Source organism: Pedobacter rhodius (genome assembly GCF_027213645.1).
GTDB lineage: Bacteria > Bacteroidota > Bacteroidia > Sphingobacteriales > Sphingobacteriaceae > Pedobacter > Pedobacter rhodius.
The window spans coordinates 749,730-807,400 of the sequence record NZ_JAPWGL010000003.1 but is presented as its reverse complement, the minus strand read 5'-3'; the positions used below and the strand labels follow the sequence as shown (position 1 = coordinate 807,400).

At 37.0% G+C, this 57,671-nt stretch carries 51 protein-coding genes (2 of these 51 cut by a window edge); 18 read left to right on the top strand and 33 right to left on the bottom strand.

Annotated features, from left to right (window positions below; genetic code table 11):
• The 10 genes from O0931_RS13595 to O0931_RS13550 form a co-directional block, all read right to left on the bottom strand.
• A protein-coding gene (locus tag O0931_RS13595; protein ID WP_269416119.1) for an SLBB domain-containing protein crosses the window boundary here: on the bottom strand, window positions 1-2,500 show its 5' portion. Its footprint begins 35 nt before the window's first position; 2,500 of the gene's 2,535 nt are visible here — the first part of the coding sequence; its start codon is at window positions 2,498-2,500; its stop codon lies beyond the left edge, outside the window.
• A 180-nt stretch (window positions 2,501-2,680) separates the two neighbouring features.
• Window positions 2,681-3,430: a tyrosine-protein phosphatase gene (locus O0931_RS13590; protein ID WP_269416118.1), complete on the bottom strand. Its 750-nt coding sequence runs from the start codon at window positions 3,428-3,430 to the stop codon at window positions 2,681-2,683.
• Window positions 3,431-3,718: 288 nt separating this feature from the next.
• Window positions 3,719-4,870 (bottom strand): GDP-mannose 4,6-dehydratase, encoded by a 1,152-nt coding sequence (gene gmd / locus O0931_RS13585; protein ID WP_269416117.1) that lies wholly within the window; start codon window positions 4,868-4,870, stop codon window positions 3,719-3,721.
• An 87-nt stretch (window positions 4,871-4,957) separates the two neighbouring features.
• Window positions 4,958-6,241: a nucleotide sugar dehydrogenase gene (locus O0931_RS13580; RefSeq protein ID WP_269416116.1), complete on the bottom strand. Its 1,284-nt coding sequence runs from the start codon at window positions 6,239-6,241 to the stop codon at window positions 4,958-4,960.
• A 66-nt stretch (window positions 6,242-6,307) separates the two neighbouring features.
• Window positions 6,308-6,943, bottom strand: coding sequence for a DUF6266 family protein (locus O0931_RS13575; RefSeq protein ID WP_269416115.1), 636 nt, complete (start codon window positions 6,941-6,943; stop codon window positions 6,308-6,310).
• Window positions 6,944-8,078: 1,135 nt separating this feature from the next.
• On the bottom strand, window positions 8,079-8,939 hold the full coding sequence (gene rfbA / locus O0931_RS13570; protein ID WP_269416114.1) for a glucose-1-phosphate thymidylyltransferase RfbA: 861 nt from the start codon (window positions 8,937-8,939) through the stop codon (window positions 8,079-8,081).
• Window positions 8,940-9,065: 126 nt separating this feature from the next.
• Window positions 9,066-9,923, bottom strand: coding sequence for a dTDP-4-dehydrorhamnose reductase (gene rfbD, locus O0931_RS13565; protein ID WP_269416113.1), 858 nt, complete (start codon window positions 9,921-9,923; stop codon window positions 9,066-9,068).
• Window position 9,924: 1 nt separating this feature from the next.
• Entirely contained in the window at window positions 9,925-10,467 is a 543-nt protein-coding gene (rfbC, locus tag O0931_RS13560; protein WP_269416112.1) for a dTDP-4-dehydrorhamnose 3,5-epimerase, read from the bottom strand.
• Window positions 10,467-11,519: a dTDP-glucose 4,6-dehydratase gene (gene rfbB, locus O0931_RS13555; protein ID WP_269416111.1), complete on the bottom strand. Its 1,053-nt coding sequence runs from the start codon at window positions 11,517-11,519 to the stop codon at window positions 10,467-10,469. The genes rfbC and rfbB overlap by 1 nt, the downstream gene beginning before the upstream one ends.
• 922 nt (window positions 11,520-12,441) lie before the next feature.
• On the bottom strand, window positions 12,442-13,602 hold the full coding sequence (locus tag O0931_RS13550; protein WP_269416110.1) for a hypothetical protein: 1,161 nt from the start codon (window positions 13,600-13,602) through the stop codon (window positions 12,442-12,444).
• Between the two features lie 109 nt (window positions 13,603-13,711).
• On the opposite strand from O0931_RS13550, the gene O0931_RS13545 reads away from it, so the two are divergent.
• A complete protein-coding gene (locus O0931_RS13545; RefSeq protein WP_269416109.1) occupies window positions 13,712-14,359 on the top strand; it encodes a LexA family transcriptional regulator in 648 nt (215 codons plus the stop codon).
• 181 nt (window positions 14,360-14,540) lie between these two features.
• Here O0931_RS13545 and O0931_RS13540 read toward each other — a convergent pair whose 3' ends face one another.
• The 6 genes from O0931_RS13540 to O0931_RS20155 form a co-directional block, all read right to left on the bottom strand.
• The gene (locus tag O0931_RS13540) at window positions 14,541-15,104 is read right to left on the bottom strand and encodes a DUF3109 family protein (RefSeq protein WP_269416272.1); all 564 of its coding nucleotides are present in this window, start codon (window positions 15,102-15,104) and stop codon (window positions 14,541-14,543) included.
• 2 nt (window positions 15,105-15,106) lie between these two features.
• Complete coding sequence (locus O0931_RS13535; RefSeq protein WP_269416108.1) at window positions 15,107-15,880, bottom strand: DUF3108 domain-containing protein; 774 nt, start codon at window positions 15,878-15,880, stop codon at window positions 15,107-15,109.
• A gap of 92 nt (window positions 15,881-15,972) precedes the next feature.
• Window positions 15,973-16,488 (bottom strand): DUF2480 family protein, encoded by a 516-nt coding sequence (locus O0931_RS13530; protein WP_269416107.1) that lies wholly within the window; start codon window positions 16,486-16,488, stop codon window positions 15,973-15,975.
• A gap of 66 nt (window positions 16,489-16,554) precedes the next feature.
• On the bottom strand, window positions 16,555-18,639 hold the full coding sequence (locus tag O0931_RS13525) for a peptidylprolyl isomerase (RefSeq protein WP_269416106.1): 2,085 nt from the start codon (window positions 18,637-18,639) through the stop codon (window positions 16,555-16,557).
• 153 nt (window positions 18,640-18,792) lie between these two features.
• Window positions 18,793-18,984: a hypothetical protein gene (locus tag O0931_RS13520; protein ID WP_269416105.1), complete on the bottom strand. Its 192-nt coding sequence runs from the start codon at window positions 18,982-18,984 to the stop codon at window positions 18,793-18,795.
• A complete protein-coding gene (locus tag O0931_RS20155; protein WP_428982694.1) occupies window positions 18,972-19,049 on the bottom strand; it encodes a helix-turn-helix domain-containing protein in 78 nt (25 codons plus the stop codon). Before O0931_RS20155 ends, O0931_RS13520 begins: the two co-directional genes overlap by 13 nt.
• 262 nt (window positions 19,050-19,311) lie before the next feature.
• Here O0931_RS20155 and O0931_RS13515 point away from each other — a divergent pair, with 262 nt between their 5' ends.
• Entirely contained in the window at window positions 19,312-19,632 is a 321-nt protein-coding gene (locus O0931_RS13515) for a hypothetical protein (RefSeq protein ID WP_269416104.1), read from the top strand.
• Window positions 19,633-19,664: 32 nt separating this feature from the next.
• Here O0931_RS13515 and O0931_RS13510 read toward each other — a convergent pair whose 3' ends face one another.
• The 7 genes from O0931_RS13510 to O0931_RS13480 form a co-directional block, all read right to left on the bottom strand.
• Window positions 19,665-20,243 (bottom strand): LPS export ABC transporter periplasmic protein LptC, encoded by a 579-nt coding sequence (locus tag O0931_RS13510; RefSeq protein ID WP_269416103.1) that lies wholly within the window; start codon window positions 20,241-20,243, stop codon window positions 19,665-19,667.
• Window positions 20,244-21,533 carry a BamG family beta-barrel-assembly machinery protein gene (gene bamG, locus O0931_RS13505; RefSeq protein WP_269416102.1) on the bottom strand — a complete coding sequence of 430 codons (1,290 nt, stop codon included), beginning with the start codon at window positions 21,531-21,533 and terminating at the stop codon, window positions 20,244-20,246.
• A 1-nt stretch (window position 21,534) separates the two neighbouring features.
• Complete coding sequence (locus O0931_RS13500; RefSeq protein ID WP_269416101.1) at window positions 21,535-22,269, bottom strand: type III pantothenate kinase; 735 nt, start codon at window positions 22,267-22,269, stop codon at window positions 21,535-21,537.
• 125 nt (window positions 22,270-22,394) lie between these two features.
• On the bottom strand, window positions 22,395-23,303 hold the full coding sequence (locus O0931_RS13495) for a DUF6427 family protein (RefSeq protein ID WP_269416100.1): 909 nt from the start codon (window positions 23,301-23,303) through the stop codon (window positions 22,395-22,397).
• Window positions 23,304-23,743: 440 nt separating this feature from the next.
• Window positions 23,744-24,733, bottom strand: coding sequence for a glycosyltransferase family protein (locus O0931_RS13490; protein WP_269416099.1), 990 nt, complete (start codon window positions 24,731-24,733; stop codon window positions 23,744-23,746).
• 24 nt (window positions 24,734-24,757) lie between these two features.
• Window positions 24,758-25,612 (bottom strand): UDP-2,3-diacylglucosamine diphosphatase, encoded by an 855-nt coding sequence (locus O0931_RS13485; RefSeq protein ID WP_269416098.1) that lies wholly within the window; start codon window positions 25,610-25,612, stop codon window positions 24,758-24,760.
• 337 nt (window positions 25,613-25,949) lie between these two features.
• A complete protein-coding gene (locus tag O0931_RS13480) occupies window positions 25,950-28,442 on the bottom strand; it encodes a YfhO family protein (RefSeq protein WP_269416097.1) in 2,493 nt (830 codons plus the stop codon).
• Between the two features lie 211 nt (window positions 28,443-28,653).
• Here O0931_RS13480 and O0931_RS13475 point away from each other — a divergent pair, with 211 nt between their 5' ends.
• From O0931_RS13475 to O0931_RS13465, 3 genes are all read left to right on the top strand, one after another.
• On the top strand, window positions 28,654-29,163 hold the full coding sequence (locus O0931_RS13475; RefSeq protein WP_269416096.1) for a GbsR/MarR family transcriptional regulator: 510 nt from the start codon (window positions 28,654-28,656) through the stop codon (window positions 29,161-29,163).
• Window positions 29,164-29,275: 112 nt separating this feature from the next.
• A complete protein-coding gene (locus O0931_RS13470; RefSeq protein ID WP_269416095.1) occupies window positions 29,276-30,091 on the top strand; it encodes a DCC1-like thiol-disulfide oxidoreductase family protein in 816 nt (271 codons plus the stop codon).
• Between the two features lie 2 nt (window positions 30,092-30,093).
• Window positions 30,094-31,020, top strand: coding sequence for a TIGR01777 family oxidoreductase (locus tag O0931_RS13465; protein ID WP_269416094.1), 927 nt, complete (start codon window positions 30,094-30,096; stop codon window positions 31,018-31,020).
• A gap of 275 nt (window positions 31,021-31,295) precedes the next feature.
• On the opposite strand, the gene O0931_RS13460 is transcribed toward O0931_RS13465, so the two are convergent.
• The 4 genes from O0931_RS13460 to uvrB form a co-directional block, all read right to left on the bottom strand.
• A complete protein-coding gene (locus O0931_RS13460; protein ID WP_269416093.1) occupies window positions 31,296-31,544 on the bottom strand; it encodes a DUF4834 family protein in 249 nt (82 codons plus the stop codon).
• Between the two features lie 86 nt (window positions 31,545-31,630).
• Window positions 31,631-31,828, bottom strand: a complete 198-nt coding sequence (locus tag O0931_RS13455; protein WP_269416092.1) for a YwbE family protein — start codon at window positions 31,826-31,828, stop codon at window positions 31,631-31,633.
• A 7-nt stretch (window positions 31,829-31,835) separates the two neighbouring features.
• A complete protein-coding gene (locus O0931_RS13450; RefSeq protein ID WP_269416091.1) occupies window positions 31,836-33,119 on the bottom strand; it encodes a DUF3472 domain-containing protein in 1,284 nt (427 codons plus the stop codon).
• Window positions 33,120-33,181: 62 nt separating this feature from the next.
• A complete protein-coding gene (uvrB, locus tag O0931_RS13445) occupies window positions 33,182-35,227 on the bottom strand; it encodes an excinuclease ABC subunit UvrB (RefSeq protein WP_269416090.1) in 2,046 nt (681 codons plus the stop codon).
• A 274-nt stretch (window positions 35,228-35,501) separates the two neighbouring features.
• Between uvrB and O0931_RS13440 the strand changes: the two genes are divergently transcribed.
• On the top strand, window positions 35,502-36,665 hold the full coding sequence (locus O0931_RS13440; protein ID WP_269416089.1) for an ATP-binding protein: 1,164 nt from the start codon (window positions 35,502-35,504) through the stop codon (window positions 36,663-36,665).
• Between the two features lie 61 nt (window positions 36,666-36,726).
• Here O0931_RS13440 and O0931_RS13435 read toward each other — a convergent pair whose 3' ends face one another.
• Together O0931_RS13435 and O0931_RS13430 are read right to left on the bottom strand one after the other, a co-directional pair.
• A complete protein-coding gene (locus O0931_RS13435; protein ID WP_269416088.1) occupies window positions 36,727-39,099 on the bottom strand; it encodes a M1 family metallopeptidase in 2,373 nt (790 codons plus the stop codon).
• Window positions 39,100-39,112: 13 nt separating this feature from the next.
• Entirely contained in the window at window positions 39,113-39,697 is a 585-nt protein-coding gene (locus O0931_RS13430) for a HupE/UreJ family protein (protein ID WP_269416087.1), read from the bottom strand.
• Window positions 39,698-39,786: 89 nt separating this feature from the next.
• Here O0931_RS13430 and O0931_RS13425 point away from each other — a divergent pair, with 89 nt between their 5' ends.
• The 5 genes from O0931_RS13425 (at window position 39,787) to O0931_RS13405 (ending at window position 43,734) form a co-directional block, all read left to right on the top strand.
• Entirely contained in the window at window positions 39,787-40,299 is a 513-nt protein-coding gene (locus O0931_RS13425; RefSeq protein ID WP_269416086.1) for a DUF6702 family protein, read from the top strand.
• Window positions 40,300-40,454: 155 nt separating this feature from the next.
• The gene (locus tag O0931_RS13420; protein ID WP_269416085.1) at window positions 40,455-41,714 is read left to right on the top strand and encodes a DUF7033 domain-containing protein; all 1,260 of its coding nucleotides are present in this window, start codon (window positions 40,455-40,457) and stop codon (window positions 41,712-41,714) included.
• A 9-nt stretch (window positions 41,715-41,723) separates the two neighbouring features.
• Window positions 41,724-42,368 (top strand): uracil phosphoribosyltransferase, encoded by a 645-nt coding sequence (gene upp / locus O0931_RS13415; protein WP_269416084.1) that lies wholly within the window; start codon window positions 41,724-41,726, stop codon window positions 42,366-42,368.
• A 130-nt stretch (window positions 42,369-42,498) separates the two neighbouring features.
• Window positions 42,499-43,194: a YjjG family noncanonical pyrimidine nucleotidase gene (locus tag O0931_RS13410; protein WP_269416083.1), complete on the top strand. Its 696-nt coding sequence runs from the start codon at window positions 42,499-42,501 to the stop codon at window positions 43,192-43,194.
• 21 nt (window positions 43,195-43,215) lie between these two features.
• Complete coding sequence (locus tag O0931_RS13405) at window positions 43,216-43,734, top strand: DinB family protein (protein ID WP_269416082.1); 519 nt, start codon at window positions 43,216-43,218, stop codon at window positions 43,732-43,734.
• A 17-nt stretch (window positions 43,735-43,751) separates the two neighbouring features.
• On the opposite strand, the gene O0931_RS13400 is transcribed toward O0931_RS13405, so the two are convergent.
• The gene (locus tag O0931_RS13400) at window positions 43,752-44,651 is read right to left on the bottom strand and encodes a hypothetical protein (RefSeq protein ID WP_269416081.1); all 900 of its coding nucleotides are present in this window, start codon (window positions 44,649-44,651) and stop codon (window positions 43,752-43,754) included.
• A 109-nt stretch (window positions 44,652-44,760) separates the two neighbouring features.
• Here O0931_RS13400 and O0931_RS13395 point away from each other — a divergent pair, with 109 nt between their 5' ends.
• From O0931_RS13395 to O0931_RS13375, 5 genes are all read left to right on the top strand, one after another.
• Window positions 44,761-46,089 carry a flippase gene (locus tag O0931_RS13395; RefSeq protein WP_269416080.1) on the top strand — a complete coding sequence of 443 codons (1,329 nt, stop codon included), beginning with the start codon at window positions 44,761-44,763 and terminating at the stop codon, window positions 46,087-46,089.
• Window positions 46,086-46,733: a class I SAM-dependent methyltransferase gene (locus tag O0931_RS13390; protein ID WP_269416079.1), complete on the top strand. Its 648-nt coding sequence runs from the start codon at window positions 46,086-46,088 to the stop codon at window positions 46,731-46,733. The genes O0931_RS13395 and O0931_RS13390 overlap by 4 nt, the downstream gene beginning before the upstream one ends.
• An 18-nt stretch (window positions 46,734-46,751) precedes the next feature.
• Complete coding sequence (locus tag O0931_RS13385; protein WP_269416078.1) at window positions 46,752-47,513, top strand: class I SAM-dependent methyltransferase; 762 nt, start codon at window positions 46,752-46,754, stop codon at window positions 47,511-47,513.
• A gap of 109 nt (window positions 47,514-47,622) precedes the next feature.
• A complete protein-coding gene (locus O0931_RS13380) occupies window positions 47,623-48,525 on the top strand; it encodes a glycosyltransferase family protein (RefSeq protein ID WP_269416271.1) in 903 nt (300 codons plus the stop codon).
• Window positions 48,526-48,568: 43 nt separating this feature from the next.
• Complete coding sequence (locus tag O0931_RS13375; RefSeq protein WP_269416077.1) at window positions 48,569-50,020, top strand: alpha-L-fucosidase; 1,452 nt, start codon at window positions 48,569-48,571, stop codon at window positions 50,018-50,020.
• 1 nt (window position 50,021) lies between these two features.
• Here the strand turns inward: O0931_RS13375 and O0931_RS13370 are convergent, their stop codons facing one another.
• The 3 genes from O0931_RS13370 to O0931_RS13360 form a co-directional block, all read right to left on the bottom strand.
• The gene (locus O0931_RS13370; protein WP_269416076.1) at window positions 50,022-51,572 is read right to left on the bottom strand and encodes a rhomboid family intramembrane serine protease; all 1,551 of its coding nucleotides are present in this window, start codon (window positions 51,570-51,572) and stop codon (window positions 50,022-50,024) included.
• Between the two features lie 6 nt (window positions 51,573-51,578).
• On the bottom strand, window positions 51,579-52,328 hold the full coding sequence (locus tag O0931_RS13365; protein WP_269416075.1) for a class I SAM-dependent methyltransferase: 750 nt from the start codon (window positions 52,326-52,328) through the stop codon (window positions 51,579-51,581).
• Between the two features lie 145 nt (window positions 52,329-52,473).
• A complete protein-coding gene (locus tag O0931_RS13360) occupies window positions 52,474-55,665 on the bottom strand; it encodes a S41 family peptidase (RefSeq protein WP_269416074.1) in 3,192 nt (1,063 codons plus the stop codon).
• 84 nt (window positions 55,666-55,749) lie between these two features.
• Here O0931_RS13360 and O0931_RS13355 point away from each other — a divergent pair, with 84 nt between their 5' ends.
• The gene (locus O0931_RS13355) at window positions 55,750-57,021 is read left to right on the top strand and encodes a glycosyltransferase (RefSeq protein WP_269416073.1); all 1,272 of its coding nucleotides are present in this window, start codon (window positions 55,750-55,752) and stop codon (window positions 57,019-57,021) included.
• 1 nt (window position 57,022) lies between these two features.
• Window positions 57,023-57,671, top strand: the 5' portion of a protein-coding gene (locus O0931_RS13350; RefSeq protein ID WP_269416072.1) for a PDDEXK nuclease domain-containing protein. 446 nt of this gene lie beyond the right edge of the window; 649 of the gene's 1,095 nt are visible here — the first part of the coding sequence; the start codon lies at window positions 57,023-57,025; the stop codon falls past the right edge of the window.

Genomic DNA, 57,671 nt, shown 5'->3' with positions numbered 1-57,671 from the left:
AAGCCACAGCTGTTGAAATACCAACCAAACCAGCAATCCCTATTTTCTCTCTTTCAGCTCGTTTAGGCACAAAAATCTCTGAGCCTGGCTTAACCTGCGGGAAATTATTGAAGAACAGAAACTTTCTGTTTGCCGCTACAGAACCGTTAGAATACACAATGAAAGCACCTTTTTTATAGGCATTATAACTAAAACCTCCTGAACCGCTAATGTAGCCGGTAAAGCTTTTTCCTTTTGTATAAACAATACTATTTGGTTTTAAAACTTCGCCTGTAACCCTAACCGTTTGCAGTTCCTTGGGTACTCTGATAACATCTCCATCTTCTACAATCAGATCATATCTGGATAAAGGTTTATCCATAATTTTCTTTAAATCGATGCCAACCAAATCACTCCTTAAAATTTGCAAATCTTTATCTAGGCTAGTGGTATCCCTGGCGCCTGATTGTTTTAATCTTTGCAGATTTAAGAGCTTTTCTCTTTCTTCTCGCTGAATTTCGGCCGCATCCATCGCTTTCGAATCAAAACCACCTTTTCTTCTTAATGATGCCCCTTCAACATAAGCGAGCGGACTCAGTCCACCGGCCCGTTCAATCAGATCAGACACCCTTTCATCCTTCTTGATGATGGTATAAACTCCCGGATAGAGTACTTCGCCTTCTAACTTTATCTGACGCTGAATGTGGTAGCTTTCCGAATTACGAATAGATACGATATCAAATGGTTTCAAAGTAAAACCCTGGTCTTGTATCTTTAAATCACGATCAACGTTAACTGTAAAAACTTCAGCCGTTTGCGCCGATGCAGATGTTGCATCACTGTTTTTTATTCTTCTTGAAATCTCAATTCGGTTAGGTGTCGCACCTTCTTTAAAACCTCCAGCCATTTGAATTAAAGACTCTAAATTCATGTTATCAGCATAAGCAAATGTTCCCGGATCTCTTACTTCACCTTGAATAGTTACCTTATATTCTTCGCGTAAGTCGAAAATAGAGTTAATGGTTATCTTATCTTCCCTTTGAAGTTTAATATCAGGAATTGAACCGTCTAAAAGTTTGGTTACATCAAATGAAAGTAAGTTCTGGCTGTTATCCGCATTTAATCTGGAGATATAAGCACGATTTAAAAATGCATCTTCTTTAACTCCATCCGCTTTTTTGATTAGCGATTTTAAAGTTAAACCGCTCTCAAGCTCGTACTGGCCTGGGCGAAAAACGGCTCCGTTAATTTCAACACGGTTTTCAAAGCGATCTAAAATAGCTTCCACTATATAGGTATCACCATTTTTTGGTTTATAGATTCCAAAATCAGATTCTGAAACGTCAATTATTTTTCTTTCCCTGTTTGTATTCTGAAGCACCTTAATTTGTGCCGAGTATGCCTTATTAGAGAATCCGCCGGCAAAACGTATTGCATCTGCAAGTGTTTCATTTGGCAGCATCTCGTATGACGCAGGTCTTTTAACCTCGCCAGACAATTCAACTCTTGTATCATAAACTGGTACATTAATTACATCCTGATCTTGAAGTCTGATATTTCCTTTTTGAATGCCGTTTATTAACAAATCATAAACATCAATTTTAGAAACAACTTTATTATTTCTGATAACCTCAATCTTACGGAACGACCCATTAATATTTGGCCCTCCTGATTGATAAAGTACATTAAATACCGGCGATAATGAAGAAACCGTATAGGTACCGGATTTAACAGCCTCACCGGTAACTGTTACCTGTATACTGCGAATATTTCCCAGGTTTACAGCTACGCTTGTTCTGCCACTTTTGATGCCTGGATAGGTAGATGAAAGTCTCGTACGAATTTTAGAAATAGCTTGTTCTATTGTTAACCCGCCAACGGCTACTAAACCGGCATATTGAATTCGAATGGTACCATCCGGGCTAACTTTTAACTTATAATTTGCTTCATTATCTCCCGTAATATCTATTAACAATTCATCGTCCGGACCAATTATATAGCTTTTTGGCGTAGCCATCCTTAAATTTGGTTCAAAAGTTTGATTTACATTAAAGAATAAGTCTGAACCAAAAATCTTTGTGCTACGTCCTCCAAAAGATTCCTTAAGCTTTTGTCTTTCCTGATTCAATAATGAATTACCATCCTGATTGGAAACCTTTTTCAAACTATCCATTAAAGTTTTTTGAGTTGAGGTGCGGCTTCTATTCATATCAGACGCAGTTTTTGCACTGGCATCTGTTCCATTTCCAGAACCATTTACACCGTCAGCTTTTCTTATTTTCTCTACCCTGGTTCTTAATTTCTCTATTTCAGTTGCAGGCATCCCTTGCGCGGCAGCAAGCTGTTCCAGCTGTGCATCTGTATAACCAATAGATTCAGCCCTTTGCATCAGCTCCCTTATTTTGGCATCAGACAGTTCATCAACTTTAATATCAGCATAATTAGTTTGAGAAAATGCTTGTTGAGAAATGATGATGGCACAAAAAAACAGCAGGGCTGCGACTAACTTTTTAAAATTCATGTTTAGATAGGTTATGAATATTTGATTTGGAATACAAAATTATCAAATCAGATATTTCATTATATGCGCTAAAATTATTGTTCGTAAAAGTACAAAATTATTTCATTTGATAGGAAAGGGCGTAGCTAGGCATTTAAGAAATTAAGCCTATTAATTATTTATATAAAAAACGACAGGATTCTATACGTCTATATTAAGATTTTGATTAAAAAGCTCTTTATTCTTAAATTCATAATTTCCTAAAACATCGTACAACCTTCCGGATTGAACGGCATCAGTTAGTGTGCTAAGATGTTTTTCATGGTGGAGGTCGGTCCCCGCTAAATCATACAACTTTTCTGAAAGCAGCATTTCAGCAAGATGTTTAACATCCTTACCATAATAACCTAGTACAGACAATAGATTTAACTGTAGTAAACATCCCTTTTCTTTAAATCTTTTTAACCTGCTTTTATCTTTAAAATAAAAAGTATATCGTTCGGGATGGGCTAATATGGGCTGAAAACCTTTAATTTCTAAATCGAATATAGTTTGACTGATATTCGGGCTTTCTGTTAAATAAGACATCTCGATTAATAAATGCTTATCGCTTAATGAGCAAAGTGGGGCAGAAATATCGAAATCCTGGTTAATCATGTACTCAGCGCCTGCATCTAATTTTAAAGAAACACTGTTTTTTTGCATCTCATCAAGCAGCAAGTCTTTTGCTGCCCCGATAGTTTCTTTATCATTTGGATAAAGCTCTTTGTAAATATGAGGTGTACAGATAATTCGGTCAAAGCCCAATTCTTCAAATGCTTTAACGAATCGTAAAGAAGTTTGAACATCAGGAGAACCATCGTCAATACCTGGTAAGATGTGTGAATGCATATCTATTCCCAACCAGGAGATATCAGTAACTTTCTTTTTCTTATTAAAAAAACTCAACATATGATTAAAGGATTTCGGGGCGAACGATAACTTAATAATAAACTATATATACATTGATTAAACAGCAAGAACAAATATCATCCAATTTGTTGTTTAAATCTATTTTTATAGGTTGAGATGTATACGTTATTTAAAAGAAATGAATTATATATTTAAAAATACTCCGATTTATTCATTTTTCAAAAAAAAACAAAAAATAGAATCATTAAAAATAAAGAAAGCTAATAAATTTTAAAAGTAAACCAATAAACCAAAAAAAATAAGCAATAAAACTGAATTTTTCGTTTTCTACTCAAAATAATTAAGGGTTTTAAAGCCACTTTTGCTCAAATATTCATCTTTTTTCATTAGCACCAAATCAGATTGTACCATATCTTTAACTAATGCTGGTAAATCATACTTTGGCACCCAGCCCAACTGAGTTTTCGATTTAGTTGGATCGCCCAAAAGCAAATCGACTTCAGTAGGTCTAAAATATTTCGGATCAACCCTTACAACCGTTAACCCTGGTTTAAGCGCATTAAGGTTCAGGCCAAAGCTTATTGCCCTTTCTTCATCAACATCGATAATAACGCCCTTTTCATTTTCGTCTTTACCCGAAAATTCAACCTCTATACCCAATTCTGCAAAACTCATTCTTACAAAATCCCGTACAGTTGTTGTTACTCCTGTTGCAATCACAAAATCCTCTGCCTTTTCTTGCTGAAGAATTAACCACATCGCCTCGATATAATCCTTGGCATGCCCCCAATCTCGTTGAGCAGATAAATTACCCAGATATAAACATCCCTGAAGTCCTAAAGCAATTTTAGCCGTAGCTCTGGTAATTTTTCTGGTTACAAAGGTTTCGCCTCTCAATGGACTCTCATGATTAAAAAGAATTCCATTACAAGCAAACATATTGTAGGCCTCACGGTAATTTTTGGTAATCCAGAAGCCATATATTTTAGCTACCCCATACGGTGAACGGGGGTAAAAAGGGGAGTTTTCATCATAAAAACCCTTTTCGTTTTTATTTTCAGGCATTCCGCCATATAACTCTGAAGTGGAAGCCTGATAAATTCTGGTCTTTTTCTCCAATCCTAAAATTCGCACAGCTTCTAAAATTCGTAAGGTTCCTATCCCGTCTACATTTGCTACATATTCGGGAGAATCAAAGGACACCATAACATGGCTCATTGCGCCCAAATTGTAAATCTCATCGGGCTGGGTTTCCTGAATAATTCTGATTAAGTTGGTTGAATCCGTTAAATCGCCATAATGTAATTTGAAATGAACATTACTTTCATGCTGGTCCTGGTATAAATGATCGATTCGGTCAGTATTGAACAACGAACTTCTTCTTTTAATGCCGTGAACGAAATAGCCTTTTTTTAGTAAGAATTCAGCTAAATAAGCCCCATCTTGTCCGGTGATACCAGTAATAAGTGCAACTTTCATAAATTATTCATAGATATTATGTTCGCAAACATACTGAATAATTTTTGCGTAATTAAATGATTCTATTTGCATGAATATGATTTCTTCTTACAATCTGGCATCAACTACATTACGATCAATAAAAGATTTTGTATCAAATATGATTGCGCCATTTAATTTAAAAGCAGCAAAATCTAAGTCCAGAAACTTCTGGTGTGCTACCGCTAAAATTACAGCGTCATAAGCAGTTGAAGGAACCTTATCTAATAGGGGGATATTGTATTCCGCTTTCACGATTGATGAATCTGCCCATGGATCGTAAATATCAACCGCTATAGAAAATGATTTGAGTTCTTTATAAATGTCGATTACCCGGGTATTCCTTACATCGGGGCAATTCTCTTTAAAAGCAAATCCCAATATCAATACTTTAGCATTTTTTATGGCTTTATCGTGCGCCACCATCATTTTCAGCACTTTATTGGCAACAAACATCCCCATGTTATCATTTACCCGGCGACCGGATAAAATAACCTCAGGTTTGTAACCCAAAGCTTCTGATTTATGTGCAAGGTAATAAGGATCTACCCCGATGCAATGCCCGCCAACTAAACCCGGTTTGTAATTTAAAAAATTCCATTTGGTAGCGGCAGCAGCAAGCACATCTGCTGTGTCTATCTGCATTTTATCAAAAATTAAAGCCAGTTCATTAACAAAAGAGATGTTCACATCACGCTGGGCATTTTCTATCGCTTTGGAAGCTTCGGCAACTTTTATGCTCGGTGCTAAATGCGTGCCTGCACTAATAATGCTGGCATACAATTCATTAATTTGAGCGGCTACAGCCGGCGTAGAGCCCGAAGTAACTTTTTTAATTTTTGTAAGCGTATTTATTTTATCGCCTGGGTTAATACGTTCCGGTGAATAGCCGCAGAAAAAATCTTCGTTATACTTTAGTCCGGAAATCTGCTCCAGAACAGGCACACAATCTTCTTCGGTACAACCCGGGTAAACGGTCGATTCGTAAATGACGATATCTCCTTTTTTCAGTACAATGCCCAGCATTTTTGAAGCTGTTAACAAAGGCACCAAATCCGGTCGCTTAAGGTGATCAATAGGCGTCGGAACGGTAACAATAAAAATCGTACATGAACTGATATCCGGAAGGCTCGAACTGAATTTTAATCCTTTATCACCAGCTGAATCAGTCAAAACCAATTTAAGATCTTCTAAATTGGCTTCTTTAGTACTATCGAAACCATTTTTTAATTCGTTAACACGCTTTTCATTGGTATCAAATCCGATAACGGAATATTTTTTGGCAAATTCAATTGCCAACGGCAAACCCACGTAGCCTAGTCCAATTATTGCAATATGTTTTTTCCTATCCATGAATTTAAAGTGCAGCGGGTAAAGATAGAAAAATCACCGAATAGGCACGGGCAGCAAATGTGCATATTAGAAAACACAGGTACCCAAATATTGGCTGGTCGAGATGGCCGTGCGATTGTCAGACACGAAGGAAATCCAGGCGTGATAAGCCAGGCCGGTGGGTTGTCCAATCTCCAAAATCTCAGCACCGCTTTTTCTTCTTGCACCGCTGTACATACATACCGTCTGGTTGCTTTCTGCCTGGTAGGCCATGAGCATCACCTGGTCATCCGCCATTATGGAATTTGCCGGTTTGGAAAATACCCAGTTAAACAACAGGCCGTTTTCTACCGTTTTTACAAGTGGTGATTCGGCGCCGGGCAAATTGCCTTTGGTCAGCACTATTTTTGTATAGTCAAGCTCATCTTTATCTGTAAAGGCATGTATTAAGTTATAAGATTTCGCCGCGTTGTGTGCAGAGATGTTCCGGAGTTTAGCTTCAAGATTAAAACCAATCCTGATGTATGGAAGCATGACTGATAAAAACTGCTGCATTATCGTAAATTTCGCCCGGCTGCGTTTTTGTTCGGCACTACCGATTTTATTTTTTTTACTTACTTTGGGCAATCCTCTGACTACCCATTTACCATTGAGCCGGTAGCCGATAACGCTGCCCACCTTTCCGGTAAAGCCTCCGTTAATTCCTTCATTTAATATAGCCATAATTCTTAAGATTAAATTAGGAGATGATTAGTACCAATCTAAGTAAAATTGTACAAATAAGCAAGGATTAAGTCACTTATTACTCGAATTTACGACGGAGTTTAGTCGGGTATAATTGTCATAAGTCCGACTGAACCCCGACCTAACCTCGTCGGAACTCCGTTATAATATATATTATGTTGTAATTTTGTAAGTTATCATTTCGGCCTGTCCTATACTGGAATAAGTTTACAATAGAAAGTCTTGTTGCTGTTATTTGTTTACAATTGATTTGGCGTTACTGTATTTGGTTTACAATATGTTCATTCATTTTTTGACTGCAGGAAGGTTGTAAATATGAGGAACCCATGGAAATCTGATATTTTGCATCATGCTTCTAAAAAGAAGCTTTCCTGATAAATTAATAGTCCTAAAGAAAATGTCACGTTGAGCTTGTCGAAACGCCTTAATTAGCTTTTGCAAGTCCTTCCAAAAGCTAATAAAAGGTCGTCATTGCGAGGCACGAAGCAATCTTAAAATAATATGTTTATAGCGATCGCATTAAGATTCCCTGCGTGCGGTAGCTATCATGTGGACACATCTTTTTGAAACGGTTTTTTAGGCATTTCGCTGACTGACTTACATATCCAACAGGTTTTACCGAAGGACGCCGTCAATCCCAAGGGGTGGATAATCAAAAAAACAGTTGCAGGATAGAACATCTTGCACTGCCAAACCTCAAACGCAGTGGTTTTGTGTTCAGGTTTAGCAAAATCATTCAATTAGCAGTAACGAACAAAACAAAGTGCCGCTGTTTTTTTGATGTGTATAAGATAGTGCGGAAGCCCCCTAGCTGGATTGACAAAGCATTTTTGCATACTTTTGATGCTTCAACCTGCGCAGCAAGCTTGAATACCATTTTAAAACATAAACAAACAATGAAAAATGTTTGATGCCCCGCGGCAAAGAGCGGAAAAAAAACTTTAATAATTTGTGTCCACACGGTAGCTGCGGTAGGCAGGCTTAGTGTCTCGCAATGACGAAAGCAAGAGAAAGTTTTATTTCTCTTGCTTTCACCTTTAACTCATCGTAATTTTTATGAAATAAATTACACCCTCAGTACAGATTGAATATTTAATATGGCCTTTTAATCAGGCTATTTAATTTGCTTCAGCAAGTAAGCGCCATAACCGCTTTTAACGAGCGGGGTTGCGATTGCCCTTAGCTGTTCTGAATTTATAAAACCCATGCGATAGGCAATTTCTTCGATACACCCGATTTTTAAACCCTGACGCTCTTCAATAATCTGAACGAACTGCCCGGCCTGCATTAATGACGTAAAGGTTCCGGTATCCAGCCAGGCTGTTCCGCGGCTCAGCACACCAACTTTTAAAGTGCCTCTTTCCAGGTAAACTTTATTGATATCTGTAATTTCATATTCGCCTCTTGGAGAAGGCTTGATATTTTTCGCAATTTCGACAACTTCGTTGTCATAAAAATACAATCCTGGTACAGCGTAATCAGATTTAGGCTTTTCAGGCTTTTCTTCAATGGAAATGGCGTTTTTATCGGCATCAAATTCTACAACTCCGTAGCGCTCCGGGTCAGAAACCTGGTAAGCAAAAACAACGCCTCCTTCCGGATCAGAGCTGGCCTGTAATAATTTGGCCATGCCATCACCGTGGAAAATGTTATCGCCTAAAACCAATGCAACCTTATCTTTTCCGATAAATTCTTCGCCAATAACAAAGGCTTGTGCCAGACCGTTTGGTTCGGCTTGCACGGCATAACTAAATTTACAGCCTAATGAAGCGCCATCGCCTAATAATTTTTCAAAATTTGGCAAATCATGAGGTGTAGAAATAATTAAAATTTCTTTTATCCCTGCAAGCATCAAAGTAGATAAAGGATAATAGATCATCGGCTTATCATAAACCGGCATCATTTGCTTACTGCAAGCTAAGGTTAATGGATGTAAACGTGTTCCGCTGCCACCAGCTAAAATTATACCTTTCATTATTTATTTGTTTAAGCGGTTATTTGCAGAATCGGTTAACTGTATAACCGATAATATTTAACCTTCAATTATATCTTTTTATTATTATTTTCCATTAAAACAATTTAACGATTAAACAGTTAAACATTAGCCTTTTAGCTGATGTATACATTCAATAAGACTATCTCTCCAATAAGGAATAGTCAGGCCAAATGTATTTTTTATTTTTGTTTTATCCATTACAGAAAATGCCGGGCGTTTTGCTTTGGTGGGATAGGCCGAGCCTGGGATTGGATTTGCATTAACATTGGTTCTACTAATATCAAATATGGCTTTCGCAAAATCGAACCATGAAGTTACGCCTTCGTTACTGTAATGATAGATGCCATAATTTTCATTTCCCGAATCAATAATATCGAAAATTGCATTTGCTAAATCTATAGCATAAGTTGGGGTACCAACCTGATCAGCAATAATGTTGAGTTCATCACGTTCGGCACCAAACTTTAACATCGTTTTTACGAAGTTATTGGCATATTCTGAATACAACCAGCTGGTACGAATAATAAAATGTTTTTCCAGAACAGCTGTTACTGCTTTTTCTCCATCTAGCTTAGTAACGCCATATACATTTATCGGATTTGCCTCATCTTCTTCCTTTAAAAGCTTCACCTCGTTTCCTTCAAAAACGAAATCTGTAGAAACATGAATTAAAGTGACTGAATTTGCCTCGCAGGCGGCAGCTAAATAACCTGCACCCGTTTCATTAACAGCCTTTGACAATTGAACTTCATCTTCGGCCTTATCAACAGCGGTATAGGCCGCGCAGTTAATTACAAAAGCTGGTTTTTCTCTTTCCAGTAATTTATTTAATAAGTCTGCATCTAAAATATTTGCTTCCTTTTCAACAGGGAAAATGATATCAGAAATACCCCGTCTTTCAGCAACGGTTTTAAGACATTGTCCAAGTTGGCCACCTGCACCAATTACGAGTATTTTGCTCATATTATTTTAACGAAGAAAAGGTATTTAGAATTAAATCTTTTTCTGATACAGCTGCTTTATCTTCAGGAATCATCCAATCGATAGCTAAATCTGCGTCATTATAAATTACGCCCAGTTCTGAAGCTTTATTATAGAAATTATCACACTTGTAAAAAAACTCAGCAGTTTCACTCAATACGGAGAAACCGTGAAGAAAGCCTCTCGGAACATAAAGTTGCAAATGATTTTCGGCACTTAGTTTTACAGAAATGTGTTTCCCGTATGTAGGCGAACCAGGACGGGCATCTACGGCAACATCTAATACCTCGCCCTTTAAAACCCGAACCAGTTTGGCCTGGGCATGCTCACCAGATTGCGCATGCAAACCCCTGATTACGCCATAAGAAGAAAAAGATTCGTTATCCTGTACAAAATTTCCGGATAAACCCGTTTTTGCTTCAAAAGTATTTTTATTAAAACTTTCGAAAAAATAGCCTCTCGTATCTTCGAAAACCCTTGGTTTAATAATTACACAGTCTTTTAATCCTGTTTCCTGAATCTCCATTATTTGCCGTGGTATTGCTGTTCGTAATAGGACTGATAATTCCCTGAAGTAACATTGTTTAACCAGTCTTCATTTTGAAGGTACCAGTCGACCGTTTTTGCCAGACCTTCTTCAAATTGTAAACTTGGTACCCAATCCAATTGCTTTTGTAATTTGGAAGAATCAATTGCGTAACGTAAATCGTGCCCTGCCCTGTCAGTAACATACGTAATTAACTTAGCGGATTCCCCGGCTTCACGACCTAATTTCTGATCCATTATGGTACAAAGCAGGTTAATTAAATCAATATTTTTCCATTCGTTATGTCCGCCTATATTATACGTATCACCGGTTTTCGAATGATGGAAAATGACATCAATTGCACGGGCATGATCTTCCACCCATAACCAATCGCGAACATTTTCGCCCTTTCCATATACCGGTACAGGCTTATTGTTTTTAATGTTATTAATTGCTAAAGGAATTAATTTCTCCGGAAAATGATGCGAACCATAATTATTTGAGCAATTGGAAATGACACAATCCATTCCATAAGTATCGTGGTAAGCCCTTACAAAATGGTCGGAACTTGCCTTCGATGCAGAATAAGGACTGTGTGGATCGTAAGCTGTCGTTTCGGTAAACATGCCTTCTTCACCCAGTGCACCATACACCTCATCGGTACTTACATGATAAAAACGCTTTTTATCGTAATCGCCTTTCCAGTATTCGCGTGCTGCATTTAATAAATTAACTGTGCCGATTACATTGGTTATCACAAAAGCGGTAGGGTCTGTAATTGATCGGTCTACATGGCTTTCTGCAGCCAGGTGAATAACCGCATCAAAATTTTCTGCTTTAAACAATTCGTTCATGGCAGCAGCATCCGTAATATCCTCTTTTACAAAACGATAATTCGGCTTGTTTTCAATATCCGTCAAATTTGCAAGATTACCTGCATAGGTTAATTTATCCAGGTTTACAATTTCGTATTGAGGATAGTTATTTACAAAACGGCGAACCACATGAGAGCCGATGAAGCCGGCACCACCGGTAATCAGAATTTTTTTCACTTTACTTATTAAGGATAAACGATTTTCAATCTGCTAAAATAAGACAGTTAAAATTAAAAACCAATGTTTTAATTTTATAAATTCTCTTATTAAGAAACGGTATAGTGTTATTGCATGCATCAAGCCGTCCTTCTCGCGCATGCCTACCGCAGGCACAATGTCATTAAATTAAGAAAAAATGCTGTCAGTCTGAGCCTGTCGAAGACCTTTTTCGGCACTCGAAAACAAAAATAATTGTCCTTCGACTAAGCTACCATTGACGTTATTTTTTAACTTATTGAAATACATCAAATTATGAACTATGTATATTTACGTTTTATAAGGCCAAAGCACTGTTTCTCCGTTCCGCTTTAAACCGGCCTAACAAATTTTTGGGGATGCACTATCCAAGCCAAAGCACAATCTTAAATACAAAAATTTTCAGCCGGCAATTTTGTTTCTTTTGTTGCCAAAAGAAAAAAGCCTGTCCGGCCAGGACAAATAAAACACCCCGCCCTGCGGGCACCCCTCTGAAAGAGGGGAATGTGGAATAGCAATGTCATTTACATTGATTTTCATGAAATAAATTAGCCCTAAGGATAGTACTTATTTTTATCTCCTTAACTTAATGACATTGACCGCAGGCAGGCGCGAATCTTAATGCTTTTAGTAAATTCTGATTTATCATTTCCCTCTACACCATCTCACCTCGGCTACCGATGAAAATCGGTACAGGTCAGCCGCCGGAGGGCTTCTTCTTTATTTTTCAGCAGTTGTAGGAGCCCCAAACCTCCCCGGAGGAGAGGGCGTTACATATCGAATAAATAAAAGCTTTTGAAGTGGCACATAGACAGTTTGCAATATCTATATCTTAGCTGAGAACTTAAATCAAACGTTAAATATATAAACATGGTTTTTTATCAGCAGTAAACCGTATTATCTTCTAATTTTTTCCAGCTTCTTCTCCGGCTATTAACAGGAAAAGCATCTCCAGGATTTTTTCAAGTTCCTCATATAAATTAAACACATACTTCGCATCCATTGTAGCAATACTACTATTCCCATTAAATGCGCAATAAATCCATTCCTGTAAGCCATACCTGATTTCCTCAATACGTTTAAGGGTTAAAATCTGTTTGAGGTAAAATAACGGGTTTCCAATTTCGGCTTCTGATAGCACATTAACCTCATAACTGCCGGGGATACCATTACCCTCCTCAATTTTTTGCCCTTTAATATCATTTATCCAATCTTTAAATGTTTCACCTGTTGATGAATAATGAGTTGTGCTTATATATTTGATGTTATTGGTGACAATTAAATACCCGGCATGCAGCAGCTGAATTAACTGGTTATGAAAGTAAATCAGGTTACCATGCTTTTCCACTCCCATATTTTCGGTAAGCGCAGTTTTAAACCAGCATCGGAGTTCAAACTTATAATAGCCCAAACTTGCGCCATTAAAAAAAGACTCCACCTCCAGGTAAGGATCCAACTGGTTTGCCCGGACCAATAATAAGGGGCAGGTATCTTCAAATCTTCTGACGGCCATCGGCTTATCAATAGCCTGATGTTCTAAAACACGGTTGTAAATCAGCCAGCTCAGTTCAATCAATTTTCTGGTATTATGGTAAAGCGGAAAATATATTTTACCGTTGCAATTTTCTGTATTGTGGTTCAGTAATTGCCCCATCCATTCGTATAGCGTACTTTTGTAAGCAGTTACTATTTCCTCCTTCAGAAAACTAAGCGCTAGCAATGGATTAATCAGTTCTTGCTGGTTAAGGTATTGAAAAGTATACGTAAAACGCTGTTTTTCATATTCCAGATAACTCGTATTTACGCAGATACTGATATGCGCATGTTCTTTATCCAGGTGTTGTTTAAATTGAAAAGCCAGTTCAAAAAGTTCGGTGTAAAACTGATAAATAATATATGCATCGGCATGAATCATTTTTTTTGAGCAAGCATGTTCATTTGTAATTAAATCCATCAGTTCTTCCAGAAGCAATAAATGATTTTCAACTGTTCGCAATTCAAAAAATGTTTTACAAAAATTTAAATAGGAATGTGCCTGCAAATTATTCGTATTGTCTTTATTCATAATCATTAAGTTTATTGTACAATTTATTATCTTGCGTATCACTTATACGAATATACTAATAAAATTAGTAAAACGAATATAAATTCATTTTACTTATAAACATTTTTGAATGACTGAAAATCAGAGGTTAAAAATTATTATAGAACGGTTAAATTTTAAAACACAGAAAGAATTTGCTGCAAGCCTTAATATTAAGGAAGGTACGCTCTCGGATGTTTTACGCGGGCGAATCGGGATTTCAACTGCTATAAAAGACAGGCTCTTTTTAAAATTTAACGTTAACATCGAATGGCTTGAAAAAGGAATTGGAGAACCTTTTTTAAAGAAAGGCCCTGTAATTTCAGAAACAAAAGAAGGCGTGCCCTATTTCGACATCAGTCTTTCGGATACCGATACCTTATTATTAGAGGAAGATAAAGCAGATTACTTCGTAAACTATAAACCTTTTAACGATTGTACCGCATACCTGCCGGTTTATGGAGATAGCATGTATCCAAAATATGCTTCGGGCGAAATTATAGCGGTACGGGAAGTAACCAATTTAGAAGTTTTGCAATGGGGCGAAGCTTATGTGGTAATGGCCAATGAGAAGTCTAACCATCTCCGGAGCATAAAACTCATCTTCGAACATAGCAATAAAGACAAACTTATCTTAAGATCATCCAATCCGAATTTTAAAGGCGATACCATTATAGATAAAACAAGTATTACTGCTTTATACATTATCAAAGGAAAAATAACCCGGAATTTAATTTAGTGACTGGAGCAGAGCGGAATTGAAAAAATCGCTATTCAATCTTTTCTGTGCCGAATTAATGTTTTTCCAACAAAAAAGATTGCTTCACACTAAACGCACAGCCCATTGCTTCAGTTCGCAATGACGTTCCTGAGAAACCTATAACCAAGAAAGAAATAATTAGATCTATCCTGCTAAAGCATTACATCGCCGCAACAGATTCTTCCAATTCTTTATACCATGCTTCTCCATACTTGCGAATAAGTGGTCCTTTAAGAAAGCTATAAACCGGCACCTTCAATTCCCGTCCGAATGTACAGGCATCGTGGCAAATGTGCCACCTGTCGTAATTTAAAACTTCAAATTCGGGGTATTTAGTAATCCGGATGGGATACAAGTGGCAGGAAATAGGTTTTTGCCAATCGACTAATCCCTGTTCATAAGCTTTTTCAATAGCGCATTTCGTGATGCCGCCCTCAAAAAGTACATAAGCACATTCTTTATTCTTGTCGACACAAGGCGTGGTTAAATCGCCATCCTCATCAACAACATATACACCTTGTTCTTCAATCGCTTTTATCCCCTTATCATTCAAAAGGTGTTTTATCTTCGGATAAATTTCTTCTAAAATTGCCTTTTCATCATTATCCAATGGTGCCCCTGAATCGCCTTCCACACAACAAATACCCTTGCACTTGCTTAAATTGCAAACAAAGTTTTCTTTTAAAATGTCTTCGTGCACCAGCACCTGTTCAACTTCTATCATCATTATTCTTTTGCCAAAGCATATTTTAAGCCATCGGCAGCTGTTAATTCCATTGTTACTGCTCCAACCAGTATCTCTACCTGTGCCTTCACCGGAACCCGGTTGCCATCATCGGTAACCCAAAGGTATAAACGACTATCTTTTTTGAAAATTCTACCGGGTTTTATAGAGGGGCTGAATTTTAAACAACGTATATTTCCTAACTTATTCTTAACCGTTTCCTTTCCGGCATATTCAATTTCCAATGCTGAGATTTCATCGCCAAGGAAATAATTCAGCTTAAACTTATCACCAATTTTAAGCTTGCTGATGTCGAGGCTTCTTGCAAAATAATAAGCAGAAACCAAGTCGAAAGTTTGTGTTGTTGGTGTCGTAAACGTACCTCTGTTTGAAACAACCTTCTTCGCATCTTGCGTAAATCGGGCTTTATCTTGCCTGCGATAACTTGCCTCTCTTATATTTTCCTGATAGAAATAAGGCAACAAATCCGTTTTATCAATGTAAGAATCGTAATGATCTCTTATTTTATAAAAAACATCAAAAGTGCCTGATGTCTGCGCATCAACAGTTAATTTATAGGTCGGCCTGTTATCAAATTTTAAATCAGAATTCTGAACTTTTATAGTTGCCTCGGCAGCTGTGATAAAACCATAGCGCAGCTTATATTTCAATACTTCCCCTTCCTGAAAAACAGCCTCTTTTTTCAGCGGCAATTCCTGCGCAGAAGTGGCAAGTACATAAAAAGTACAGGAGATGATTAAAAATAATCTTTTCATTTGCTCAGCTGGTTTCAATTATGCATGATAGCCGCATTATAAACAATCTATTTGCTTTATCCTGACAAGATATGCAAAAAGCAAACCAAAAATTAATCTTTTCTTTTAAATACGGGAACAGTTGAACAAGGTTCACCGAACATAATACTTTTAACAACGGGCGTAAGCAGGTTGGTAATTTCCACGTAAGCCGAAACCGGAACATCGATATCGCCACATCCTTTTACAACAACGCGTTCGTTTGCATAATCCTGCGGATTAATTTTACTTAATGCTTTCGAAAACATAACCGCTTCCAATGTATCCAGGTTACCGAAAACAACTTCGTTAGCATATGGCTTTAACCGGTTTGCTAAAAGCATATACGCCCAGGTGGGAACAATAGCATCGGCAGAACAAATAATGGCAACATTTTTATCCTGGTATTGAGACCAGTCGTGGGTTTTGATAAACTCCCTGAAATCCTTTTCTCTAAGCATTAAACCATGGAAAAGATTTTCTTTGATATCATAAACAACTCTTTCTCCTGGGTGATAATAATCTTCCAGATTTAAGGTGATTAAACCGCTGTTTGCAACTTTGTTAACGAAATTTTCCTGAATTTCCATAGTATTTAAATAAAAAAACCGTTCCGATGTTAAATCGGAACGGTTACAAAATTACGCAATTTCTAATTAATAGAATTTCACGCGATTGTCTTTTATCTTCGCATTATCTTGTAAAGCCTGGAAAGCAGCGCCCAATGAACGTTGACCTAGGCTTAATAACATCGTTTCTTTTTGTTTAAACATGTTTGCAATCGGAGCGGGATTTGTAAAACCGTCTACAGAAAACACATAAACACCGCGTTCTCCTTCAACCGGTGCAGAAACTTTACCAGGTTGCGCACCAAATACCGAACCCACTAATTTATTTTCCTGCGCAACGCCAGGAATAATTGGATTAGCAAAAACAATATTCTGAACAGGCACTACTGGACGGGCTACTTTAGATGCCACCTGAGCTAAACCGGTTTTACCTGCGTTTTCAAACTTAGTTTTTAACAATTTAGCTTTGGCTGCGTTAAGCACCATTGGCTGAATTTCTTTTTTTACGGCATCTAAAGATAAAGTGCCTTTAGGTTTTACATCCGTTAAATGAGCCACAACGTACGCATCAGCCATTGTATAGATTTCAGGTAAAACATCACCTTTATCAGCAGCATAGGCATCTTGAATTAGTTTACGGGGATTATCTAGACCTGGAGCGAAGCCCTGAGAAGCCGTGATTTTATCTGCCATAGCAACCTTAAGTTTCCCTGCTTCTGCTAATTTACTAAAATTACCATCTTTCGCATCTGCCAGAAATTTGCTTGCTGCTTTGTAAGCCGAAGCCTGTGTTTTGCTACTTGCCGAAAGTGCTTTTTCGACGTAAGCCAATTTAGCTACTTTAGATGAACCGATTTGTTTCTCGATTTTCATAATATGGTAACCGAACTGAGATTTAACAACTTTTAAGTCGCCCGCAGTTCCATCAAATGCAGCGCTCTCAAATTCAGGAACCATCTGGCCGCGAGCAAATGCAGGAAGTGAACCACCTTTATCTTTAGAACCATCTACGCTATAGGTTTTAGCTAATTCAGCAAAGTTTCCGCCTTTGGAAATTAATCCTTTTAATGAATCTGCTAATTTAACGGCTTTATCTTCGCCACCAACTTTAGCGGGGTCGATAAGAATGTGACTTACTTTTACAGAATCTGGCGAGAAACGTGTTGAAACCACTTTAATAACTTTATAAGAATTTCCTGATAATGCCGGACCGTAAAAGCTACCTGCAGGCAATGAAAATACCGCAGAATCTACGGCAGGATCTAGTTTTCCTTTAGTTATATAAGTGAACGGAATTTTTACGTCAGAATTAATGGCAGCGAAAAGCGAATCGTTTTTAGCCACTTTAAAATCAGCTGCAATTTTATCAATCTGTGTTTTAACGGCTAAAGAATCTGCTCTCGTCGGTTTAATGCTAAAAGTAACATATTCGAAAGAACGTGTTTCCTGAGGATTGTTAAAACGTGCTTTGTTTGCATCGTAATATTCTGAATAATCAGCATCTGTTAATTTTATCGAAGCGTCAGGAACTGATGTATAATCGAGACTCACATATTTAAAATTAGCCAGTTTATTGCGATTGGTATACTCGTCAGTTGCTTCTAATGAGGTTACATAAACCGAATTACGGATTAAGTTGGAATATTTTTGCTGCAAAGTTTGATTCTTAACTTCCGTTTGCAACAAAGCCGATTGATTTTGTGCCTGTGGATCCTTAGATTTTAAGAAACTATTTAATTGCATACGGTCTAACTGACCGGTTTGAGGATTTGTGAAATATTGTTTTATTAAAGGACTTGGGTTTTGGCCTACCAATAAATCAACCAACTCATCTTCAGAAACGGTTAAACCTAAGCGTTCATATTCTTTGTTTAACAATACACCTGCCAACTCCGCGTTCCATGCCTGATCTACAGCCATTGCGGTCATCTGTGCGTTTGCACTGCCGCCGTATTGCTGTTTAAATTGATTTAAATTCTGCTCTACCTTTGGTCCGAAATCATCTATACTGATATCGTTTCCATCAACCGAACCCACTGTTTTCTGGTTTGCGGCCCAAAAAGGCTTACCCACGTTAATTGCATCGCCTACTAAAAATGCAACAATTGCAAAACCGATAGCAAAGACTAGTATATAGCCTGCACGGTTACGCAAAAATGTCATTAATCCCATATTGTACTTATATTATTTAGTTTTTTTAAGAGGGCGCAAGATACAAATTTGCCTCAAAAAAGAAAATACAAAATTTTATTTATCAAGTATCTAAAAATCAACAAAATAAACATGGACATATTTCTAGAAATCAAATGAAAAAGTAAATGTGTTTTACTTAACAAATGAACTTTTAAGCTCATCAACAATAAATGACATTGATAATAATTGACGCTCCAATTCTTTAATACGAAGGTCTTTTTCCATTATTGTATTTTCTAATACCTCTAAATCCGATGGTCTAACATAATTATTCTTAAAAAATGAATCCAAAGGAATATCTAAAATATTAGCTATTTTTTGCAATTTATCATTGAAATTTTAGTAAAACCGCTTTCTATTTTATAATAAGTACTCTGCGTGATATTCATGCTACTTGCCATAAACTCCTGAGTTAAACACCTTTCTACTCTATATTTTCTAATATTTTCATTTACACGTATTTCTTTCAATTCAGCTCGTGTCAAAATAATCTTATTCCCTTGTAAACTCATGCTCCTTTTATTTTATATTGCAATTTAAGTTAACGAATAATTTTATTCAAATATTGAATAGAATTATTCAAAGAAAAATGCTTTGTAATTTAATATATTACGATATTTCATTTTAATATTCACATCTTAAAAGATTAACATGAAAAAGTTAAATTTAAATTCTGCTGGTTTTTCCAAAGGGGAAATTTTAACCAGGGCTCAATTAAAACAAATTTTAGGTGGTAACGTAGCTTCACCAGGCGGCACATGTCAGGTATTATTACCAAACACTTCAAGTGGAGGTTCTAACTTTGGAGGTATGGATTGGGGAGGATCTAGCGGGCATCCTTATGGTTCTGCAAGTCATAGCGCTAACGGAACCGTTATTGCTGGCATATCGTATGCTGATGCTCAACAAGCAGTTTCAAATGGAGGCCACTGGTGTTGCGACAGTTGTGGAAGCGCCTCTTGGGCAATCTAAAGTGAGTTTATTCTTGAATTTAACCAAAGCTATTAAGGTGCTATCGGGCTTTGGTTAAATTCTCCATTAGCTGTGTTAAGCGTATACGTACTAAAATCCTGTGGTGCTTGAAAATCAATTCCACTTCCTTTATTTTCTCCATTTACATCCCTTATATAAACTCTTTGCGTAGAATAAAATAATTTTTTTGCTTCATCCCATATCAATTCTTCTGATGAAAAGGTATCGCCTTTCGCATTTTTAACGATTACATTTCTCCGGAAGAAAGTTTTTTGTTCCTGCTCTTTTCTGATGGCATAATCGCAGATTAGAGTTCCATCTACTACACCCGGTTGATTGACATCAAAGAAATCAATCTTTACACCTTTAATCATTTCCTGGTAAGTGCTGCCACTTTGGGTGGTTACCTTATCCATTATCGGCGCATTTCCTTTAGCCTTTACCCTTGCTGAATCGCTGTAAATGATTTCCACACCAATGGTTCTGTCTCTGTTCAGGATTACTTTTTGATTGCCGACAGGATTGGCTTTTTTCAGATCATCATCTCCACACGACACCAGCAAAGCCGGTAACATAAGCATCAGGCCATATAAAAACGCCTTCTGCATCATTTAATCTACTTTGTACTTACGGAACCATTTATCATTTAAGGTAAACCCTAAGTGGAAGTTTATATATTGCTCTTTAACCAGGTTATTTGTTAAGGTACCCCGCTGACCAACTTCTGTTGTAAAGTTGATTTTATAGAAACTTAAGCCATTAGCAGAAGGCAAAGGGAAACCAAATCCTACCGATGCGCCCATTTGTTTAATATCCTGGTTGCCAATTTGAATATATGTTTTATCATAGCTTACACCCAAACGATAATCTACGCGCTTGAAATAGCTGTTATATGAGGTAATATCGGGTGTAAACTGGGTACCCAATGATGCGCCCCAACTGTTCTGCAAACCCTGATTAACATTATTCACACTAACATTAGACCATTTGCTCATTCTGAAATCGGCACCAATTAACCATTTATCAGTTTCCTGTATAGAAATACCAAAGTTATGTGTTAATGGCAAGGTTAAATTTGATTTTGCATTCGTAACCGCACTTAAAGTATCAAGGGCAGTATTCTCATTGCCGCTGGCATCGCGTGTATATTGCGTTGCATAAAATGATTGTTTTGAATTTACTTTACCTGAACTGCTTCCCGAATAACCTAAAGTCATTGATAATTTCCGAGAAACATTAAAATTGTACTGCGCGCCGTATGAATAATTTAAACCGCCTACACTGTTTTTATTTTGAAGCTTGGCATTTACTGCTCCGGCCACTGCATACTCCGTTGCACGAGTGGTTAATAAATTACCAAAAATATATTCAACATTACCACCAATGCTGAAGTGATCGCCAAATTTATAACCATAACCTAAATAGGCTTTAGATAGACCGCCTTCTCCTTCATACAGCTGATCAACCGAAAGGGTATCAACTTTAACAGAATTTTTATAGCTGTAGCCTAAATCAGAGTAAGGTAAAATACCAAAACTTAATGCAGATTTTCTATTTACAGGCACGGCAAACGCGATGTGGCTGAAAGTAGAATTAAAACTTGTTTCACTTAAGTTATTTCTGGAAAGATTAGTTAAGCTGGCACTCATGCCTATATCAATCGTTGTTAAATTTATACTTGAATAAGATGCAGGATTTTGCATGTTGATGTAATTAAAACCATTAATTGCACTAACAGCTGTCGAGATACCGCCCATTGCCCTCAATTGCGGCAGTAACGAACCTTTAACATTTCCAAGTCCATATCTCGAGTATGGTGATGAAGTGGTAACCTGTGCCTGAACACTCAAACCACAAACTAGAACGAGTATGGCTGTAATATAATTTATTCTTTTGTACATTTTAATCTGCAATAGCTTCATTTAATCCTTTTAAAACCAAATAGGGATCTTTTATTATCTGTGGCGCAAAGATGCTGTTTTGTAATTGGTTAAACAAAAAATCACCATCACCACCGGTTAAAATAACCTTTAAGGCACTTTCTTTTATATTATTCAGGGCTATAAACCCTTCAATCTCATTAATTATTCCCTGCAAAACCCCGTTTTGTATCGCCGTTTGGGTATCTCTTCCTTCGGGAACCGGCATTTTTGCATCCCAATTTACCAAAGGTAGCCTGCCGGTAAATTCATGCACTGCTTTAAAACGCATACTAATTCCGGGACTTATACTCCCGCCAAAATATTCTTTTTCCGAGCTTAGTAAATCATAGGTAATGCAGGTTCCTCCATCAATAACCAAACTAGAATTACCAGGGAATATTGCATTTGCCCCCAAAATGGCTGCCCATCTGTCTAATCCTAATGTTGAAGGCGTTTTATATTTATTGCAAACTCCATTTGTAAGCAAGGCAGAAAAACGAATGTATTGTGTTTTATGCCTTAAAAAGGATTCCAGTTCTTCTACTTCTTCATCAACAGTGCTGATAATTGATTTTCCGATTTTAAATCCATCAACCAAGGGAATCAAATCATCGGAACTTATTTTATTTAAACGTTGATAATGTATAATTTCCTTATTTGCAAAAACTGCAACTTTGGTAGAAGTATTACCTATATCAATACTTAAATTATGCATTTATCTAATAAGAATCAGTTATATTATCTTCGCAACCCTTTGTTGAAAAGTTTAAAAACTATTTAATCGTGCCACAAAGCTATTAATCTTTAATAAGTTTTGAGGAATCATTTTGTTAAAAAAGGTTAAACAAAGAGAAAGTACTGTACAGAAAGTACAAAAAGAAGAAATAGTGTTTCGTAAAACCACCTCTTTTTGGCATTGCTGAAATAGTAGGCTAAAAGCACTGCACCAGGTGGCACGCAGAGCAAAAAATGCCAGGTTCTGAAATCGGGTTTTAGGTAAAAGCTCGCCGCTGAAACCAAAAACATAAAAAATAACATCTGGAATCCTTTCCTGGTGCTTATAAAACTCCTGAAAAAATTTTCCCTTAATTGTAAAGATGCCAGAATAATAATAACCGCGACAGGTATAAGTACGAGGTAATCGTTATAATTTATTTTAAAGACAGAGGGGAATTTATTGCCCAGGGGTTTCCAAATCTGATAGAACGAGGTAAGATTATCTTTCCAGAAATAAAATACCGCAAGAAAGAAAAACACGGTTAAAAACCCGACCAGCCCGGCCACCCATTCCCGCCAGTTGAACGAACGGAAAAGAAGTAATGATAAAAAAATCATGATTAACATTACCATAAAAGGAAAGTAAATCAACGTTCCGATGGCGATAATCATTCCGATATCAAATACTGTGGTTATGGAATTTAAACTTTTATTCAGCTTTAAAAACTTATCAATCAGCCAGATTAAAAGAAAATTGCAAACCAGTGCCGGACTTAATACCATAAATGGCAGAAACAAACTGGCACCGGTGATATACATTAAAGCCGGCAAAAAACTGGGCTTAGCTAAAAGATTATGATTATTGATTATCCGGTTAAAAATTAACGCCTGGATAAATACTAAAACCGTCGCAAAAAAAACATTAGTAGAAGGGGAAAAAGCGTTCTCTAAATTGATGTTGATGAGTAATCTTGCAAATGGCTCCAGGAAATCAAAATTTAGCTGAGCAGGCATATTATAAAATATAGCCATACGCATAAAAAATGTGTATGCAAACAGCAAAATAAGGTTAATTGGATTTAACTTTCTGAACTGATTAATCATGCCTGTAGTAGAATTGGCAAAGTAAAGATAAAAAGCTGAAAGCTGAAAGCCTAAAGCTTAAACTCTTGCATACTTATTCAACAAGTCTTTGGTCTGTGCCATCACCAAAATTGTTCGGAAGCGTTTGAATATCGTTTAACGCCTCAATCAAAATCAATTTATTAAGTTTAAATTTTTAAAACCATTTAGAAGTCAAGGTTATTGAATGCAAATTGCTTAATTTTCTTAATGGTTTTTATTCTTCCGGACACCTATGTCTTCTTCGCAGACCATAAATAGTTTTTAGCCCCACAGAATTAATTTTAGATAATGTATTTGATTTCAATCTGTAAAGGCAAAACTGAGGCTGTTGACCGGAAGATTTGCACTTAAATCCTTGCGTACTTCTTCACCATATCATCAATAATCTTCGCGGTTTCATCCGGAAAATTAAACTGGTGATTTTGAGGTTGCTCTACCCATTTTTTAACTATCGGCAACCAGTTCCTGGTACTTCCCCAGATAACAGGTAAACCAAACTGTTTCAAAGCATAAGCATTACATTGTTGTTCGAACTGGAAACGCATGGGCGCAACCAACAGTTTTTTACCCAGGTATAATGCTTCAGCGGGTCCTTCAAAGCCACCACCGGTAAAAAGGCCTTCGCAGGTTGCGAGGCTTTTGTTAAATTTTTCATTATTAACAGGCTCAACAAAAACATTCTGTTCCTGGTAGCTTTCTTTATTGTGCTTAGAAAAAACCTGCCATTTTACACCAGGAATCTGAACAAGTAATTTCACCAATCGTTTATCATCTATTGCGGGTAAATAAACAGTATAGTGGCCGAGATTTTTACTTTCAAGCTGCCTGATTTCGGAACGGATAACAGGCGTGTAAATAAAATCATCATATCTGTCGAAATGAAAACCGATATGGTATTTAGTTGGTGCATAATGGCTGAGTATAACTTTGCCCCAGTCGATGGTACGCGGCCTCGGAACTTTTTTTGATTTAAAAGCGGCCTGGTGACTTAAAGAAACACATTCAATCCCCTGCAGTTTACAAGCCCAGGCACTTACAGGCTCAAAATCGTTCACAATAAGGTTGTAATCTTTAAGCTGAAGTTGTTTCATATCTTTCCTGAAACGAAAAAGATTCATGCTTAACCAGGTTTTGAAATGATCTACTCCTCCCTTTTTTCCGAAAATAAAGCTAAAACCATGTAACTGGTATTTCACCGGCTGACTTAGTTTAACATCAGCCTGCGTACCGCTAACCAAAATATCGAGTTCGCCATATTTCTGAAGCAATGGAATAATTTCTCTTGCCCTGCTGATGTGTCCGTTTCCTGTGCCTTGTATTGCGTAAAGTATTTTCATGTGCTAAAGACCGAATATCTTAATTTATCGGGCAATTTCATATTTAATATTTTGTAAAAGAATATTTATATCCAGTTTGCTCTTTAAATCTTCGGCATCAGACAGGATTCCGTCGTCCATTTCATCTTTAATAAAATCTTTATTATCATATTTAAAAACAGACCAGCTTTTCTCTTTATACTCCAAAGCCGTTAAACTTTCTACCCAATCGCCACTATTCAGGTAAGTTACTTTTCCATTTTCGACGGCTATTTCTCGTTTTTCGGGTTGATGAATATGGCCGCAAACTACATAATCATAACCTTTTTCTATTGCCAGTTCAGCAGCAACCTGCTCAAAACTATTAATGAATTTAACCGCATCCTTAAATTTTGCCTTTATCTTTTTAGAGAAACTCATTTTCTCCCTTCCGAAGGCCTTTAATATCCAGTTTACAAAACTGTTTATCAATATCAGGGTATCGTAACCAACCGCACCCATTTTTGCGAGCCATTTAGAATGCTGCATGGTCACATCAAAAACATCACCATGAAAAAACCAGGCTTTTTTCCCATCAAGCTCAAGAATCAACTTGTTGGCCAGGTGAAAAGAACCCATTTCCATTCCATCGAATTTTCTCAGCATTTCATCATGGTTTCCTGTTAGATAATGAACTTCAACGCCTTCTGAAACAAATTTCATAAGCTTACGTATAACTTTCATGTGCGATTCAGGCCAGTAGCTTTTACTAAACTGCCAGATATCAATAATATCGCCATTAAGGATAAGCGTTTTGGGTTTAATGCTTTTCAGGTATTTTAAAAGTTCTTTTGCATGGCAACCATAGGTGCCCAGATGTACATCGGATATTACGACTACATCGACATTTCTTTTATCCATAAACAAAAATTTTAGGGGCTAGGAATTGTATCACCGCTTGGAAAAAGCAGTTTAAGATTAAGGAAGCTATTTTACCACTCTTCTTCCTCATCGAGTTTTACCTCAAAAGGACTAAAGAAATAAAGTACAACGATTAAAAGACAAATCGCAAAGAATGATTCCAACATATCATCTGATTTATAAACAAAGGTAAGACTCTGTATATCAAACAAATGTTACGGTATTGTTAAATTTAATCATTTGATTAATAATTATATTCAAATGACAAGCAAAAAAATACCCTTAAGCGATTTGCATAAGGGTATTTTTTAAATTATTCGGTTGAAAGAGTACTTTATTAAGCTTTAACCACTTTCTTTTTCTTGTTTTCAGAATAAAAGCCGAAGCCTAAACCAAGTACCAATAAGACAGAACCGGCTAACGAAATTTTCTCGCCGGTATAATAAGAATTCGGATAGAAAATAAATTCTAATTTATGATTACCGGCTTCTAACTGAGCCGCACGTAAAACATAATCAGCTCTGAAATAAGGTTTTTCTACCCCGTCGATGTACATCTTCCAGCCTTTATTGTAGTAAATCTCTGAGAAAACTGCAATTACATCTTTCGCTGTAGAATATTCATAAGTCAGGTGGTCTGGATTGTAATTAGTTAATTTAATGAAACCTTCCTGGCCGGTGCCTAAAAGTTTACTGTTCATCATACCTTTGTAGCTTTGATCGACAATAGCCTCTTTTTTTGCATCGAAACTGCTGATGGCCTTCATTTCCTCATCAGCATTTTTAACATATTGAACGCTTTCTACAAACCATGCATTACCACAAGCCGTTGGATTACGCTGCATTTTATACGAACCTGTTTTCTGATCCTGAGTAATGATGTATTTCGTATTTAACATATCTAAAACATCCTGATTGATGCTTTTCGTCATCTGGTTATCTACAAGTTCCTGGAAACGTTTTAACCTCGCCGAGTGGAAACCACCAACAGTTTTATGGAAATAAGAAGTTTCAGCACTTTTAAACGGATCGCCCAATGACATATCAAAAACCCTGAAGTTTGGATCTTTATCGGCTGAGATAAAATTATCTACATCTCTTGGCTGATAGTGGTTATCTAAATCAGATTTGCTTACAAAATTCTGGTTGTTTAAATATCTACGGTCTACCTGCCACAAATCGATCAGCACAAACAAAGCCAATAACCCAAAGGCCAGTTGCATGTTCATTTTTTTGGTGATGAAAGCCCAGGTAATACCAAAACCAATGGCAATGAACAATAAGGTGCGTAAAGCATCAGCACGCGCTAAAGCAACGCGGTCGGCAATAATGCCATTTAAAATTTCCATTGCAGCACCGCGGTTATTCTGTAGAGTTTGTGTTAAAGCATCCAAAACCTGCGCCTGGTTGGCCTGGGTAAAGCTGAAGAATGCAGTAGGTATTATAACAATAATCAACGCAATACCTCCCGTAATTCCAGCCGACCAAGTGAGGCGTTGTACCAAATATTTTTGCTCGTATCTCCCTTCTTGAGCTTCTTTAATTGCCAAGATTGCTAATAAGGGGGCTAAGAAACCCACAACAGCCAGAATAGATTCTACGGCTCGGAACTTATTATACATTGGCAGATAATTGAAGAAGATATCTGAGATTAACGGGAAATTCTGTCCAAAGGAAAGGAATAACAACAAAATGCTAGTTCCAAAAATCCACCATTTCCAACGGTGCTTTACAATAAATAAACCAAACACAAAAAGTAGGCAAATTACAGCCCCAAAATAATATGGACCAGAGGTGCCCGGTTTGTTACCCCAATATTGGTTTGTCCCTAAGTTTTGAGCCACATAACCAATCGCTTGCCGAGGATCTACCCCTTGAAGGTTTTTTTCAACCGCTTTGTAAGTATTGCTCTCAGGCTTAATCATTTCATCAATACTACTTGCTCCACCATATATATTCGGAATAAGGAATGAGAAACTTTCTCCAACACCCTGACTCCATTGGTAAGCATATTCTCTATCTAAGCCATTTGCTGGCTCTGCTTTATCGGTAGTTAAGTTGGATTTTCCACGAATTGTTTCTTTACCATATTCATAAGTCGTCCATAATGTACCTGCATTAACTAAAATTGATAGAAAAAGTCCTGCAAAAATATAAGCAATAGATTTGCCAAATACAGCTAGATGCTTTGTTTTAACAGCATGATAAAATTCTATACATGCCAAAATGAACAAAGCGATAAAAAGGTAATAAGTCATTTGGATATGATTGGAACGTATCTCCAATGCCATAAACAAGGCCAATAGACTAGCGCCAACTAAATACCTCCCTCGAAGTACTAAAATTATAGATGCTAATATAGGTGCAAAAAATCCGATAGCCAAAGCCTTATTACTATGGCCTGCTGCAATAATAATGAAGTTATAGGAAGTAAAAGCAAAAGCAATTGCGCCCGCCGCAGCAAGCCAGGGATTTACTTTTAAAACACAGAATAATAGGTATGCACCTAATAGGTACACTAAAACAGTTCCAACCGGATCAGGAAAAACACCTTTAATTACGTCAATTCCATAGGTCGTTATATTTAAAGGATATTGTACCCAAATTTGATAGGCAGGCATACCTCCAAACATTTGATTAGTCCAAAGCGGGCCTTTGCCAGTGGATTCTTTCACATCCATAATTTCTTTCTGCATAGCCTTAGCCTGCAAAACATCACCTTGCTGTGGCGCTTTTCCCTGCAAAACAGGACTGAAGTAGGCAAAACAAATGACTACGAAAATTGCAATAATGGCTATATGAGTGCCATTGTTTTTAAACCAGTTATTCATTAAGGTTTGTTTAAGTTTAAACGAACGTCAAAAATAAAAATTTGAACGGTATATTAAAGGAATAAATTGAATGCCTTTACATTAAAAAATAATAATACAAAAAAACAGTGTCTGCTTATGCAGTTTACGATTTGTTTTTTAAAAAAATCATTTCAAAAAAAATAAAGTTTCAATAATTTTTGAAAGTTTAGAAAAATAATTATATTTGTTCATGGAATTGGCAGAAGGAAAATTAAAATTTATTGAAGCCTGGGGAAAATTAGGTTCTGAGTGGGGCATAAACCGGACCATGGCACAGGTTCATGCGCTGTTGTTAATTTCTGCAGAAGCCCTTACCACTGAAGAAATTATGGAGCAGCTGAGCATTTCAAGAGGTAATGCAAACATGACGCTTCGCGATTTAATTGGATGGGGATTAATTGAAAAGCAACATAAAGCCGGCGAGCGTAAAGAATACTTTTTTGCAGATAAGGATGTTTGGAATATTGCCCGTCAGGTTGCTAAAGAACGTAAAAAACGTGAGTTAGAGCCTGTTTTAAAAATTCTTGGCGAACTATCTTACGTTACCGGCGATGAAAAGGATATTGAATTTAAGACCTTTCAGAAGTCGGTTGCAGATATTAATAAGCTTGCAAAAAACGCAGATAAAACCATAGAAACGATGTTAAAAGCCGAAGAAAGCTGGTTTTGGGGTTCGATATTGAAGGTGTTTAAGGCTTAGTAGCAAGCCCGCCATTTAACGGCGTGGCTGATGTAAATTTAAGGCCGCGTTTGGCTTTATTTTTTAACCCAAACTTTCAATTTTTACTGAAAATTCTAAAAAATTAAATAGTATGAAAACGCTAGCCAATCATGTAATACTTTTCGATGAAGATTGTCCGATGTGTCACGCTTACACAAAAGCATTTACAAAATTTAATATGTTGCCTGAAAATGGCCGGTCAGCTTATCAAAGTATACCAGAACATATTTGCCCGCTTATTGATAAGAAACGAGCCGCTAATGAAATTGCCTTAGTTAATACTGAAAATGGTGAAGTAATTTATGGCATAAATAGCCTGTTTAAAATCATTGGAAATGCAATGCCTTTTTTTAAACCCTTATTCACATTTGCACCGTTTATATGGCTGATGAAGAAAGTTTATGCTTTTATCTCCTACAACAGAAAGGTAATCATTCCTGTCGCAGTAAAGGGAAGCACCATTCAACCTGATTTTAAAATCAAATACCGGATTGCGTACTTATTACTTACTTGGTTGTTAACGGCATACATTTTAACAGGCTATGCACATCTGTTAATTGATTTTGTTCCGTTGGGAAATCCTTACAGGGAATATTTAATCTGTGGCGGGCAAATATTTTTTCAAGGCATCATAATTAGTTTTTATAAAAGAGAGAAACGCTGGGAATATTTAGGCAACATGATGACCATCTCTTTTGCAGGCGCTCTATTATTGATTGTTCCATTAGTTTTAATTAAATGGCTGCCAGTTCCGGCTATATTTTACATTTTATACTTTTTAATGGTCGCGGGATTAATGCTTTTGGAGCATCTGCGCCGGAGTAAAATTTTAAATTTAGGCTTGGTAATGAGTATTGCCTGGGTGCTATACCGCTTAATTGTTTTAGGTTTAATCTTTAGTTTATAGTTATGAAATACAAGAAAATAATACTCGCCGGTGGCAACGGCTACCTTGGAAGTGTTTTAGCAAAACATTTTAGCAGCATAGCTGATGAAATTATTATCCTGGCCAGAAAAGCCAGGGCTGATGAAGGAAACATAAAATCGCTGGTTTGGGATGGAAAGACCGAAGACAGATGGGTTGAAAACATCGGCGATGCAGATTTGTGGGTTAACCTTTGCGGCAAGAACGTAAACTGTCGTTACACAAAAAAGAACAAAGAGGAAATTATTAATTCCAGGGTTTTGCCGACTAAACTTTTAAACAACATTTTAGAACGGCTGGATAATCCGCCAAAGCTTTTTATTAATATTACCTCTGCAACTATTTATCGCCATGCCGAAGACAAACCTCAGGATGAATTAACCGGCGCTGTGGGATATGGTTTTTCTATTGATGTTTGTCAGATCTGGGAGAAAACATTTTTTGAGACAACTAATCCAAAAACAAGAAAAATTGCATTGAGGATGGGAATCGTTATGGGTAGAAACGACGGCGCATTTCCAAGGCTTTTGAATCTGGTTAAAGTTGGAATGGGCGGCAAGCAAGGCGATGGAGAACAATATGTGAGCTGGATACATGAGCAGGATGCGGCGCAAAGTATAGAATGGTTAACCGATCATACAGAAATTGAAGGTGCTGTAAATTGTACCGCACCAAATGCTGTTAAAAATACTGAAATGATGAAAATTTTAAGAACAGCTTACGGAATGCCCTTTGGTTTACCGGCTCCGGCCTGGTTGTTAGAAATCGGTGCAAAAATTATTGGTACCGAAACAGAGCTTATTTTAAAAAGCAGGTGGGTAAAACCGGCAATATTATTGGATTCAGGATTTAAGTTTCAATATGGTCAAATGGAGGAAGCATTTCATGATATTCTGAGTTTAAGGGTTTAGATTAATTTTATCCAACATCCTCATCCGATAGCTATCGAAAGCAGGATACGGAGAAGTCCTAATGTGGTCGCTATTTAAACCCATAGTAGTAAGATTGCTTCGTCGTTCCTCCTCGCAATGACGACTTGTGGAATAAGTTAAGTTTGCAAAAACTTGTATGCTATTATGGCCTGAGTATTAAGATTCCCGCATACGCGAGAATGACGACTTTTGAAATTCTCCTCACAACAACGCCCTTTAACAAAAAAGTCCTGAATTAAATTCAGGACCTTAAATTATTTAACTTCTTCGTAATCTACAAAATCACCGAGTTTATCCGTTTTGCCCTGATCAGGTTTTGGCGGCATGTAATCGATGGAAATAGAACCTTCAGGTTTTCTCTTAGGTTGTTGAGGTTGTCCGCTTGCTTGCTGCTGCATTTTGCTTGCAAGATTATTGAAAAGCATTGGCAGCAAAAGACGAATCAATATTCTGATTACCCAAAGTACCAAAATGGCTATAAAAATGAATTTAATTAATGGCATTCTTTTACTATTTGTTACAAATATAGACGTAGTGAAATTTATTTTGTTACTTTTTAACGGATTAATTGCAATTTGATTACAAATTATTAATCTTCAACGATTTCACAAACCCTTCCGATTTGTCCGTCATCCAGCCTTACCTTTATTCCTCTGGATAGAAATGAAGACGAAGTTAATAAGTCTTTAACAATTCCGTAAGTAACATTTCCACTTCGCTGATCTTTTTTTAGGATTATCCCAACTTCTAACCCCGGATAAATATCTTTCCTGTTTTGTCCGTCCATATTTATTTTAAGGCAATTTAGTAAAATCTATTTCTGGTTTATTGCCCGTCAGTTTTCTTACAAAAATAGTTTTTGGATTGGTATAATGATTAAAGAATCCGCAATTCTTCAGGTAGAACGCATTATTTCTTTCACCTCCTGAAAAATCCATTCTGTAGCCTTTGTTCCCGGTATTATCAGTTGTAAACCTGGCCGAGTTCAATTCCTTCCAGTTCCCCTTATCATCACAAATCCATTGATTATTAAAAGAAACACTTCTTGTTCTATCACCCTGCTCCGGAATAAAATTCTCTAAAAAAGAATGAAATCTTTTTAGATAGGTTTGCGTTTGAGGGCGTTTAAAACTCGCGATAAGTTGCCATTTACCTAACTCAGGTGCGAAAAAGTAAGCTGTGTAAGTTGTTGTGCTATCTGATGAAGGCGTACCATGCAATAAAAATTTATAAGTATTTCCCGCTTTCCAGGGAAAATTTAAATAACTCTGCCCGCCCGAACCTTCATTCCCAAATTCCCCTGTGTGTACCTTTTCACCTTTCTTAAGCATTTTAATTTTATGTGATTCAGGAATGCTTTTCGGATCATCCGTATTAAACGGGCTCCAAACTGAAAAAAGAATATGCCTTTCATTCGGTCCGTTTACCTGCATTCCGAAATACCCTTCGCCAAAACCATTGGCCATAAAATAAGAGCCTAATAAATCTTCGCCAGCGGGAACGGTCACTTCATTATAAAACCATTCTGCATTTACATTTTCAGGCTGCTGGTAATTTAAATGTACGGATGGGCCTCTTCTGCCCCAATGGAAAAAGTTACCATCATTGTTTTTGACATAAGCGGTTTTACCTTCTAAAACAGAACCGGAAATGTTTAAACTGTTAATCGAAGGAAAATAGTTCTTAGTCTTGCTAATGGCTTTTATTTGAATCGAAACGTAGCCGGTATCCTTAATCTGCCATTCGCCAATTGTACTGTTGAAAGCTTTATCCTCATTAAAAGTAACTTTTTTCGATTGTTTATTTATTGAAAATTCTAAAGTCGCTTGCCCTTCCAATACAGGTTTTTCATCAATAGAAATAATCAGGGAACTCGGTTTAGAAATCCTGATGTAAGCTGTGAAATATTCTTTTGGGTCATTCCAGTTTACAAGGCCTTTATTTGTGATGGTTTTTCCATTATCTGCATGTCGGGAACTATATGCGTTGCCTGCAAGCGGTAAGGAAATGCTTTGAGCGGAAACATTTTTTGCAATTAAGATTGCGATGAAATAGAAAAAGACTTTCAGAGGTTTCATATTTATTTTTTTAAGATTTATGGAAGGGCTGTTTCCATATCCGATAAATCCACCTTCGTTTATTATTGTTTTCCAAATTTCTCGTTAAACATTTTTTCCAGCGCAAACATTTCATCACGTAGTTTAGCTGCCTGTAAGAAATCCATGTCTTTAGCCGCTTTCTGCATGTCTTTCCGGGTATTATCAATTGCTTTTTGCAGTTCGCCCTTACCCATATATTGTACAATCGGATCTGCTGCAATGCTGATTTCCGCATTCTCTACATAAGCCCTGGCTTTATTATCGCTTGCCTTTTGAGAAAAATCGAGTACTGAAGTTTGTTCTAAAATCGCTTCGCGGGATTTACCCACGGTTAACGGTGTTATACCATGTTCGAGGTTATAGGCAATCTGTATATCGCGGCGGCGATTGGTTTCAGAAATTGTTTTCTCCATACTATCGGTAATGCCATCAGCATACATAATTACCCGCCCTTTATCATTCCTTGCTGCACGTCCAATAGTTTGAATCAACGATTTTTCTGAACGCAGGAAACCTTCTTTATCGGCATCTAAAATAGCGACTAAAGTTACTTCCGGTAAATCCAGCCCTTCACGCAATAAGTTAATACCAACTAAAACATCGAATTCACCTAAGCGTAAGCCTCTTAATATTTCAACGCGCTCTAAGGTTTTAATTTCAGAGTGGATGTACCGGGTTTTGATGTTTAACCTATCCAGATATTTAGTTAATTCTTCGGCCATGCGTTTGGTTAAAGTGGTCACCAGAATTCGTCCGCCTTGCTTTATCGTAATATCGATTTCATCTAACAAATCATCTACCTGATTAATTGCAGGCCTGATTTCGATAACCGGATCTAATAATCCCGTAGGCCGAATCACCTGCTCCACAACAACACCTTCTGATTTTTCCAGTTCATATTCTGCCGGTGTTGCACTCACATAAATCGTTTGCGGCGCCAGTGCTTCAAACTCCGTAAAATTTAAAGGGCGGTTATCTAAAGCTGCAGGTAAGCGGAAACCATATTCAACCAAGGATAATTTACGCGATCTGTCACCACCATACATTGCCCTGATCTGGGGAACCGTAACGTGGCTTTCATCGATAACCATTAAATAGTCATCCGGAAAATAATCCAGTAAACAGAAAGGGCGCATACCTGGCGAACGGCCGTCAAAGAACCGGGAATAATTTTCAATACCTGAACAATACCCCAATTCCTTCATCATTTCGATATCAAAGTTTGTTCTTTCTTCAAGGCGCTTTGCTTCCAGCAAATGCCTGTCTGCAATGAGTTGATTCTTGCGAATCTCCAGTTCTTCCTGAATTCCCCAGATGGACTGGTTAAATCTATCTTTCGGCGTAACGAAAAGATTGGCCGGGTAAATCGCCATATCTTCAAGCTTTTCAAGCGTTTTACCTGAAACCGGGTCAATTGCAGAAAGTTCCTCAATGTCATCGCCAAAGAAAGAAATCCGGTAGGCATGATCCAAATATGCCGGGTAAATATCTACTGTATCCCCCTTAACCCGGAATGTTCCGCGTTTAAATTCTGTGGTTGTCCTTGAATATAAAATCTCGACCAGGCTGTGCAGAAAAGCATTCCTCGAAATCCTTAGTCCCACCCCAAAGCGGAAAACCATCCTCGAAAAATCTTCAGGGTTTCCCATACCATAAATACAGGAAATCGACGAAACCACAATGATATCCCGTCGTCCGCTCATTAACGAGGACGTGGTGCGTAAACGAAGTTTCTCAATTTCTTCGTTAATGCTTAAATCTTTTTCAATATAAGTATTGCTTGAAGCAATAAATGCTTCTGGCTGGTAATAATCATAGTACGAAACGAAATAATTAACCGAATTCTCGGGAAAGAAGTTTTTGAATTCGCCATATAACTGTGCCGCCAATGTCTTGTTATGGCTTAAGATGAGCGTCGGCTTTTGCGTCTGCTCGATAACATTTGCGACTGTAAATGTTTTTCCAGACCCCGTAACACCTAATAAGGTTTGATAATGTTCATTTGCATTTACACCATCTACAAGTTGTTTTATTGCACTTGGCTGATCGCCTGTTGGTTTATATGCTGAAGTAATTTTAAATTTCATCGGTTACCAAATATACGGTTTAGGCTATAAATACTAAACAGGAGAAAGTAAAGAATGTTATCTCCAATAGGGATTATTTGGGAACAACAGATGAGCAATATGGCAAAAGCAATCTAATTATTCACCGCATTTTTTTATTTTCTCAATATTTTTACGAAAGATTAGCGAGAAATAGACAACAATCAATATTGTTCTGTTTTGATTTAAACGAATATCAAGCTAGTAAATCAGAAGTTGAATTTTTGATTTACTAGGTTAATTATTATATTTGTCTATGATCATCATTAGAAAATTAGGGAAGCAATTAAAAGAACGACTAAAAAGATCGCCGGCCGTAGCCATTTTAGGACCCAGGCAAGTAGGCAAAACGACTTTGGCAAAACAACTTGAAAATGATTATATCTATCTGGATATGGAAAATCCCAGAGATATTGCCAAGTTACAAGATGCTTATACTTTTTTGGAAAACCTGCAAAATCAAACGGTAATTATTGATGAGGTACAATTGCTTCCCGAATTATTTTCATTGTTACGCCCACTTATAGATGCAAAACGAACACCTGCAAGATTTATACTCTTAGGCTCTGCATCGCCTGAATTAGTTAAAGGAGTTTCTGAAACATTAGCGGGCAGGATTTCATATAACGAACTAAGTCCTATCGGATTAACAGAGCTTCCTGATACCATAACCTATGAACAGCACTGGTTTCGGGGCGGGTTTCCCGAATCACTTTTATCAGAAAATGATGATTTGAGTAAAGAATGGATCGATGATTTTATTGTGAGTTATGTAGAAAGAGATTTAGCGAAAATGTTTGGAGTAGATTTAGCTGCAACATTATTAAGAAACTTTTGGAGTATGCTTGCCCATACAAATGGAAATTTATTTAATGCAGAATCCTTTGCAAGATCGCTTGGCGTAAGTGCACCAACTGTTAACAGATACTTAGACTTTTTAGAAGGCGGTTATTTAATCAGAAGGTTACAACCCTGGTTTGTTAATGCAAAAAAACGCCTTATAAAATCGCCAAAAATCTACATTCGCGATACCGGAATCTTACATCGATTGTTAAATATCTCAGCTTATAACGATTTATTTGGCCATCCGGCTATAGGCGCATCCTGGGAAGGCTACGTAATTGAGCAGATTTATCAACTTAAAACGAAACAAACCGAACTTTTTTTCTACCGCACCCAAACCGGAGCAGAATGCGATTTAGTTTTGGTACAAGGAATAACACCACTGGCTTGTATTGAAATCAAGTTATCAAATGCACCTACAGTTTCGAAAGGTTTTATAAATTGCACACAGGATTTAGAACCTAAATACAAATATATTATCACACCGAATAGTGAAACCTATGCATCATCAAACGAGATTACAATAACCAGCCTGAAACATTTTCTAATAAATATTTTGCCTGAAATTCAACAATAAAGGCCTCACTAATTTTAGCAAGGCCTTTATTTTAATTGTTCACCGCCAATTGAAAACTGAATTATTTACCCGCAGCTTTTTGCATTGGGTTAACACCAACCGATTGACCACGAACAGATGAAGCCGCTTTTGCCTTGAAAACCTTAAACTTGCTTTCTTTAGCCTTTCCACCCCAGGTATTGTTTGAGGTATCAATATCAGCAGTTTCTCTTAAAGGGTCAATTAAAATAGACTCTACTTCTTTATCTTTTACATAGAATTTCGAGGTTTTCAATTCATTATGCCTCCAGATTTGTGCCGGAATCCTGTCTATTTCTTTTGTACCATCCTTATAGGTAAATTCAACGATAATCGGCATTACCAGGCCACCTTTATTGCTAAAATCTAATTCGTAAAAGAATTTATTTTCATATTTCGTTTGGTCGCCTGATGCTACTGCTTCAAAAGGCATTATACCCTGAGTTTTAACAGCTGTTGCGGTATCAACCGAAACCAAACCCCTGTCATATTTATAATAGAAATCCTGGGCCGCCGGATTTTTATCCGCATAAAAACTAATCTTTTTGTCTTCACGGTTTCTGATTTTAGAAATATCCTGAAAGGCATTTACTGCAGGTTTATCAACCTTAACCATTCGTGCCCTGGCTTCAGGAATAGTTGTCGGGAAATCTGCCTTAGCAACTTTTACGGTATCTAGCGAAATATCGCAAGGTTCAGTTCCGTAGAACCAGCCTCTCCAAAACCAATCTAAATCTTCACCGCTTGCATCTTCCATGGTACGAAAAAGATCTGCCGGTTGAGGGTGTTTGAAAGCCCATCTTCTTGAATATTCTTTGAAAGCATAATCAAAAAGCGCTCTGCCCATAATGGTTTCACGTAGAATATTTAACCCGGTTGCAGGTTTTGAATACGCATTCGGACCGAAACGTGCAATGTTTTCAGAGTTAGTCATAATCGGTTCCAACTCATCTTTAGGTAACTTCATATAATCAACAATGGTATAAGCAGGGCCCTTTTTACTTGGAAAGGTATTATCCCAAAGTTCTTCAGTTAAATACTCCACAAAAGAGTTTAAGCCTTCATCCATCCAGGTCCACTGGCGCTCATCGCTGTTTACAATCATCGGGAAAAAGTTATGTCCAACTTCATGGATAATTACGCCGAGCATACCGTTTTTAGTGCTTTCGCTGTAAGTTCCATCCGCATCTGTACGGCCATAATTGAAACAAATCATCGGGTATTCCATTCCGTTTGCAGCCTCGATACTTTGCGCAACCGGGTAAGGGTAAGGAATTGTAAAATCAGAATATGTTTTAATGGTATGTGCAACTGCACGGGTAGAAAATTTGCTATACAAATTGTAAGCTTCCTTACCATAAAAACTCATACACATTACCGTGTTGTTATTGGCGGCAATTTTCTGCGGCATTGCATCCCAGATAAATTTACGGGAAGCCGTCCAGGCGAAATCGCGAACATTATTGGCCTGAAAAACCCAGGTTTTGGTTCCTGTTGCCTTTTTGCCTTCAGCCGTTTTAGCTTCAGCTAAAGTTTGTATTTCAACAGGAGCAGTTGCTGTTTTCGCTGAATTATATCTGCTTAATTGAGCTGGATTTAAAACTGCACTATAGTTAATACATTCGCCTGTTGAACCAACTAAGTGATCTGCCGGAACCGTCATTTGGACTCTGAAATCGCCAAAGGTTAAAGCGAATTCACCTCTACCGGTGAACTGGTGGTTTTGCCAGCCCTGGAAATCGCTGTAAACGCATAAACGCGGGTACCACTGCGTCATTGTGAACAGGTAGTTTCCGTCAGCCGGGAAAAATTCGTAACCTCCACGTCCGCCAACCGACATTCTATCGGTGATTTTATAATTCCAATCGATGTTGAAAATATATTTTTGCCCTGTTTTTAAAGCTACCGGCAAATCAATTCTCATCATGGTTTTATTAACCGTATAGCTTAATTTCTTACCTGCAGCATCAGTTAGTTTTAAAACATTAATACCAAAACCATTATTTGCGGTTGAGCTTAATTTATCGATGCTTTGCGTTGTACCCATTGCAGGCATTTTCGTTGCATCCTGATAGTTTGAACTTTTATCTGTGCTGTGCTCATTCTCATCCAGCTGTAACCAGATGTAGGTTAAAGGGTCCGGCGAGTTATTGGTATAAGTAACCATTTCACTTCCTGTTAAAAGCAGGTTTTTCTCATCAAGCGTACACTTAATGTTATAATCTGCACGCTGCTGCCAGTATTTTACACCGGGTGCACCGCTGGCTGTACGCTGTTCGTTTGGCGTAGGTAAAATGGTTCCTAATTGCTCAAACTTGTTTCCATGGTTACTACCGGGATTGTTTTGAATGTTTTGCGCCATTGCTAAAATGCCGGTAAAAATCATTATGCCGGTAAGCGTAAATCGTTTATTCATTGTTTATGTTCTGTTAAAATGGAATTCTTTCTAAAGCCATTTTTAAAGCCAGGCTAAATACGGCTGCTGATACAAATAACACCCAACTCGGGCGTTTAATTTTACTATAATTGAAAACGATAAATGTAATGGCTAAAATCAGGATAACCATAAAAATTTGCCCCGCTTCTAAGCCAATGTTAAATCCAAAAAGGCCCCTGCCGATGTTCTGGTCTTTGGCTAACATAATCCGTATCGAATTTGCAAAGCCCATACCGTGAATTAATCCAAAAATTAAAGCCAGATAGTAATTTATTCTAACCGATTTTAAAGCAAAATTTTTCCTGAACAAGTTACTTACCGCTGTAAAAACAATTGTACAAGGAATTAAAAATTCAACCCATTTGCTTTCGAAACGAATTACGTCAGTTACACTTAAAAACAACGTTAACGAATGCCCGATTGTAAAAGCCGTTACCAGGATTAAAACCTGTTTTAAATTTCTGTAGCTGTAAATGGCAATAAGCGCTAAAATAAATAATTGATGGTCTAGCGCATCAACACTTATAATATGTTCCCAGCCTAATTTGAAATAAAAGATAAAATCTTGTATTGGCATTATAATAAATTCGCTTTATGAACGAAGCTTTAGTATTTTTGAATCCTTAAAATTAAAGTTTTAATTTTAAAAAAGGTAAAATCATTAAAATGCATTTCTTAAATACCAAATTTGTTACCTTGTTTCTGGTCCTTGCTCTTACCGGCGCTACAAAGGAAAAGAAACATCCACTACACGTAAGTACAACTGAGGTAAATATTAATGCTAAAGAAAAAACGCTCGAAATCAGTTCAAGAATATTTAGCGACGATTTCGAAGCCATCCTGGTAAAACTTTATAAACAGAAAACCGATCTGGGTAATCCGGCGATGAAAACACAGATGGATGCCCTGGTTAAAAGATATTTGTTATCTCACCTCCAGATTAAAGCGAACGGAAAGGTTGCTGCTTTAAATTACATTGGTTTTGAAATTGACCATGAAGCCACGAATATCTATCTGGAAGCAGAAAAAATTACACCGCCAAAATCTGTTGAAGTAAGCAGTACAATTTTATACGATATGTTTGATGATCAGATGAGTATTGTTCACGTAGTGAAAGGTTCGACCAGAAAAAGCACCAAGATTTTATATCCTGACAAAAGTTTCCTCGCAAACTTTTAAATGTAATTTTTGTATTAAATATAAAAAAGGCCATTTAAAATAGTTTAATTTTATTAACGCCCTTCCCCCTGTTTTATCGTTAATGAAAAGGCAATAATTAGCAGGATAAATTGTTTGTTTCTTAGTTTACACGTTTCCAATTGTTTAAATAAAGTATGCATATAATTGTCTTTTCTCCACTTCTTACACCAAGGATTAAGTATATCTTTAATTTTATTTTTAAGGATATTTTAAAGGCTGAAGTTGAGTTTACAGGAAACAGCGTCCATTTTCTGCAAAGCGAACATGTAAAAATTAGTTACAGCGATAACCCCCTGGCTGATGAGCTGTTTTTTAAAAGTTCTCCGCTGCTCTTTTCCAACAAAGTTGAAGAACTCAAATTAAAAACAATTTCTTTCAGCGATTACCTTGTGCCTTTTCCCGTCGAAGCATCCGCACTTTCATTTGACGTATTTTCGGCCTCGTTTTTTATTTTAAGCAGATATGAAGAATACCTTCACAAAGAGAAATCTGACGCCAACTTTACAGCAAGGGACAGTACGCAATACAAATGGAAAGTTTTGAACAGACCCATAATTGATGAATGGGCATTGCTTTTGAAGAATATGATAAAGAAAAAATATCCTTCATTTAAATTCCACGAGAAGACATTTCAGCATCAACCAACGATAAACTTTACGCTTAAACCAGATATACCTTCCGGATTTTTACCTAAAACCAAGTTTATTTTTACGTCTATATTTAACAAAAAACAAAAATTTTTAAGCGGCGTTTTTGATGATTTGACCGGCCTTGGCATAAATCCTGAAGAGGTGATTACCGATTTAGGCTATCTGGAAATTAAAAGCCAGCCTGTTTACTTTATTAATTTTCCTACAGATGATAAAAACCGGTTTAGTTTCGAAAATAGCGCCTCCTTTTTAAAAGAAAAACAAATTGGCTTGTTAAGCCCATGCCTACCTGAGAAAGAAAAATCAGGAAATTTAAAGCGTGAGGTATTAAAACTTGGAAAAGTGCAAAACAGTTCAATTAATTTAAGGAGTCAGCAGTTAGACTTTTTGAAATTGCCGGCTTGTTACCTGCATTTGCTTTCTGCAGGCATTACATCGGATTATTCAATGGGTTATTCAGACGAGGTCGGTTTCAGAGCCGGGACCTGTACACCTTTTAACTGGTACGATTTACAGCTCGAAAAAGTAACGCCAATTAATGTTAAATCGTATTCAATTAGCGATACAGCAATTCATTACCAGAACGTTAACGATGCAACAAAAACCATTAAAGATTTTATTGATGCAGTAAAACTTGTAGATGGGCATTTTTATAGCAGCTGGCAACTGAAAAATTTATCAGAAAATGTTAAATTTAAAAAATGGAAGGCGGTTTTTGACGAAATATTAAAATATGCAGGCTAAATAAAAATTATGACATTCGATTTAAGCAAGACAAAATCTATCGCTAACACCTTCATCGCCGAACTGCGTGATGAAAAAATTCAAAAAGACGCCATGCGCTTCCGCAAAAATATGGAGCGATTGGGTGAGTTTTTTGCTTATGAAATTAGTAAAACATTAAAATTTACAGCCCAGGAGGTTGTAACACCACTTGGAATTTCACAATGCGATTTCTTAGAAACGCAACCTGTTTTAGCAACGATATTGCGTGCGGGCCTACCTTTACAACAAGGTTTATTAAATATTTTTGATAAGGCTGAGTGCTGTTTTATTTCAGCCTACCGCAAGGTTAAAAAGAATGGCAATTTCATTATTCAGATGGACTATATTTCAACGCCTGATTTAGAAGGTCGCGTTTTAATCATGGCTGATCCAATGCTGGCTACCGGACAAAGTATGGTTATGTGTTGTAAAGAATTAATGAACAGGTATAAGATTGCCGAATTACATATTGTAGCCGCAATTGCAAGTACAGAAGGTATTGCACATGTAAGGGCAAATTTGCCTAAAGCAAAACTTTGGTTAGGCGCTATTGATGAAGAAATGACCAGCAAATCGTACATCGTTCCGGGCTTAGGCGATGCCGGCGATTTAGCCTATGGGGAGAAAGTGTAACCAGGATTTTTAGGATTTAAGGATTGCCAGGATTTAGCCTTCCAACTTTAAAACATTTTAGTTTTCTTAAAACTGAACAACTCAGCAATTAACAATCGAACAATCTTCTACCCTTCAAACACTTAACAAATTGCAAAATAAAAAACACATATTCTTCGACCTTGACCATACCATCTGGGATTTTGACAGAAACGCAGAAGAAACATTAAACGAGCTTTATCATACCTATAACCTAAATGAATTGGGACTAAAATCCTGTGCTGATTTTATAGCAACTTATACTGAAAACAATCACCAGCTTTGGGCCGATTATCACTTAGGCAAAATCACTAAAGATTTTTTGAGGGCAGAACGATTCAGCAAAACATTTGTCCAGCTGGGCATCCATCCTGATTCGGTGCCTCATCAGTTTGAAGATGATTATGTTCGTATTTCGCCAACAAAAACAAATTTATTTGAAGGGGCAGAAAATGTTCTGTCTTATCTAAAAGAAAAATATACACTTCATATTATCTCAAACGGATTTAAAGAAACTACCCTAACCAAAATGAAGCTTTCCGGCTTAAATCCATACTTTGATAACGTTATTATTTCTGAAGATGTCGGTGTAAATAAGCCAAACCCCATGATTTTTAAGTATGCCTTAGATAAAGCTAAAGGCTTAAAAGAGGAAAGCATAATGATTGGCGATAGCTTGGAAGCAGATGTTTACGGCGCGCTAAATTTCGGCATGGAAGCAATTTTCTTTAATCCGATGAAAAAAGAAAAACCTGAAGATGTTAAAAAGGAAATTATTCATCTGGAAGAATTATTGACTTTATTTTAAGCTTAACTACTATCTTTATGTATGAATACGAGCAAAGTTAAAACTTCCCTACATCAAATTGTAAACGCTTATAAAGCAAAACTTTCTTCGTATGCGGATGATATTTTCCAAATCACGCCACCCATTAATGGCTGGAGTTATAGCGAAGTTTATTCACATATTTTTGATTCGAGTTTACTTTCATTAATTGCCCTTGAAAATGCAGCCAGGAGTAAAGGGGAGGATCAACCTACTCATTTTTCCGTAAAACTGATATTATTTTTTGGTTCACTACCCCCGGCCAAAAAATATAAAGTTCCAAAAAGATTAGCAGAAAGGGTAAAAAAAATCAGCAAAGCTGAAGCAATGGATTTCATTCTTGAATTTGAAAAAACACTGGATGAAGTATATCCCCTATTATCAGTCGCCAATTTACATTCAAAAACCAAACATCCAAGGTTGGGATATTTAAATGCAAAGCAGTGGTTAAGATTCACAGAAATCCACTTGAAACATCATTTAAAGCAATTGTTTCGCATTGAAAAAAGCTTCGGTATATAATTTTCAATAAATTAAACCTAATATTTCACGTTTGGGAAATCTGTTCTGGCTTTATTAAATTGACTTTCCATTTCTGTTGTCCAGCCAAAAGCAGTTGTTGCCTGTGCTTTTAAATTTACACCTGCTGCCCCACTCCAAAAATGTACGAATTCACCAAAATTCATATCTCTTGAATAATCTGTACCATTAGAAGGAAAATTTTGAGACAGCAAAACGAAGAATTTGTTTAAAGTCGCTGTTCCTCCATTATTGGCATAAATCGGATAAAACCAGTTTTTAAACCATTGCGTATTTGCTTTAGGAAAATTATCAACAGTAGCCATGCACTTGTTATACCATCGTTCTGCATCACCTGTCATACCCAAATTTTTATACACATCGTACTGATAAATTTCCATCCACTTACTATCGGCCCAAATTTTAAAGGCTGGAGAATTGTGTTTTCCTTTGGAAGCAAATTCTACAATGTGGCCAACTTCATGGGTTACAATATCTTTTTCATTCGCTGTAAAACCTTCCCATGCTTTAGGATCTGTCAAGCCAACATCAATTACATTCCGATTATCATGACTGGCTTCAAAATAATTTGAAGGGTGTCCTCCTCCATACTTACCGGTATGGAAAACTGCATATAATTTTTTATTCGGACCAAAATCACCGTAAACAGTTTTGGTATACTGCCAAACTTTCGTTAAATAATCATTAGGCCAGGTAATTGATTTATTTACATCCTTATCGTAAAAAACGATTAAATCATCGTTAGAAAAAACACTATTAAGTAATTGATTGTGTTCAAACCAATGCTCTTGCCAGGTTTCGGAAATTTCAGGTTCTTTAACAGCATCGCTGTCTTTTTTACAGGCCGCAAAAATTAATAGAAAAGATAAAATGCAGGGAATAATTCTGAATCGTTTCATAAGCTAATAATTAGTTGAAAATAATAACACTTTATACTTTATAAATGTTTTCTTCATAGATTAGATATAGGTTGTTCAGCGACAAACATTTTTTTACATCTTTGCGTTAATGAAATTACCCGCCATAAAAGGTTTTGATGAGGAAGCATTTAACAAGTATTTAAAAAATACGGGTTGGTTAATGTTAGCTCGAGTCGGCAGCTTGGTTATTAAAATACTTGTTGGCTTCGCGATTACCAATTATTTGGGTAAAACATTAAATGGCATTTTAAATTATCCAACGGCTTTTACAACCTTTTTTGTTGCAGCGGCAGCGCTGGGGTTAGATGGCTTTACGACTCGTGAGCTATTAAAAACACCGGAAAATAGAGACAGGTTACTGGGAACAGCATTTTGGTTGAAATTAATCGGCGGACTAATAATCATTCCATTAATTTTCATTGCTTATACGTTATGGAATGCGCATAAGCCTATTGAAACACCGCTTGTTTATGTATTAGTTGTAGGTCTTACAGGGCTAAGTCAGGCCTTCTATATTACAGATAGTTATTTTCAATCAAAAGTTCAGGCAAAATACGTGATGCGTATTCAGGTTTTTGGAAATATCCTGTCAGCGCTTATTAAGCTGGTATTTATATTCCTTCATTTGAGTATAGGATGGTTTGTTTTTGCGCTCTTTTTAGATACAATTATACTGGCAGTTGGGTACATTTATTTTTATCAATTAAAAGCAGATACAGTATTTAAATGGGTATTTGATTCCAAACTTGCCAAATACTTATTAAAACACTCCTGGCCATTAGCGTTTTCAGCAGTATTGGTTTCTATTTATATGAAAATAGACCAATTAATGGTAGAAAACTATTTAGGAACCGGAGCTTTAGGAATTTATTCTACAGTAGTTTCATTAAGTGAAAGCTGGTATTTTATTCCTGTGGCAATTGTAACTTCTGTTTTCCCGGCGATAATGAATGCAAAGCGAGATGATTCGGACCGTTACATGAAACGCTTACAAAACATGTATGATATAATGGTTTGGATAAGCTTGAGCGTTGCGATTTTCATGACATTTGCCGCTCCGATTATTTATCACATTGTGTATAAACCAGAATTCTGGGATGGTGCACATATCTTGTCTATTCACGTCTGGGCAGGGATATTTGTTTTTTTAGGAAGCGCAAGCGGTCAGTATCTTATAGCTGAAGGCTATACTAAACTGTCTATGTTACGTACCGGAATGGGTGCTTTAGTTAATATAGTATTAAATACAATCTGGATTCCAGAATACGGAATAATGGGCGCTGCATTGGCTACACTTGTTGCATACTTTACTGCCACCTTTTTTATTTTATTAGTCCCTAAAACCCGTCAACAAGGTATAATGATGTTAAAATCATTATTTTTGGTCACCGCATTTCAAAAAATATTTAAACGTTGAGTACTCTAAAAGCATTAACAACATTAATTGCGAAGCCGCACCGGCTTAAAGCATTATTATCATATGGCCACAAGGGCTATTTAAACAGCATTGGCTGGTTCACCGCTTTTGATAAGAAACAGGCGGTAGACGGAAAAGGCAAAGCGCTTCCATGGGTAACGTATTCCTTTATTGATTTTATTAAAGAAAGAATCAACAAATCCCAGCACATTTTTGAATATGGTTCAGGCAGTTCGACTATTTTTTATGCGGAAAGAGCCGGTACTGTTACTTCGGTTGAGCATGATAAGGGCTGGTTTGATAACGTTAAAAACAGCAGTCCGGCAAATGCAGAAATGATTTTTTGCCAATTGGAAAGAGATGGCGAATATGCGAAGAAAGCAACTTTACTCAATAAAAAATTCGATATCATAATTGTTGATGGGCGCGACCGGGTAAATTGCTGTAAATACAGCATAGCTGCTTTATCTGCAAATGGTGTTTTGGTTTTGGATGATAGTGAACGCGAGGTTTATAATCCCGCCAGGGTTTTATTGAAAGCGCAGGGTTTCAAAGAAATCAGTTTCAGTGGAATTTCACCGGGTTTATTTTACGAAAAAGCAACCTCGGTTTTTTACAAATCCGATAATTGTTTGGGCATTTAATTTCCAGATTTAAACTCAATGATTAGCGAAGAAGTAAAAACTGCCTACGATAACTTTTATACCAATAGCGACGTTGCCTGGCGCATGCTTGGTGCAAAGTATAAAGCCCAAAACATTGCTGACGTTTGCAAAAGTATAAAACCCAAAAAAGTATTAGAAGTTGGTGCCGGCGACGGGAGTATTCTTCATTTCCTTAACGACTGGAATTTTGCCCCCGAATTGTATGCCCTTGAAATTGCACAGAGCGGCGTTGATATTATTCAAGACAGGAAACTTACCCTTTTAAAGGAAGTACAAACTTTTGATGGCTATAAAATTCCTTATGAAGATGATGCATTTGATTTGGTAATTCTTGCCCACGTTCTGGAGCATGTAGAGCATGAAAGAATTTTGCTTCGCGAATTAAAAAGGGTTGCAAAATATATTGTTGTTGAAGTGCCAAAAGATTATCGTTTTGGTGTTGATGAACGGATGAAACACTTTTTAGATTATGGTCATATCAATATGTATACGCCGACATCTTTAAGGTTTTTATTGCAAAGTGAAGGGCTGGAGATTTTAGAAGATAAGGTTTCTATGACGGCTCCGGAGACCGTAAAATTCAACGAATTTATCAATAAAAAAGCACCGAAAACTTTTAGTAAAAATTTAAAAATTGAGCTGGAGTACCGGATTAAAAAAGCATTAGGCAATTTCCTTGGCAGAAAAAAACAGGAGCAATTTGCTAATGCATATACAGTTTTAACCCGAAAATCAGATTCAAACCTGCATATATTTTAAATTTAAATCTCAAGAAGTCGCCATCCTGAATTTATTTCAGGATATTAATAGGAAATGCTAAAATGAATTCAGCATGACTTGGCGAAAAAATGGTAAAAACCTTCTAAAAATGCAAAACCTTGCCCCAATAGCGCTTTTTGTTTACAACCGTCCGCAGCACACCAAGCGAACCATAAAGTTTTTGCAACAAAATGAGCTCGCCGCAGAAAGCAGGCTTTACATTTTTTCTGATGGAGCAAAAACACAACAGGATGAAGATAAAGTTGCTGAAGTAAGGGCAATAATCAATAATGTTGATGGCTTCAAATCAGTTAAAGTTATGGAGCGTAAAGAAAATGCAGGTCTCGCCAATTCAGTTATAGCGGGGGTAACGCAACTTATAAATGATTATGGAAAAGTAATTGTTTTTGAAGATGATTTGGTTACCTCACCACATACGCTGACTTATTTCAACGATGGTTTAAACCGTTATCAGGATGAAGAAAAAGTAATGCATATTGGTGCTTACATGTACCCTTTGCAATCAGAAAATCTTCCGCAGTCATTTTTTTACAGGGCAGCAACAAGCTGGGGCTGGGCAACCTGGGGAAGAGCCTGGAAAAACTTTGAGCCAGATATCGATATCTTGTTAAATCAATTCGATAACAAAAAGAAATCGGCTTTTGCCATCGATAATACCATGAACTTCTGGAAACAGATGCAGGAATTTAAAAATGGCAAAAACAATAGCTGGGCAATCCGCTGGTATGCTTCAATTTTTTTAAAAGGTGGCTTAACTTTAAATCCGTCGCAATCTTTAGTTAACAATATCGGGCACGACGGAACAGGTGTTCACTCGGGAATAAACGATATTTATAATGTTATCATCAATCCAAAACCAATTACTGAGTTTCCAACAGCTATCGAAGAAAACTTCAACGCTTATCAAATCATAAAAAACTTTCTTGCAAATCGTAAAGGAAATATCTGGGATAGAATTAAACGCTTCATCAACGAGAAAGTTAATAAATAAACTTAATTCATTATCCTTGTAATCAGATTCCAAATTATTAAATATGAAATGGCTAACCATAATACTTCTTTCAATTACCATCACTGTTCAGGCACAAACAGCTCCGAAACCTTACGGCGCTATTCCTTCGAAAAGGCAGCTTGCATGGCATGATATTGAAGTTTATGGATTGATTCATTTTACGCCAACCACTTTCGAAAACAAAGAATGGGGATTCGGAGATGCCAACCCGAAAACATTTAATCCTACAGATTTTAATGCCAGCCAAATTATAAAAGCCGCCAAAGCCGGTGGTTTAAAAGGCATTATCCTGGTTGCTAAACATCACGATGGTTTCGCCCTTTGGCCAACTAAAACTACAACATACAACATCACTAAAAGTCCTTTCAGAGATGGAAAAGGAGATTTAGTAAAAGAAATAGAACAGGCCGTTAGAAAAAACGGATTAAGTTTTGGCGTTTATTGCTCGCCATGGGATAGAAATAATGCCAGTTACGGAACAGACAAATACTTAGCCATTTATCAGGCGCAGCTCAGAGAACTTTACAGTAACTATGGGTCGCTTTTCATGAGCTGGCATGATGGTGCCAACGGTGGCGATGGTTATTACGGTGGTGCAAAAGAAAAGCGCTCGATTGATAATACAACTTATTACGACTGGAAAAACACCTGGGCAATTACCAGAAAAATGCAACCAATGGCGAATATTTTTAGTGATATCGGTTTAGATATTCGCTGGGTTGGTAATGAAGACGGCCATGCGGCAGAAACCAGCTGGGAAACTTTTACACCATTACCACCAGAGGGTAAAAATGTAGCTGTTCCGGGTCAGGCGAATTACCCTCAAAGTCCGATGGGCATCAGAAACGGTAAATTCTGGATGCCTGCTGAATGCGATGTGCCATTAAGAAAAGGTTGGTTTTATCACCCAACTGAAAAACCAAAAACGCCTGAAATGCTTTTCGATTTATACCTGAAAAGTGTTGGTCGTGGCGCAGGACTGGATTTAGGCTTGGCGCCCGATACCCGTGGCCGACTGCATGATGACGATGTTGCTGCCTTGAAAACATTTGGCGATATGGTTAAACATACTTTTGCAAACAATTTAGCGCAAGCTGCGCATGTTACCGCTAGCAACACTCGTGGCAACAACTATAGCGTAGCAAAACTTTTAGATAGGAACAGGAAAAGCTACTGGGCTACAACAGATAGAGTACACACCGCCAGCTTAGAAATCGACTTAAAATCTGCTAAAACTTTCGACATTATAAGTTTACAGGAATACATTCCATTGGGACAACGAATTGAGGAATACAACGTTGAGGTTTTTGAAAATAACAGCTGGAAAAAAATCTATGATAGCACGAGCATTGGCGCTAAAAGATTAATTAAATTGGAAACACCTGTTACCTCCTCTAAATTGAGATTGAATATTACCAAATCCCCAGTATGTATTACCTTAAGTGAACTAGGAATTTATAAGAAAACAGAATAGGTTATTGCGCATTATTCAGACTATCTCTGAGTTTATAGGTTAACATTAACAGGTTTTCAATTTCTTTGGTTGTCTGTTTACTGTATCTTGTTAAACTATCTGCCTGAATATCTCTTCGGATAAGTTTTGCAACATTTAAAGACCTTTCAGCAATTTCAGTTTTTATTCTTCTATCATAAGCATCCAGTTCCTTTAGTTTTAAAGGCATCATTTTTTGTGCAACATTAATATTCTTTTGCCCTTCTTTAATCCCAAATTCTTCAATTTGGTGAAGCTTCTCATCTTTTGTCAGAGCAGTTTTTAAGTATAAAACAGCATTGTAGCTTATCAGGTTCTTACTAAATTCGTACTTTAATCTTCTATATTTATCTGTTTGATAATTTGGTGTGGCGGTAATAATAACTATAGCGTATAAAAGAAGAAGCACTGACGATAGTCCGTATCTGAATATTGGTTTTTCAAACCTCACCTTCGATAAATCAGCAACCAGAATATAGCAAAAGATAAATCCTGAAACAATTCCACCTATATGTGCAGCATTATCGGTACGCTTCGTAGTAAACCCATTAAATAAAATGATGGCTGTTACAATCGAAGTACTTATTAACAAAGATTTAGCCGCATTTTTTTCAAAGGATTTATTTACCAGTAAAGCTAAAAAAGAACCAAATAAGCCCATAATTGCGCCGGATGCACCCATCATCACGCCATTTTCATGAAAAAGTAAACTGGTTAATCCACCACAAACTCCGCTGAAAATATAAATGAAAAGAAATTTTTTCCAGCCAAGCTTATTTTCAATCATTAAACCAATATAAACCAGCGAATACATATTGAAAAAGAGGTGTACAAACGAATTATGCACAAATTGATGAGTAATTAAACGCCAGTATTGTCCATCTAAAACCAGGTTTCTGTTATTGACACCAAAGTTTAAAATTAAATCGTCCATTTTCGTAATCAAACTTTCTGGAGAATTGGTTTTTAAAGCCTGCCGATAAAAGTATTGATAGTAAAAAACAGAGACAACCTTGGTGAAAAGCCAATAAATTGTATTAGTAATTATCAAAATCGGCGTTAAGAAATAGCCCTTTTGAGGAAAAAAAAGGTAAAGAATATTTTTGATTTTATCTTTTGTGGCCAGTGGGGCTTTATCGAAATATGAATCATCCTGCGTTGCAATGAATTCATGAAATTCTGTTAAGCGCTCTTCCCAGATATCTTTTAAATGAAACTGAACGTACTCAAACTCATGAAAAAACTTTTCCAAATTCTGGCTGTTTTTCCCATAATCATTAAACCACATCTGAATACCAACACATTCACTTTTTACCAATGCAAAGTTTCCATGAATTCGAATTGAAATTTCTTCGCTGTAAGATTGAAATGAAATTGGTGTATAAGCAATTATACCGGTTTCTGAAACATGACTAAGGTTCCAACCGAGATTTTCGATGGCCTGTTTAGCAATAATTAAATATTTATCAGCCGGGAAATCGGCCAGCGGAATAAACTGTTCAACTTTGGGCGAGTACCCCCAACTTATAGACATAGAGCATTAATTTTTTTTCGCCTCTAATATAATATAAGGTGACAAACTTTGGCTTTCGAAGGGAATAATTTTTGTAAAAACCTTACCGCTAAGCCAAACCAGTTTTTTAAATAAGCGAACAACTGCCGATTTTTGAGATTCATTCTCCAACCAAACACTAAACTTACCAAAATAGCCTGCTTTTACGTCTTTCAAACCAGCTTTCTCACATATGGCTTTAAGCAGTTTCGGGTTCATACTGTCAATATTGTGTTTGTTGTAGTTCTCTTTATCGAAGTTTTTTTGAAACCAGCCATTTACAGCTTTGAAATTAGGCAAGGTGATAAACAAAGTTCCGCCAGGTTTTACGAAGGCAATATGGCGGTTAATAATATCTGCGGTATCATTAAAATGCTCAATTAAACCGCAGCTAAGCACCAAATCATATTGCTGTTCTGGCTCGTAATTAAACAAATCCGTTTCAATGATATAAATGTCCTTTTCAGTTAAATCGTTCTTTTGCAGCAGCTCATTAACTACTGGCGGATGAACGAAATAATCCAGCAGCGTAACATCGAGTTTGAAATATTTCTTTAAAAAAACAGCATAATAACCGGGAAACCCACCCAACTCAATTGCCGTTTTCACTTTATTTTTTTCAATAATATCAGCCAGCTGGCGATGAAATAAGTAGTTTGATGGTAGCTGAACCGCAAGTCCTTTTTTACTTTCCCAATAATTTACCCAAAAAGCCCTGTCGGTTAATAAGTTTGCCATTTTTTAAATAATTCCAAAGACCAAAGAAACGGAAAAATTTGGTTAACTGTATAAATTGATTAACTGTTTAAAGTGTATAATTGGTTAATTGTAAACGACGCAATGCTATACACAATTAACCAATTTAACAGTTGAACGATTAACCCTACTTCAAATCTTTCAAAATTTCGGCAACTGCCTTTTCTAATTGAGGGTCTTTATCAGCAAGCCGGTCTTCAAAAGTATTTTTCACAAAAATATCAGGCTTAACACCTTCTTTCTCGATATTTTTCCCATCCATGGTATAACAACCCCATGATGGTAAACGGTAAGAAGAACCGTCAACCAGGCCTTTTGCCGAGGTAAAAATAATCCAGCGATAGGTTTCTGTCCCAATAATTTTACCCAGTTTCAATTGCTTAAATCCCGCTGCAGTCATTTCGGCATCACTTAACGACTGCTCGTTAACCAACAATACAATGGGCTTTACTGCCGGACCAAAATTGCTCTGAGGTGCCATTTTGCCCCCGCGATATTTCCATTTTAAATAAGGCTTTTGAGAAAGAAACTTCAGCACCGCATCATGAACATTTCCACCTGTGTTGTAACGTAAATCTAAAATGATGGCTTCTTTATTTTCTTCCTGCTCAACCATATCCAGCATAAACCGCTCTAATTCTCCGGCACCCATGTTTTTCATGTAAGAATATGCAATGCGGTTATTACCCCATTTATCTACATTCTGACGGTTTTTGGTAATCCACTCATCATACAGGTTATTTTTTAAAGCGCCTGAACTTTGGGGATGAATATTTACAAAAACTTCCTTTCCACCGCGGGTAAAGGTCAAAGTCATTTCCTTATCTAAAGAAGGCTTACTGAAGTAGAAATCGCGATCTGTTTTGTCATCAACCTGTGTACCATTTACAGCAGTTAAAACATCGCCAGGCAAAATATTTACACCATTGTAAGAGGCATTGCTTTTCGCAATAATTCTGTCAACCTTATAAGGGTTTTCGTTGTTGAACATAATTCCCGTTTGGTTGGTGATGTAATTTAAGTTCTTGCGTTCTTCGGCACCGACACTATTGAAACCCATATGCGATGAATTTAGTTCGCCCAACATATCGTTCAGTAATATCCTTAAGTCGCTACGGTTATTAACATACGGTAAATAAGCCGCATAACGGGTTTTCATCTTTTCCCAGTCCACACCATGAAAGTTTTCATCGTAGAAATTTTCATCTAAACCCACCCAGGTTTCGTAAAACATCTGGTTAAACTCTGCATTAAGGTTTCTGGCAAATTTGTAACCATGGTCAATTTTATCGAGTTTGTTGCCATCGAGGTTGTATTTGTTGATTACGCCGCCTGCAAGCGTAAAAAACTTATCGCCAACCTGAATAATGCTGTAATCCTCTCCTTCTCCAACTTTTTCAGTTTTATTGGCCTCGAAAGGTTCTATTGTAGTCCGGTAAACAGCAGCTTTGCCGCCTTCGTGGTTAGAGGAGTAAAAAACATAAGTTTTATCGCCTTTAGCAAAAACATCGGTACCGAACTGGCTTCCAAAACCCGGGCTAACCAGTTCTACCCTATCCAAAATATTCTGCGTGTTAATCGTGATGATGCTTGCAGGTTTTGGCGTCGGTTTAGCATCAGTTTTCTTTTTAGCAGTATCGGCCGTTTTTGTATTTTTCTTATCCGTAACGGCAGGCTTTACATCTTTTGGTTCAGGAGCAGTTTCTTTAAACAAATCATCAAACTTATCTGAGCGGAAAGGCGTATCGTAGTTATTTAGTGCCATGCGGTAGATGTGAACATTTTCACTTCCCGATGGATAAAAAGGGTCGGTTCTGGCGCTTGTAAAGTATATGTATTTTCCATCTGGCGACCAGGCCGGAGCTGTTTCAGTAACACCTGTATTTGTCAAGTTGATGGTTTTATTTCCTTTGATGCTATGGACTAAAATATCCTGCTCAAAGTTTCTGTAAGCTGTAAATAGCACATATTCATCATTTGGTGAGAAGCTTGGCGTAGAATTCTGAATCGCCCAGAACTCATCTGTTACCAGGGTTTTGCTTTCGAAAGTTTTCAAATCCAAAAGTTTTAATTCATTTCTACCGCTCAAATAAACACCCATTGTCCGGGTTTTATTCAGCGTGATATCGCGGTCATTTGCCTTATCTTTTGTGATCTGTTTAGGTGTTCCTTTTCCGTCGCCTGTTATGGTAAACCAGTTTTGATACCCATTCCAGGTTTGGCAAAACAAGATGGTTTTATTATCAGCAAGCCATTTACATTGCATTGCCCGCTCGCCGCTATTGGTTATTTTGCGGATAAATTTTCCATCCGCATCACTTACAAAAAGTTCGCCACGGGAAACAAAAGCAATTTTTTTACCGTCAGGCGCCACATCAAAAGCCGAAATATTTCCTTTAACATCATATTCCTGTGCTTTCGTTAAAACCTGATTACGCGAAGTGCTGATATTTACTTTCTCCGTTTTTTTCGTTGCAACGTCGTAAGTGTAAAGCTGGTAATCTTTTTCGAAAACGATGGTTGTTCCGTTTGCGGAAACGAAAGGACGTTTTATTGAAGTATCGAAATTGGTAAGCGCAGTTTTTTTCCCGCTCAAAAAAGTATAAAGATTGTATTCTTCATTCCCCTCATCAGAAACGAAAAAAACATTTCCTTTTGAATCTACACTTGTCCAGAAATCCTTTCCAAGGTAATTGGTGTATTGTTTATATGCTTTGGTTTTTGGATTGTAAGATTGAATATCGGGATTATAAGCACCTTTATAATGCTTTCTGTTGGCAAAACGGTAGCTTTCCCAGGTATCACTAAAAAATAATTCGCCATCAGGTGCTTCGGCAATATGATGTGTAGTATTAAAAAAGTTTTCGAATAAGCGAACGGCGGTACCACCGTTTACACCAACTTTATAGCTCGAAAAAGAATTAAATCTTCCTGAAGTAAAATAGATTGTTTTCGAATCCCAGCTCCAGTTATCAACTTCATCCGATGCATCGTTAAAAGTAAGTTGTTTAATATCACCACCTGCTAAAGGCATGATGTAAACATCATAGTTTCCATATTGATTGGAAGAAAAAGCCATCCACTTGCCATCGGGAGATACTTTTGGATTAATTTCTTCACCTTGCATTGCGGTAATTCTCGAAGCAAGTCCGCCTTTTACAGGAACTTTCCAGATGTCGCCATCGTAGCTAAATACGATTGTTTGCGCATCGGGCGTTAAAGCAGGGTATGCCGCAAAATAAGTTTGACCTTGAGAAAATGAATTGAAAGGCAACAAAAACGCTATTGCCGCAAGCGATTTTAGTAGGGTTTTAATCATGATTTTGTTTGTTTGGCTTTGGATGGATGAAAATACGCAACAGATTTTATATTCGTAAACAATAAAATGTATTTTTGAATTGATTTGAAGATTTTACACCTAAATACGTACGATGGAAACGGCGGCGCAGGACGAGCCTGTTTACGCCTTAGCGATGCCCTGAAGGCCAGTGGAATTGATTCGAAAGTTTTGGTTTATTATAAATTCGGACAAAACCCAAAAGTAGACACATTTAGCAAATCGCCTTTTCAAAAAGCCAAAGCTGTTTATAATATTTTATCCGAAAGATATTATTCAAAATGGTTAAGTAAATCGGTTAAAACGCCCTTCAGCTTACAGTGGTTCGGGCATTCTATAAAAAACCATCCCGACGTAAAAAGTGCTGACGTAATTCATTTACATTGGGTAAACCATGGTTTCCTTACCCCTAAATTTTTAGCAGCGCTTGATGAGCTGGAGAAACCGATTGTCTGGACCTTTCATGACAGCAATGCATTTACAGGTGGTTGCCATGTGCGTTATGGTTGCGAAAATTTCCATCAGCAGTGTGGTAATTGCCCGATTTTGAAAATTAGCGGACCCGGCGATATTTCCCATAAAAACTGGCTTCGGAAACAAAAAGCCTATTCCGAATTAAACTTTCATATTGTTGCGCCGAGTAACTGGATGGCCGCATCGGTTAAATTTAGCAGTTTGTTAGGTACCAGAAAAACCTCTGTAATCCCGAATACCATCGAAACCAATATTTTTAAGCCTTATGTTAAGGCCGAGGCTAAGAAAATTCTGAAAATCAATCCCGATAAATTTGTATTAATGAGTGGCTTTATGCCCTCAAAAAATGATAAACATAAAGGAACACCATATTTAGTTGAAGCCCTGGAGATTTTATCCCGCAGAAAAGGAATTCATAAAGAAAACATTGAACTTGTTATTTTCGGAAACAAAGAAAATGCAGAAATGCCCGAATTTCCCTTCAAAACTACCTTTTTGGGTACCATAAATAAAGATGAACACTTAGCTAAATGTTACTCGGCAGCAGATGCTTTCATCACACCATCGCTCGAAGATAATTTACCGAATACGGTAATGGAAAGCCTTGCTTGCGCTACGCCGGTAATTGCTTTTACAACCGGTGGAATTCCGGATATGGTTAAACACCAGAAAAATGGTTACCTGGCAGAATACCAAAATGCTGCAGATTTAGCAAATGGAATAGAATGGCTTTATCATCGTCCAAATAAAGAAGAAGTTCAAAAAGCAGCAAGGTTAGGCATATTAACTGATTTCTCGGAAGAAGTTATTGCTGCAGCGCATATTCATTTGTATGAAATGCTGATTGATTTGCAACCGAAGTAACATGGAACTATCTAAAAGCCATCTCGATAATATCAAAGTGCTTAAATCAGCGATTCTTCAGAGCCGTTATCGGGCTGCCGCTCTCGTTAACAAAGAACTTTTAATACTTTACTTTGCCGTAGGCAAATTTATTTCCCAAAAAATTGAAGAGGAAAAGTGGGGCGCAAAAGTTATCGAAAATCTTTCAGCTGATTTACAGGCAGAATTGCCTGGTTTAAGAGGTTTTTCAGCAACTAATATAAAGCAAATGAGATTGTTTTTTGAATCCTGGGAAGAACAAATTCAAATTAGACCGACACTGTCGGACCAATTACAAGCTATTGATTTAGAGGAAATTAAATTTAGACCGACAGTGTCGGCCCAATTGGAAAAATCATTTTTTGGATTAAGTTTTTCGCATCATTTAGAAATCATACAAGGCACTCAAAAAATAGAAGAAAGAATATTTTACATTCAAAAAACAGCCACCGAATTTTGGAGTTTAAGCACGCTAAAAAATCATTTAAACAATCAAACTTTTCAAAAAACGGGTAGCTTACCCAACAATTTTTTTTCAAAAACAATAACCAACGATGAATTAAGGCAAAAAGCCCTGCAATCATTTAAAGATGAATACCTGCTGGATTTCATCAATATTGAAGATAACGATG

What these genes read in the sequence shown, in the direction of transcription:
- O0931_RS13590 (WP_269416118.1), bottom strand. Translation starts at nt 3,430, where the DNA reads ATGTTGAGTTTTTTTAATAAGAAAAAGAAAGTTACTGATATCTCCTGG.
- gmd (WP_269416117.1), bottom strand. Translation starts at nt 4,870, where the DNA reads ATGAAAGTTGCACTTATTACTGGTATCACCGGACAAGATGGGGCTTAT.
- O0931_RS13580 (WP_269416116.1), bottom strand. Translation starts at nt 6,241, where the DNA reads ATGGATAGGAAAAAACATATTGCAATAATTGGACTAGGCTACGTGGGT.
- O0931_RS13575 (WP_269416115.1), bottom strand. Translation starts at nt 6,943, where the DNA reads ATGGCTATATTAAATGAAGGAATTAACGGAGGCTTTACCGGAAAGGTG.
- rfbA (WP_269416114.1), bottom strand. Translation starts at nt 8,939, where the DNA reads ATGAAAGGTATAATTTTAGCTGGTGGCAGCGGAACACGTTTACATCCA.
- rfbD (WP_269416113.1), bottom strand. Translation starts at nt 9,923, where the DNA reads ATGAGCAAAATACTCGTAATTGGTGCAGGTGGCCAACTTGGACAATGT.
- rfbC (WP_269416112.1), bottom strand. Translation starts at nt 10,467, where the DNA reads ATGGAGATTCAGGAAACAGGATTAAAAGACTGTGTAATTATTAAACCA.
- O0931_RS13550 (WP_269416110.1), bottom strand. Translation starts at nt 13,602, where the DNA reads ATGAATAAAGACAATACGAATAATTTGCAGGCACATTCCTATTTAAAT.
- O0931_RS13545 (WP_269416109.1), top strand. Translation starts at nt 13,712, where the DNA reads ATGACTGAAAATCAGAGGTTAAAAATTATTATAGAACGGTTAAATTTT.
- O0931_RS13540 (WP_269416272.1), bottom strand. Translation starts at nt 15,104, where the DNA reads ATGATAGAAGTTGAACAGGTGCTGGTGCACGAAGACATTTTAAAAGAA.
- O0931_RS13535 (WP_269416108.1), bottom strand. Translation starts at nt 15,880, where the DNA reads ATGAAAAGATTATTTTTAATCATCTCCTGTACTTTTTATGTACTTGCC.
- O0931_RS13530 (WP_269416107.1), bottom strand. Translation starts at nt 16,488, where the DNA reads ATGGAAATTCAGGAAAATTTCGTTAACAAAGTTGCAAACAGCGGTTTA.
- O0931_RS13525 (WP_269416106.1), bottom strand. Translation starts at nt 18,639, where the DNA reads ATGGGATTAATGACATTTTTGCGTAACCGTGCAGGCTATATACTAGTC.
- O0931_RS20155 (WP_428982694.1), bottom strand. Translation starts at nt 19,049, where the DNA reads ATGAATATCACGCAGAGTACTTATTATAAAATAGAAAGCGGTTTTACT.
- O0931_RS13515 (WP_269416104.1), top strand. Translation starts at nt 19,312, where the DNA reads ATGAAAAAGTTAAATTTAAATTCTGCTGGTTTTTCCAAAGGGGAAATT.
- O0931_RS13510 (WP_269416103.1), bottom strand. Translation starts at nt 20,243, where the DNA reads ATGATGCAGAAGGCGTTTTTATATGGCCTGATGCTTATGTTACCGGCT.
- bamG (WP_269416102.1), bottom strand. Translation starts at nt 21,533, where the DNA reads ATGTACAAAAGAATAAATTATATTACAGCCATACTCGTTCTAGTTTGT.
- O0931_RS13500 (WP_269416101.1), bottom strand. Translation starts at nt 22,269, where the DNA reads ATGCATAATTTAAGTATTGATATAGGTAATACTTCTACCAAAGTTGCA.
- O0931_RS13495 (WP_269416100.1), bottom strand. Translation starts at nt 23,303, where the DNA reads ATGGCTATATTTTATAATATGCCTGCTCAGCTAAATTTTGATTTCCTG.
- O0931_RS13490 (WP_269416099.1), bottom strand. Translation starts at nt 24,733, where the DNA reads ATGAAAATACTTTACGCAATACAAGGCACAGGAAACGGACACATCAGC.
- O0931_RS13485 (WP_269416098.1), bottom strand. Translation starts at nt 25,612, where the DNA reads ATGGATAAAAGAAATGTCGATGTAGTCGTAATATCCGATGTACATCTG.
- O0931_RS13480 (WP_269416097.1), bottom strand. Translation starts at nt 28,442, where the DNA reads ATGAATAACTGGTTTAAAAACAATGGCACTCATATAGCCATTATTGCA.
- O0931_RS13475 (WP_269416096.1), top strand. Translation starts at nt 28,654, where the DNA reads ATGGAATTGGCAGAAGGAAAATTAAAATTTATTGAAGCCTGGGGAAAA.
- O0931_RS13470 (WP_269416095.1), top strand. Translation starts at nt 29,276, where the DNA reads ATGAAAACGCTAGCCAATCATGTAATACTTTTCGATGAAGATTGTCCG.
- O0931_RS13465 (WP_269416094.1), top strand. Translation starts at nt 30,094, where the DNA reads ATGAAATACAAGAAAATAATACTCGCCGGTGGCAACGGCTACCTTGGA.
- O0931_RS13460 (WP_269416093.1), bottom strand. Translation starts at nt 31,544, where the DNA reads ATGCCATTAATTAAATTCATTTTTATAGCCATTTTGGTACTTTGGGTA.
- O0931_RS13455 (WP_269416092.1), bottom strand. Translation starts at nt 31,828, where the DNA reads ATGGACGGACAAAACAGGAAAGATATTTATCCGGGGTTAGAAGTTGGG.
- O0931_RS13450 (WP_269416091.1), bottom strand. Translation starts at nt 33,119, where the DNA reads ATGAAACCTCTGAAAGTCTTTTTCTATTTCATCGCAATCTTAATTGCA.
- uvrB (WP_269416090.1), bottom strand. Translation starts at nt 35,227, where the DNA reads ATGAAATTTAAAATTACTTCAGCATATAAACCAACAGGCGATCAGCCA.
- O0931_RS13440 (WP_269416089.1), top strand. Translation starts at nt 35,502, where the DNA reads ATGATCATCATTAGAAAATTAGGGAAGCAATTAAAAGAACGACTAAAA.
- O0931_RS13435 (WP_269416088.1), bottom strand. Translation starts at nt 39,099, where the DNA reads ATGAATAAACGATTTACGCTTACCGGCATAATGATTTTTACCGGCATT.
- O0931_RS13430 (WP_269416087.1), bottom strand. Translation starts at nt 39,697, where the DNA reads ATGCCAATACAAGATTTTATCTTTTATTTCAAATTAGGCTGGGAACAT.
- O0931_RS13425 (WP_269416086.1), top strand. Translation starts at nt 39,787, where the DNA reads ATGCATTTCTTAAATACCAAATTTGTTACCTTGTTTCTGGTCCTTGCT.
- O0931_RS13420 (WP_269416085.1), top strand. Translation starts at nt 40,455, where the DNA reads ATGCATATAATTGTCTTTTCTCCACTTCTTACACCAAGGATTAAGTAT.
- upp (WP_269416084.1), top strand. Translation starts at nt 41,724, where the DNA reads ATGACATTCGATTTAAGCAAGACAAAATCTATCGCTAACACCTTCATC.
- O0931_RS13405 (WP_269416082.1), top strand. Translation starts at nt 43,216, where the DNA reads ATGAATACGAGCAAAGTTAAAACTTCCCTACATCAAATTGTAAACGCT.
- O0931_RS13400 (WP_269416081.1), bottom strand. Translation starts at nt 44,651, where the DNA reads ATGAAACGATTCAGAATTATTCCCTGCATTTTATCTTTTCTATTAATT.
- O0931_RS13395 (WP_269416080.1), top strand. Translation starts at nt 44,761, where the DNA reads ATGAAATTACCCGCCATAAAAGGTTTTGATGAGGAAGCATTTAACAAG.
- O0931_RS13385 (WP_269416078.1), top strand. Translation starts at nt 46,752, where the DNA reads ATGATTAGCGAAGAAGTAAAAACTGCCTACGATAACTTTTATACCAAT.
- O0931_RS13380 (WP_269416271.1), top strand. Translation starts at nt 47,623, where the DNA reads ATGCAAAACCTTGCCCCAATAGCGCTTTTTGTTTACAACCGTCCGCAG.
- O0931_RS13375 (WP_269416077.1), top strand. Translation starts at nt 48,569, where the DNA reads ATGAAATGGCTAACCATAATACTTCTTTCAATTACCATCACTGTTCAG.
- O0931_RS13370 (WP_269416076.1), bottom strand. Translation starts at nt 51,572, where the DNA reads ATGTCTATAAGTTGGGGGTACTCGCCCAAAGTTGAACAGTTTATTCCG.
- O0931_RS13365 (WP_269416075.1), bottom strand. Translation starts at nt 52,328, where the DNA reads ATGGCAAACTTATTAACCGACAGGGCTTTTTGGGTAAATTATTGGGAA.
- O0931_RS13360 (WP_269416074.1), bottom strand. Translation starts at nt 55,665, where the DNA reads ATGATTAAAACCCTACTAAAATCGCTTGCGGCAATAGCGTTTTTGTTG.